This is a genomic window from Cognatiluteimonas lumbrici (genome assembly GCF_006476065.1).
Lineage (GTDB): Bacteria > Pseudomonadota > Gammaproteobacteria > Xanthomonadales > Xanthomonadaceae > Cognatiluteimonas > Cognatiluteimonas lumbrici.
The window spans coordinates 1855787-1910318 of the sequence record NZ_ML636798.1 but is presented as its reverse complement, the minus strand read 5'-3'; the positions used below and the strand labels follow the sequence as shown (position 1 = coordinate 1910318).

56 protein-coding genes, 1 tRNA gene and 1 pseudogene (2 of these 58 cut by a window edge) are annotated in these 54532 nt (G+C 71.6%); 22 read left to right on the top strand and 36 right to left on the bottom strand.

Features of this window, described 5'->3' with window-relative positions:
• On the top strand, nucleotides 1-193 hold the final stretch of the coding sequence (locus E4F25_RS09265) for a DUF5694 domain-containing protein (protein ID WP_407062831.1). Its footprint begins 872 nt before the window's first position; 193 of the gene's 1065 nt are visible here — the last part of the coding sequence; its start codon lies off the left edge, out of view; it ends in the stop codon at nucleotides 191-193.
• On the opposite strand, the gene ubiE is transcribed toward E4F25_RS09265, so the two are convergent.
• Nucleotides 194-955: a bifunctional demethylmenaquinone methyltransferase/2-methoxy-6-polyprenyl-1,4-benzoquinol methylase UbiE gene (ubiE, locus tag E4F25_RS09260; RefSeq protein WP_181168254.1), complete on the bottom strand. Its 762-nt coding sequence runs from the start codon at nucleotides 953-955 to the stop codon at nucleotides 194-196.
• Nucleotides 956-983: 28 nt separating this feature from the next.
• Between ubiE and E4F25_RS09255 the strand changes: the two genes are divergently transcribed.
• Complete coding sequence (locus tag E4F25_RS09255) at nucleotides 984-1436, top strand: nucleoside deaminase (RefSeq protein WP_140909857.1); 453 nt, start codon at nucleotides 984-986, stop codon at nucleotides 1434-1436.
• A 63-nt stretch (nucleotides 1437-1499) separates the two neighbouring features.
• On the opposite strand, the gene hslU is transcribed toward E4F25_RS09255, so the two are convergent.
• The 9 genes from hslU to E4F25_RS09210 all read right to left on the bottom strand — a co-directional run bounded on the left by hslU (nucleotide 1500) and on the right by E4F25_RS09210 (nucleotide 10918).
• A complete protein-coding gene (gene hslU, locus E4F25_RS09250; RefSeq protein ID WP_140909856.1) occupies nucleotides 1500-2891 on the bottom strand; it encodes an ATP-dependent protease ATPase subunit HslU in 1392 nt (463 codons plus the stop codon).
• 3 nt (nucleotides 2892-2894) lie between these two features.
• On the bottom strand, nucleotides 2895-3446 hold the full coding sequence (gene hslV / locus E4F25_RS09245; RefSeq protein ID WP_140909855.1) for an ATP-dependent protease subunit HslV: 552 nt from the start codon (nucleotides 3444-3446) through the stop codon (nucleotides 2895-2897).
• A gap of 120 nt (nucleotides 3447-3566) precedes the next feature.
• Nucleotides 3567-4451, bottom strand: coding sequence for a tyrosine recombinase XerC (gene xerC / locus E4F25_RS09240; RefSeq protein ID WP_140909854.1), 885 nt, complete (start codon nucleotides 4449-4451; stop codon nucleotides 3567-3569).
• A 9-nt stretch (nucleotides 4452-4460) separates the two neighbouring features.
• Nucleotides 4461-5147, bottom strand: a complete 687-nt coding sequence (locus E4F25_RS09235; RefSeq protein ID WP_140909853.1) for a DUF484 family protein — start codon at nucleotides 5145-5147, stop codon at nucleotides 4461-4463.
• Entirely contained in the window at nucleotides 5144-5995 is an 852-nt protein-coding gene (gene dapF / locus E4F25_RS09230; protein ID WP_140909852.1) for a diaminopimelate epimerase, read from the bottom strand. The genes E4F25_RS09235 and dapF overlap by 4 nt, the downstream gene beginning before the upstream one ends.
• Before the next feature lie 3 nt (nucleotides 5996-5998).
• Entirely contained in the window at nucleotides 5999-6259 is a 261-nt protein-coding gene (gene lptM / locus E4F25_RS09225; RefSeq protein ID WP_140909851.1) for an LPS translocon maturation chaperone LptM, read from the bottom strand.
• Between the two features lie 29 nt (nucleotides 6260-6288).
• Entirely contained in the window at nucleotides 6289-6645 is a 357-nt protein-coding gene (locus E4F25_RS09220; protein ID WP_140909850.1) for a YbaN family protein, read from the bottom strand.
• 3 nt (nucleotides 6646-6648) lie between these two features.
• Entirely contained in the window at nucleotides 6649-8742 is a 2094-nt protein-coding gene (locus E4F25_RS09215) for a S9 family peptidase (RefSeq protein WP_140909849.1), read from the bottom strand.
• Between the two features lie 40 nt (nucleotides 8743-8782).
• Entirely contained in the window at nucleotides 8783-10918 is a 2136-nt protein-coding gene (locus tag E4F25_RS09210) for a prolyl oligopeptidase family serine peptidase (protein WP_140909848.1), read from the bottom strand.
• Between the two features lie 186 nt (nucleotides 10919-11104).
• Between E4F25_RS09210 and E4F25_RS09205 the strand changes: the two genes are divergently transcribed.
• Nucleotides 11105-11458, top strand: a complete 354-nt coding sequence (locus E4F25_RS09205; RefSeq protein WP_140909847.1) for a hypothetical protein — start codon at nucleotides 11105-11107, stop codon at nucleotides 11456-11458.
• On the opposite strand, the gene E4F25_RS09200 is transcribed toward E4F25_RS09205, so the two are convergent.
• On the bottom strand, nucleotides 11377-12255 hold the full coding sequence (locus tag E4F25_RS09200; protein ID WP_140909846.1) for a patatin-like phospholipase family protein: 879 nt from the start codon (nucleotides 12253-12255) through the stop codon (nucleotides 11377-11379). The two genes, E4F25_RS09205 and E4F25_RS09200, sit on opposite strands and share 82 nt — an antisense overlap.
• Before the next feature lies 1 nt (nucleotide 12256).
• Nucleotides 12257-13225: a helix-turn-helix transcriptional regulator gene (locus tag E4F25_RS09195; RefSeq protein ID WP_140909845.1), complete on the bottom strand. Its 969-nt coding sequence runs from the start codon at nucleotides 13223-13225 to the stop codon at nucleotides 12257-12259.
• Between the two features lie 43 nt (nucleotides 13226-13268).
• On the opposite strand from E4F25_RS09195, the gene E4F25_RS09190 reads away from it, so the two are divergent.
• Nucleotides 13269-13913 (top strand): DUF481 domain-containing protein, encoded by a 645-nt coding sequence (locus E4F25_RS09190; protein WP_181168253.1) that lies wholly within the window; start codon nucleotides 13269-13271, stop codon nucleotides 13911-13913.
• 27 nt (nucleotides 13914-13940) lie between these two features.
• On the opposite strand, the gene hemC is transcribed toward E4F25_RS09190, so the two are convergent.
• The 6 genes from hemC to E4F25_RS09160 are packed head-to-tail and all read right to left on the bottom strand — an operon-like array spanning nucleotide 13941 to nucleotide 18722.
• A complete protein-coding gene (gene hemC, locus E4F25_RS09185) occupies nucleotides 13941-14855 on the bottom strand; it encodes a hydroxymethylbilane synthase (RefSeq protein ID WP_140909843.1) in 915 nt (304 codons plus the stop codon).
• A gap of 7 nt (nucleotides 14856-14862) precedes the next feature.
• Nucleotides 14863-15585 carry a LytR/AlgR family response regulator transcription factor gene (locus E4F25_RS09180; RefSeq protein ID WP_140909842.1) on the bottom strand — a complete coding sequence of 241 codons (723 nt, stop codon included), beginning with the start codon at nucleotides 15583-15585 and terminating at the stop codon, nucleotides 14863-14865.
• A complete protein-coding gene (locus E4F25_RS09175; protein WP_140909841.1) occupies nucleotides 15582-16658 on the bottom strand; it encodes a sensor histidine kinase in 1077 nt (358 codons plus the stop codon). Before E4F25_RS09175 ends, E4F25_RS09180 begins: the two co-directional genes overlap by 4 nt.
• Nucleotides 16659-16660: 2 nt before the next feature.
• Nucleotides 16661-17347, bottom strand: a complete 687-nt coding sequence (locus E4F25_RS09170; protein WP_140909840.1) for an alpha/beta hydrolase — start codon at nucleotides 17345-17347, stop codon at nucleotides 16661-16663.
• A gap of 28 nt (nucleotides 17348-17375) precedes the next feature.
• On the bottom strand, nucleotides 17376-18020 hold the full coding sequence (locus tag E4F25_RS09165) for a helix-turn-helix transcriptional regulator (RefSeq protein ID WP_140909839.1): 645 nt from the start codon (nucleotides 18018-18020) through the stop codon (nucleotides 17376-17378).
• Between the two features lie 3 nt (nucleotides 18021-18023).
• Nucleotides 18024-18722 carry a hypothetical protein gene (locus E4F25_RS09160; protein WP_140909838.1) on the bottom strand — a complete coding sequence of 233 codons (699 nt, stop codon included), beginning with the start codon at nucleotides 18720-18722 and terminating at the stop codon, nucleotides 18024-18026.
• Between the two features lie 183 nt (nucleotides 18723-18905).
• Here E4F25_RS09160 and ada point away from each other — a divergent pair, with 183 nt between their 5' ends.
• The gene (gene ada, locus E4F25_RS09155) at nucleotides 18906-19775 is read left to right on the top strand and encodes a bifunctional DNA-binding transcriptional regulator/O6-methylguanine-DNA methyltransferase Ada (RefSeq protein WP_246069839.1); all 870 of its coding nucleotides are present in this window, start codon (nucleotides 18906-18908) and stop codon (nucleotides 19773-19775) included.
• Here the strand turns inward: ada and E4F25_RS09150 are convergent.
• The 3 genes from E4F25_RS09150 to E4F25_RS09140 are packed head-to-tail and all read right to left on the bottom strand — an operon-like array spanning nucleotide 19765 to nucleotide 23428.
• Nucleotides 19765-21924 (bottom strand): TonB-dependent receptor family protein, encoded by a 2160-nt coding sequence (locus tag E4F25_RS09150; protein WP_140909836.1) that lies wholly within the window; start codon nucleotides 21922-21924, stop codon nucleotides 19765-19767. The genes ada and E4F25_RS09150 overlap by 11 nt on opposite strands.
• Nucleotides 21925-21980: 56 nt before the next feature.
• Nucleotides 21981-22454 (bottom strand): hypothetical protein, encoded by a 474-nt coding sequence (locus E4F25_RS09145; RefSeq protein ID WP_140909835.1) that lies wholly within the window; start codon nucleotides 22452-22454, stop codon nucleotides 21981-21983.
• A 47-nt stretch (nucleotides 22455-22501) separates the two neighbouring features.
• On the bottom strand, nucleotides 22502-23428 hold the full coding sequence (locus E4F25_RS09140; RefSeq protein WP_140909834.1) for a rhodanese-like domain-containing protein: 927 nt from the start codon (nucleotides 23426-23428) through the stop codon (nucleotides 22502-22504).
• A 132-nt stretch (nucleotides 23429-23560) separates the two neighbouring features.
• Between E4F25_RS09140 and E4F25_RS09135 the strand changes: the two genes are divergently transcribed.
• Together E4F25_RS09135 and E4F25_RS09130 are read left to right on the top strand one after the other, a co-directional pair.
• A complete protein-coding gene (locus E4F25_RS09135; RefSeq protein ID WP_140909833.1) occupies nucleotides 23561-25051 on the top strand; it encodes a catalase in 1491 nt (496 codons plus the stop codon).
• An 11-nt stretch (nucleotides 25052-25062) separates the two neighbouring features.
• Entirely contained in the window at nucleotides 25063-25635 is a 573-nt protein-coding gene (locus E4F25_RS09130; RefSeq protein ID WP_140909832.1) for an NADPH-dependent FMN reductase, read from the top strand.
• 4 nt (nucleotides 25636-25639) lie between these two features.
• Here E4F25_RS09130 and gltS read toward each other — a convergent pair whose 3' ends face one another.
• Nucleotides 25640-26833 carry a sodium/glutamate symporter gene (gene gltS, locus E4F25_RS09125; RefSeq protein WP_140909831.1) on the bottom strand — a complete coding sequence of 398 codons (1194 nt, stop codon included), beginning with the start codon at nucleotides 26831-26833 and terminating at the stop codon, nucleotides 25640-25642.
• 62 nt (nucleotides 26834-26895) lie between these two features.
• On the bottom strand, nucleotides 26896-27441 hold the full coding sequence (locus tag E4F25_RS09120; RefSeq protein WP_140909830.1) for a protein tyrosine phosphatase family protein: 546 nt from the start codon (nucleotides 27439-27441) through the stop codon (nucleotides 26896-26898).
• A 62-nt stretch (nucleotides 27442-27503) separates the two neighbouring features.
• Here E4F25_RS09120 and E4F25_RS09115 point away from each other — a divergent pair, with 62 nt between their 5' ends.
• Nucleotides 27504-28289: an NRDE family protein gene (locus tag E4F25_RS09115; RefSeq protein ID WP_140909829.1), complete on the top strand. Its 786-nt coding sequence runs from the start codon at nucleotides 27504-27506 to the stop codon at nucleotides 28287-28289.
• Nucleotides 28290-28306: 17 nt separating this feature from the next.
• Nucleotides 28307-28771, top strand: coding sequence for a cupin domain-containing protein (locus E4F25_RS09110; RefSeq protein WP_140909828.1), 465 nt, complete (start codon nucleotides 28307-28309; stop codon nucleotides 28769-28771).
• Here E4F25_RS09110 and E4F25_RS09105 read toward each other — a convergent pair.
• The 6 genes from E4F25_RS09105 to dtd all read right to left on the bottom strand — a co-directional run bounded on the left by E4F25_RS09105 (nucleotide 28768) and on the right by dtd (nucleotide 32776).
• Nucleotides 28768-29010: a hypothetical protein gene (locus E4F25_RS09105; protein ID WP_140909827.1), complete on the bottom strand. Its 243-nt coding sequence runs from the start codon at nucleotides 29008-29010 to the stop codon at nucleotides 28768-28770. The two genes, E4F25_RS09110 and E4F25_RS09105, sit on opposite strands and share 4 nt — an antisense overlap.
• A gap of 24 nt (nucleotides 29011-29034) precedes the next feature.
• Nucleotides 29035-29107 (bottom strand) — tRNA-Ile (locus tag E4F25_RS09100).
• Nucleotides 29108-29195: 88 nt separating this feature from the next.
• On the bottom strand, nucleotides 29196-29894 hold the full coding sequence (locus E4F25_RS09095) for a hypothetical protein (protein WP_407062830.1): 699 nt from the start codon (nucleotides 29892-29894) through the stop codon (nucleotides 29196-29198).
• A gap of 60 nt (nucleotides 29895-29954) precedes the next feature.
• Nucleotides 29955-30212, bottom strand: a complete 258-nt coding sequence (locus E4F25_RS09090) for an LPP leucine zipper domain-containing protein (protein ID WP_140909826.1) — start codon at nucleotides 30210-30212, stop codon at nucleotides 29955-29957.
• Nucleotides 30213-30340: 128 nt separating this feature from the next.
• Nucleotides 30341-32224, bottom strand: coding sequence for an RNA polymerase sigma factor RpoD (gene rpoD, locus E4F25_RS09085; RefSeq protein ID WP_140909825.1), 1884 nt, complete (start codon nucleotides 32222-32224; stop codon nucleotides 30341-30343).
• A gap of 111 nt (nucleotides 32225-32335) precedes the next feature.
• Nucleotides 32336-32776, bottom strand: a complete 441-nt coding sequence (gene dtd / locus E4F25_RS09080; RefSeq protein ID WP_140909824.1) for a D-aminoacyl-tRNA deacylase — start codon at nucleotides 32774-32776, stop codon at nucleotides 32336-32338.
• Between the two features lie 92 nt (nucleotides 32777-32868).
• Between dtd and E4F25_RS09075 the strand changes: the two genes are divergently transcribed.
• From E4F25_RS09075 to E4F25_RS09060, 4 genes are read left to right on the top strand one after another with little or no spacing between them, the layout of a single operon-like run.
• Nucleotides 32869-33795: a lauroyl acyltransferase gene (locus E4F25_RS09075; protein WP_140909823.1), complete on the top strand. Its 927-nt coding sequence runs from the start codon at nucleotides 32869-32871 to the stop codon at nucleotides 33793-33795.
• The gene (locus E4F25_RS09070; RefSeq protein WP_140909822.1) at nucleotides 33795-34286 is read left to right on the top strand and encodes a PH domain-containing protein; all 492 of its coding nucleotides are present in this window, start codon (nucleotides 33795-33797) and stop codon (nucleotides 34284-34286) included. Before E4F25_RS09075 ends, E4F25_RS09070 begins: the two co-directional genes overlap by 1 nt.
• On the top strand, nucleotides 34276-35799 hold the full coding sequence (locus E4F25_RS09065; protein ID WP_140909821.1) for a PH domain-containing protein: 1524 nt from the start codon (nucleotides 34276-34278) through the stop codon (nucleotides 35797-35799). The genes E4F25_RS09070 and E4F25_RS09065 overlap by 11 nt, the downstream gene beginning before the upstream one ends.
• A gap of 2 nt (nucleotides 35800-35801) precedes the next feature.
• A complete protein-coding gene (locus E4F25_RS09060) occupies nucleotides 35802-36578 on the top strand; it encodes a glycosyltransferase family 2 protein (RefSeq protein ID WP_246069897.1) in 777 nt (258 codons plus the stop codon).
• Here E4F25_RS09060 and E4F25_RS09055 read toward each other — a convergent pair.
• The 4 genes from E4F25_RS09055 to def are packed head-to-tail and all read right to left on the bottom strand — an operon-like array spanning nucleotide 36546 to nucleotide 40984.
• Entirely contained in the window at nucleotides 36546-38222 is a 1677-nt protein-coding gene (locus tag E4F25_RS09055; RefSeq protein WP_140909819.1) for a glycosyltransferase family 39 protein, read from the bottom strand. The two genes, E4F25_RS09060 and E4F25_RS09055, sit on opposite strands and share 33 nt — an antisense overlap.
• Before the next feature lie 30 nt (nucleotides 38223-38252).
• Nucleotides 38253-39551 (bottom strand): 16S rRNA (cytosine(967)-C(5))-methyltransferase RsmB, encoded by a 1299-nt coding sequence (gene rsmB, locus E4F25_RS09050; protein ID WP_140909818.1) that lies wholly within the window; start codon nucleotides 39549-39551, stop codon nucleotides 38253-38255.
• The gene (gene fmt / locus E4F25_RS09045; protein ID WP_140909817.1) at nucleotides 39548-40468 is read right to left on the bottom strand and encodes a methionyl-tRNA formyltransferase; all 921 of its coding nucleotides are present in this window, start codon (nucleotides 40466-40468) and stop codon (nucleotides 39548-39550) included. The genes rsmB and fmt overlap by 4 nt, the downstream gene beginning before the upstream one ends.
• Before the next feature lie 3 nt (nucleotides 40469-40471).
• Nucleotides 40472-40984 (bottom strand): peptide deformylase, encoded by a 513-nt coding sequence (gene def / locus E4F25_RS09040; protein ID WP_140909816.1) that lies wholly within the window; start codon nucleotides 40982-40984, stop codon nucleotides 40472-40474.
• 147 nt (nucleotides 40985-41131) lie between these two features.
• Here def and E4F25_RS09035 point away from each other — a divergent pair, with 147 nt between their 5' ends.
• From E4F25_RS09035 to E4F25_RS09000, 8 genes and pseudogenes are all read left to right on the top strand, one after another.
• Nucleotides 41132-42298: a LysM peptidoglycan-binding domain-containing protein gene (locus tag E4F25_RS09035; protein ID WP_140909815.1), complete on the top strand. Its 1167-nt coding sequence runs from the start codon at nucleotides 41132-41134 to the stop codon at nucleotides 42296-42298.
• Nucleotides 42299-42404: 106 nt separating this feature from the next.
• Nucleotides 42405-43358: pseudogene (gene dprA, locus E4F25_RS09030) on the top strand (DNA-processing protein DprA); the annotation flags it as partial.
• A 13-nt stretch (nucleotides 43359-43371) separates the two neighbouring features.
• Nucleotides 43372-43872, top strand: a complete 501-nt coding sequence (locus tag E4F25_RS09025) for a DUF494 family protein (RefSeq protein WP_140909813.1) — start codon at nucleotides 43372-43374, stop codon at nucleotides 43870-43872.
• Nucleotides 43873-43965: 93 nt separating this feature from the next.
• Complete coding sequence (locus E4F25_RS09020; protein ID WP_140909812.1) at nucleotides 43966-44904, top strand: RDD family protein; 939 nt, start codon at nucleotides 43966-43968, stop codon at nucleotides 44902-44904.
• A gap of 159 nt (nucleotides 44905-45063) precedes the next feature.
• A complete protein-coding gene (locus E4F25_RS09015) occupies nucleotides 45064-47532 on the top strand; it encodes a DNA topoisomerase I (protein WP_140909811.1) in 2469 nt (822 codons plus the stop codon).
• Between the two features lie 8 nt (nucleotides 47533-47540).
• The gene (locus tag E4F25_RS09010) at nucleotides 47541-48107 is read left to right on the top strand and encodes an L-threonylcarbamoyladenylate synthase type 1 TsaC (RefSeq protein WP_140909810.1); all 567 of its coding nucleotides are present in this window, start codon (nucleotides 47541-47543) and stop codon (nucleotides 48105-48107) included.
• Between the two features lie 64 nt (nucleotides 48108-48171).
• Nucleotides 48172-48846 carry a hypothetical protein gene (locus E4F25_RS09005; protein WP_140909809.1) on the top strand — a complete coding sequence of 225 codons (675 nt, stop codon included), beginning with the start codon at nucleotides 48172-48174 and terminating at the stop codon, nucleotides 48844-48846.
• Nucleotides 48846-49478 carry a DUF4124 domain-containing protein gene (locus tag E4F25_RS09000; RefSeq protein ID WP_140909808.1) on the top strand — a complete coding sequence of 211 codons (633 nt, stop codon included), beginning with the start codon at nucleotides 48846-48848 and terminating at the stop codon, nucleotides 49476-49478. Before E4F25_RS09005 ends, E4F25_RS09000 begins: the two co-directional genes overlap by 1 nt.
• A gap of 4 nt (nucleotides 49479-49482) precedes the next feature.
• On the opposite strand, the gene E4F25_RS08995 is transcribed toward E4F25_RS09000, so the two are convergent.
• From E4F25_RS08995 to E4F25_RS08985, 3 genes are all read right to left on the bottom strand, one after another.
• The gene (locus E4F25_RS08995; protein WP_140909807.1) at nucleotides 49483-50259 is read right to left on the bottom strand and encodes an SDR family oxidoreductase; all 777 of its coding nucleotides are present in this window, start codon (nucleotides 50257-50259) and stop codon (nucleotides 49483-49485) included.
• Nucleotides 50260-50278: 19 nt separating this feature from the next.
• Nucleotides 50279-52165: a signal peptide peptidase SppA gene (gene sppA / locus E4F25_RS08990; protein ID WP_140909806.1), complete on the bottom strand. Its 1887-nt coding sequence runs from the start codon at nucleotides 52163-52165 to the stop codon at nucleotides 50279-50281.
• 64 nt (nucleotides 52166-52229) lie between these two features.
• Nucleotides 52230-53576, bottom strand: a complete 1347-nt coding sequence (locus E4F25_RS08985; protein ID WP_140909805.1) for an MATE family efflux transporter — start codon at nucleotides 53574-53576, stop codon at nucleotides 52230-52232.
• Between the two features lie 65 nt (nucleotides 53577-53641).
• On the opposite strand from E4F25_RS08985, the gene E4F25_RS08980 reads away from it, so the two are divergent.
• Nucleotides 53642-54532, top strand: the 5' portion of a protein-coding gene (locus E4F25_RS08980) for a DUF3667 domain-containing protein (protein WP_181168252.1). The gene runs 42 nt beyond the window's last position; the window shows 891 of its 933 coding nt (coding positions 1-891); the start codon lies at nucleotides 53642-53644; its stop codon lies off the right edge, out of view.

The following is a 54532-nucleotide window of genomic DNA, read 5'->3' as shown; positions in this document are numbered from 1 at the left end:
GGTCGGCGGTTGGGAAGTGCGCAACCTGCGCATGGTCGCCAACATCCGCAAGACCTTCCACGACGATCCGGACGCGCGCGTGCTGTCGATCGTCGGTGCGTCGCACAAGCCGTGGTTCGACGACTGGCTGGGGCAGCTGCAGGGGGTGGAGATCGTCGACGCGCTGGAGGTGCTGGGCCCGCCGACGCCGTGATCAGGTGCGATAGCCGGTGTGGATGGCGACGATGCCGGCGTTGAGGTTGCGGTACGACACCCGGTCGAAACCCGCCTCTTCCATCATCGCCTTCAGTTCTTCCTGTGGCGGATGCTTGCGGATGGACTCGGCCAGGTACTGGTAGCTGCCGGCGTCCTGCGCGAACAGCCGCCCCAGGCGCGGCAGCACCTGGAACGAGTGGAAGTCGTACAGCGGCCTGAACCAGTCCGCCTTCACCTCCGAGAACTCCAGCACCCGCGCCTGGCCGCCGACCTTGAGCACGCGGTGCATCTCGCGCAGCGCGGCGTCCTTGTCGGTGACGTTGCGCAGGCCGAAGGCAATCGTCACCAGGTCGAAACTGCGGTCCGGGAACGGCAGCGCCTCGGCATTGCACTGCACGTACTCGAAGCCGCGCACGTTGCCGCGGTCGACCATGCGGTCGCGGCCGACGCGCAGCATGTCGCCGTTGATGTCGCCGAGCACGATCTCGCCGGACTCGCCGACCCGCTCGCGCAGCAGCGCGGCGATGTCGCCGGTGCCGCCGGCGAGGTCGAGCACACGGTCGCCCTTGGCCACCTGCGCGGTCGCGACGAAGAAGCGCTTCCAGACCCGGTGGATGCCCAGCGACATCAGGTCGTTCATCAGGTCGTACTTGCCGGCCACCGACGAGAACACCTCGCCGACCAGCTTCTGCTTCTGCGCGGTCGGCACCTCGCGGAAGCCGAAATGGGTGGTGCCGTCGTCGCGTGCGGGGTCGCTCATGGGGCGATTATCCCCTATCGTTGCCCGCATGATCGCCACGCCCGACTACCGCGCCCTGCTCGACACCGCCATCGCCGAGGCCCGCCAGGGTCTGGCCGAGGGCGGCATCCCGATCGGCGCCGCGCTCTACCACCAGGACGGCCGCCTGCTCGGCTGCGGCCACAACCGCCGGGTGCAGGAGGGAGACCCCTCCGTGCATGGCGAGACCGACGCCTTCCGCAAGGCCGGTCGCCAGCGCCGCTACCGGGACACCATCATGGTCACCACCCTCGCCCCCTGCTGGTACTGCAGCGGCCTGGTGCGCCAGTTCAACATCGGCACCGTGGTGGTCGGGGAATCGGTCAACTTCGCCGGCGGGCTCGACTGGCTGCGCGAGGCCGGGGTCGAAGTGGTGGACCTGCAGGACGCCGAGTGCATCGAGATGCTCGGCAGCTGGATCGCGGCGAACCCCGAAGTGTGGAACGAGGACATCGGGGAGTAGGGCTCGCCCCTCGTCCGCCCCTTGGGGGCACCTTCTCCCCGCTTGCGGGGAGAAGGGAATAGGTCAGAGGATGTACTTGCTGAGGTCCTGGTCCTGCATCAGCTCGCCGAGGTGGGCGTCGACGTAGGCGCGGTCGATGGTGATGCGCTCGCCGCCGCGGTCGGGGGCCTCGTAGCTGAGGGTGTCGAGCAGGCGCTCGAGCACGGTGTGCAGGCGGCGGGCGCCGATGTTCTCCTGGCGCTCGTTGACCTGGGCGGCGATGTCCGCGAGGCGGTCGATCGCGTCCGGCGCGAACTCCAGTTCCACGCCCTCGGTCCTGAGCAGTTCCCGGTACTGGGTGGTCAGCGCCGCGCGCGGCTCGGTGAGGATGCGCACGAAGTCGTCCTTGCTCAGCGCACCCAGTTCGACGCGGATCGGGAAGCGGCCCTGCATTTCCGGGATCAGGTCGCTCGGCTTGGCCAGGTGGAACGCGCCGGAGGCGATGAACAGGATGTGGTCGGTCTTCACCGGTCCGTACTTGGTGCTGACCGTGGAGCCTTCGACCAGCGGCAGCAGGTCGCGCTGCACGCCCTCGCGGCTGACGTCCGCACCCATGCCCTCGCTGCGCTTGGCGACCTTGTCGATCTCGTCGAGGAACACGATGCCGTGCTGCTCGCAGGCTTCGATCGCGGCCTCGCGCACCTCGTCCTCGTTGACCAGCTTCGACGCCTCCTCCTCCACCAGCAGCGGACGCGCGGCGGCGATGGTCATGCTGCGCTTGCTGGTCCTGCCGCCGCCCAGGTTGGAGAACATCTGCCGCAACTGCTGGCCCATCTCCTCCATGCCGGGCGGGGTCATGATGTCCACGCCGACGTTGGCGGCCAGCTCCAGCTCGATCTCGCGCTCGTCTAGCTCGCCGGCGCGCAGGCGGCGGCGCAGCTTGGCGCGGGTCTCGCTGTCGTTGCCCTGCGCGGACGGCTCGGCGCCGATGTCCACGGTGGCGGAGTTGCCGAAGCCGAAGCCGCTCGCCGGCACTTCCCGGCGCGGCAGCAGTGCGTCGAGGATGCGGTCCTCGGCGCGCTCCTCGGCCTGCGTGCGCACGCGCTGCTTGGCCTGCTCGCGGTACAGCTTGACCGCGGTGTCGGCGAGGTCGCGGATGATCTGCTCGACGTCCTTGCCGACGTAACCGACCTCGGTGAAGCGGGTCGCTTCGACCTTGACGAACGGCGCGTTGGCCAGGGTCGCCAGGCGGCGCGCGATCTCGGTCTTGCCGACGCCGGTGGGGCCGATCATCAGGATGTTCTTCGGCATCACTTCGTTGCGCAGCTCCGGCGCGAGCTGCATGCGCCGCCAGCGGTTGCGCAGCGCGATCGCGACCGCGCGCTTGGCGTCCTGCTGGCCGACGATGTGCTTGTCCAGCTCCTGCACGATCTCGCGCGGGGTCATGGTGGCGGAGGTGTTCTCCAGTTTTTGCATCGGTCAGAGCTCCTCGACCACGATGTTGCCGTTGGTGTAGATGCAGATCTCGCCGGCGATCTTCAGCGCATGCTCCGCGATCGCCTTGGCATCCAGTTCGGTGTGCGCGGCCAGCGCGCGCGCCGCGGCCAGGGCGAAGCTGCCGCCGGAACCGATCGCGACCAGGCCGTCCTCGGGCTCGATCACGTCGCCGGTGCCGGAGACGACCAGCGAGGTCTCGGCGTCGGCGACGACCAGCAGCGCCTCGAGCTTCCCGAAGCGGCGCTCGGTGCGCCAGTCCTTGGCGAGCTCGACCGCGGCGCGGGTGAGCTGGCCGTGCTTCTCGAGCTTGGCCTCGAACAGTTCGAACAGCGTGAACGCGTCGGCGGCGGCGCCGGCGAAACCGGCCAGCACCTGGCCGTCGCGGCCGAGGCGGCGCACCTTGCGCGCGTTGGCCTTCATCACCGTGTTGCCGAGCGTGACCTGGCCGTCGCCGGCGACCACGACCTTGCCGTTGCGGCGCACCGAGACGATGGTCGTGGCGTGGAAGACGTTGGGGTTCTGGCTGGGGTCCATCACGGGCTCCCGGGGGCTGAACCCAAGAGGTGGGGATGGCAGGGCGGACAGACAAGGCCTCCCTGTGGGAGCGCGCCTTGCGCGCGATCGCGGCCAAGGGGCCGCTCCCACAGACTGCTCCTACACCTTCTTGCGCTTGGCGCGCGGATGGGCGGCGTCGTAGACGCGGGCCAGGTGCTGGTAGTCCAGGTGGGTGTAGATCTGGGTGGTGGCGATGTCGGCGTGGCCGAGCAGCTCCTGCACCGCGCGCAGGTCGCCCGAGGATTCCAGCACGTGGCTGGCGAACGAGTGCCGCAGCAGGTGCGGGTGCACGCGCTTGAACAGGCCCTGGCGCTGCGCGAGCTGGCGCAGGCGCAGCTGCACCGCGCGTGGGGTGATCGGGCCGTTGCGGCCGGGGAACACCGGGGCGTCGTCCTTGCCGCCGCTGTCGCTGCGCCATTCGGCCAGCGCCCGGCAGGCGTGCGAGCCCACCGGCACGGTGCGCTGCTTGCGGCCCTTGCCGAGCACCGTGACCAGGCCCTCCGCGAGGTCGAGGTCGTGCCAGCGCAGCGCGCACAGTTCCGAGAGGCGCAGGCCGGAGGAATAGAACAGCTCCAGCAGGGCGCGGTCGCGCAGGCCCAGCGGCGCGTCGGTGGGCACTTCGACCAGCGCCCTCGCCTCGTCCGGGTCCAGCACCTGCGGCAGCTTGCGGGGTGCCTTGGGCGCGCGCACCGCGGCCGCCGGATTGGCCTTCACGCGGCCGTGCCTGAGCAGCCACCGGTAGAAGCTGCGTACCGCGGACAGGCGCCGCTGCAGGCTCTTCGGCGATAGCCCGCGGCGATGCCCGTCGGCGACGAAGGCGCGGATGTCCTCGCTGCCGAGCGCTTCCGGCTCCTGCCCGCGACCATCGGCAAAGGCCGACAGCGCGTCGAGGTCGCGGCGATAGCCGTCCAGGGTGTTGGGCGAGAGCTGGCGCTCGACCGCGAGGTGGTCGAGGTATTGCTGCACTGGCTGGTCGCGGCGCAAGCGCCGCTCCTATCGGGGGTTCCGGTAGCGCTGGAGGGCGGTGGCGAGGGCCTCGCCCATCATGCGCAGGAACAGGGTGCCCATGCCCGGGTAGAACCGGTTGGGATCGCGGCTGCCGACCGCCAGCAGGCCGATCGGGCTGGCGTCGCCGGCGGCCAGCGGCACCAGCGCGCTCGACTGCACCTCCTCGACGCGGTCGCCGTACAGGAAGGCGTTCTTCTCCGGCTGCAGGCGTCCGCACAGCGGGTTGCCGTCGGCGAGGCAGTCGCGGAACGCCTCGAGGCCGGCGTCGTTGCGCGCGGCGATGCGCAGCCAGTCGACGTCGTCGACCCCGTCCACGGCGTCGAACAGCACGATCCGCACCAGGTCGCCCTGGAAATCCTCGGCCAGCGAGGCCGCCATCGCGCGCAGCGCGTCGGCGGCGCTGGACTGCTTCATCAGCGCCAGCGTGAGCTGGTGCGTGCGCACGGCCAGGCGCTCGTTCTCCTGCGCGTTGGCGAACAGTTCCTGCAACCGCCGCGACAGCTCGCGGTTCTTGTCGCGCAGCACCTCGAGCTGGTAGCTGGCCAGCGATGCCGCCGGCCCCTCCTCGCGCGGCACCACCATGCTCAGCGCGAGGTCCGGGAACTGCTGCAGGAACTTCGGGTGCCGGCGCAGGAAGGCGGCGACTTCGTGCGCGCCGAGTTTTTCGCTCATGGACCGAACTCCCCCTCGAAGACGAATGCCGCCGGCCCCGCCATTGTGATCGGGGACGCGTCGTCGCGCCAGCCGATGTGCAGCGTGCCGCCGGGAAGCTGCACCGCGACCTCGCGCGCGACGCGGCCGCGCCGCATCAGCACCGCCGCGGCGGCGCAGGCGCCGCTGCCGCAGGCCAGGGTCTCGCCCGCGCCGCGTTCGTATACGCGCAGCCGGATCGCGTCGCGCGACACCACTTCCGCGAAGCCGACGTTGACCGACTCCGGGAACGCGCCGCTGCGCTGCAGGGCCGGCCCCAGGATTTGCACCGGCGCCGCGGCGACATCCGCCACCTCGACCACCGCGTGCGGGTTGCCGACCGCGACCGCGCCGAAAACCACGCGGGTGCCGTCGAGCTCGAGCTCGTAGGCGTCGCGGACTTCCCCGAAGCCGTGCAGCGGAATGTCCGCCAGCTCGAACCGCGGCCGCCCCATCTCGATCCGGTACTCGCCGTCGCCGAGCACCTCCACCGGATGGGTGCCGGACGGGCTGTCCACCTCGAAGCGTTCGCCGCGCGCGCTGCCATCGCGCACCAGCCACGCGGCGACGCAGCGTGCGCCGTTGCCGCACTGGATCGCGGCACTGCCGTCGGAGTTCCAGATCCGGTACGAGGCCACCGCGCCGGCGCTGCGCGGCGGCTCGATGGTCAGGATCTGGTCGCAGCCGACGCCCTTGTGGCGGTCGCCCAGCGCGCGGCCGAGCGCGGCATCGGGCGGCGGGGTGCCGTCGCGCAGGTCGAGCACCACGAAGTCGTTGCCGGCGCCATGCATCTTGCTGAAGCGCAACGGCGGGCGCGGCCCTGCCGGCATCGCTCAGCCGCCGTCGTCGTCGCCGGTCGCCGGCGGCGGCGGGGTCTCGTCGATGTCGTCCGCGGGCGGCGGCACCGCCACGTCGGTGGCCGGCGGCTGCTCGGGCGGGGTGGTGTCAGGGAGGGTGTCGTCCACCTCCATCGGCACGACCGGCGGCGGTTCGGCGACATGGGTCAGCGGCCCCTTGTTGCCGCAGGCCGCGAGCAGGAGGACGGCGGCCGCGAGGGCCAGCGGGAGAACGATCCGGGGGGCGGGCTTGTCCATGCGCCGAGTGTAGCGCGGCGTCGCCCGGGTCAGCGTGGTTCCGGGCGCAGCCACAGCCAGGTGGCGGTGACCGCCATGATCCCGGTGCCGGTCGCGGCCATCCACCATTCCGGCGCGGTCAGGAACATCACCACGGCCGCCACCGCCATCATCACGGTGGCCAGCCATTTCGCCTTGCGGCTCACCGCGCCCTGCGACTGCCAGTCGCGGATCATCGGCCCGAAGCGCGGATGCGCCAGCAGCCAGGCGTGCAGCCGTTCCGAACCGCGCGCGGCGGCGAACGCCGACAGCAGCACGAACGGCACCGTCGGCAGCCCGGGCACCACGATGCCGACGATGCCCAGCGCCAGCGCGGCGTAGGCCAGCAGCCACCACGCCCAGCGCATCGGCTACTCGCCGGCGACGCCGAGCCGGTCGAGCGCGAACGCGTACATCTCGGCCAGCTCGCGGTAGCGGCGGAAGCGCCCGGACTTGCCGCCGTGGCCGGCGTCCATGTTGGTCCGGAACACGATCGGGCCATCGCCGGTGTCGAGGTCGCGCAGCTTCGCCACGTACTTGGCCGGCTCCCAGTACTGCACCTGCGAGTCCCACAGCCCGGTGCCGATGAACATCGCCGGGTAGGCCTGCTTCGCCAGGTTGTCGTACGGCGAGTACGAGAGCATGTAGTCGTAGTACTCGCGCTGCTCCGGGTTGCCCCACTCGTCGTACTCGTTGGTGGTCAGCGGGATGCTCGGGTCGAGCATGGTCGTGACCACGTCCACGAACGGCACCTGCGACAGGATCACCCGGTAGCGGTCCGGCGCCATGTTGGCGATCGCGCCCATCAGCAGGCCGCCGGCGCTGCCGCCGTGCGCGGCCACCCGCCCGGGTGCGGCCCAGCCCTCGCGCACGAGGAAGTCGGTGACGTCGATGAAGTCGGTGAAGGTGTTCTTCTTGTTGAGCAGCTTGCCGTCGTCGTACCAGGCGCGGCCCATCTCCTGGCCGCCGCGGATGTGGGCGATGGCGTAGGCCACCCCGCGGTCGAGCAGGCTCACCGCGGTGCTGCTGAAGGACGGATCGATCGAGTGGCCGTAGCTCCCGTACGCGTACTGCAGCAGCGCGCCGGTGCCGTCCGGCACGTAGCCCTTGCGGTAGACCAACGACACCGGGACCTTCGTGCCGTCGCGCGCGGTCGCCCACAGGCGCTGCGTCTCGTACAGGGACGCGTCGTAACCGGGCACCGGCTGCTGCTTGAGCAGGCGGCGCTCGCCGGTGCGCACGTTCATCTCGTACGTGGTCTCCGGCGTGGTCATCGAGGTGTAGCCGTAGCGCAGCCACTCGCTGTCGGGCTCGGAGTTGACGTCCAGGCCCATCGAGTAGGCGTCCTCGTCGGCCTTGACGAATTCCTCGGCACCGTCGCGCAGGATGCGGATGCGCTCCAGCCCGCCGCTGCGCTCCCCGATGGCGATGAAGCCGTCGAACAGGTCGTAGTCCTCGATGTAGACGTCCTCGCGGTGCGGCACCAGGTCGGTCCATTGCGCGCGCGAGGTGGCGTCCGTGGGCGCGGTCACCAGCTTGAAGTTGCTGGCGCCGGCGTCGTTGGTGCGGATCACCCAGCGGTCGCCGAGGTGGTCGGCCTGGTACTCGACGTCGCGCTCGCGCGGGGCCAGCACGGTGAACTCGCGCGGATCGGCGGCCGGCGCGCAGCGCAGCTCGCTGGAGACCGTGCTCTCGACCTCGATGCAGATGAAGCGGTCGTCGCGGGTGCGGTCCACGCCCATGTAGAAGCTGTCGTCGTGCTCCTCGTACACGACCGGATCGTCGGCCACCGGCGTGCCGAGCACGTGCTTGCGCACGCGCACGGTGAGCAGCGTCTCCGGGTCGTTCTCGACGTAGAACAGGGTCCGGTTGTCGTCGGCCCAGACCAGGTTGGGCGACACGCCATCGATCACGTCCGGATGGACCTCCCCGGTCTCGAGGTCGCGGAAGCGGATCGTGTACTGGCGGCGGCCGACGGCGTCCTCGGCCCAGGCCAGCACGCGGTTGTCCTGGCTGACCTCGTAGTCGCCGACGCTGAAGTAGTCCTTGCCGGCGGCCATCGCGTTGACGTCGAGCAGCACCTGCTCGCCGGGCGCGCCCGCCTCGACGTCGCGCTGCACCGCGAGCGCGTCCATCCCCTGCGCGTCGCGCCGGCGCGCGTGCACCGGATAGTCCTGACCGGTCTCGTAGCGGGTGTAGTACCACCAGCCGCGCTCGCGGTAGGGGACGCTGGCGTCGTCCTGCTTGATGCGGCCGACGAACTCTTCGTACAGCGCGTCCTGCAGCGGCTTCAGCGGCGCCATCACCGCGTCGGCGTGGGCGTTCTCGGCCTCGAGGTAGGCGATCACCTCCGGCCGTGCGCGCTGGTCGTCGCGCAGCCAGTAGTAGGCGTCGTCGCGGACCGCGCCGAAGGGGGCGCGGACCTGGTGCGGGCGCTGCTCGACGTCCGGCGGCGTGGTGCTCATGGCGCTCCGGTCGGAGCGGCGCTCGTGCCGCGTCCCGACGTCATTGAAGCTCCCTCCACAGGAACCGGTAGGTCAGCGCCCACACGTGCGCCTGCTGCGCGTTGGTGGCGCCGGCGCCGTGGCCGCCCTCGGTGTTCTCGTAGTAGCGCACGTCCTTGTCGGCCTCGAGCATCCTGGCCGCCATCTTGCGCGCGTGGCCCGGGTGCACGCGGTCGTCGCGCGTGGTGGTCCAGATGAAGGTTGCCGGATAGTCCTTCGACGCATCGAACAGGTGGTACGGCGAGAACGTCTTGATGTACTCCCAGTCGGCGGTGTCGGGATCGCCGTACTCGGCCATCCACGAAGCGCCGGCCAGCAGGTGGCTGTAGCGCTTCATGTCGAGCAGCGGCACCTGGATCACGACCGCGCCGAACAGCTCCGGGTACTGCGTCAGCATGTTGCCGGTGAGCAGGCCGCCGTTGCTGCCGCCCATGATGCCCAGGTGCTCCGGCGAGGTGATGCCGTCGGCGACCAGCGCCTTGGCGACCGCGGCGAAGTCCTCGTAGGCCTTGTGCCGGTTCTGCTTGAGCGCGGCCTGGTGCCAGCGCGGGCCGTACTCGCCGCCGCCGCGGATGTTGGCGACCACGTAGACGCCGCCCTTCTCGAGCCAGCCCTTGCCGATGGCGCCCGAGTAGGCCGGGGTCAGCGAGACCTCGAAGCCGCCGTAGCCGTACAGCAGGGTCGGCTGCCTGCCGTCGCGCGGCATGTCCTTGCGGTGCACGATGAAGTACGGCACGCGGGTGCCGTCCTCGCTGGTGGCGAAGCGCTGCTCCATCTCCAGGCCGGAAGCGTCGAAGAACACCGGCATGGACTTGAGCTGCTCGGGCTGCTTGCCGATCTCGGCGATCGACAGCGTGGTCGGGGTGATGTAGTCGGTGGCGGTCAGCCACACCGCGTCGCTCTCGTCGCGGTCCACGGCGCGCACGCCGATGGTGCCGATGTCGGGCGCGCCGACGAATTCCGAGGCGGTCCAGCCGCCTTCGCCCGGGGTCAGCACGCGCAGGCGGTTCTTGACGTCGTCGAGCACGTTCAGCACCAGGTGCGACTTCGTCCAGGTGTAGGCGTCGAGCGAGGTGGTCTCGGTGGGCTGGAACAGGACCTCGAACCCGCGCTTGCCCGACATGTAGTCGTCGAAGTCGGCAACCAGCAGCGAACCCGCCGGGTAGGTGGTGCTGCCGACGGTCATCGGCTCGCGCGGCTGCAGCAGCAGCCAGTCCTTGTGCACCGACTTGCTGGCCGAGTTCGGCGCGTCGATCTTCACCAGCTCGCCGTCGTCGCGCAGCAGGTACAGCTCGTCGTTGTAGAAGGCGATGGTGCGGCTGACGAAGTTGCGCTCATGGCCGGGCGTGTCGTCGTGGTAGCCGGCGATGTACATGTCGTCCGCGGTGCCTTCGTAGACCACCTCCGCGGCTTCCAGCGGGGTGCCGCGCTTCCACTTCTTGACGATCCGCGGGTAGCCGGACGAGGTCATGCTGCCGTCGCCGAAATCCGTGAACACGAACAGCGTGTCGCGATCGATCCAGCTGGTGCCGCCCTTGGCCTCGGGCCGGAAGAAGCCGCCCTCGACCCACTGCTTCGCGGTCATGTCGAACTCGCGGGTGACGTCGGCGTCGGCGCCGCCGCGCGAGAGCGCGACCAGGCAGCGGTCGTAGGCGGGGCGCAGGCAGTCGGCGCCGTGCCACACCCAGTTCTCGCCCTCGGCGGCGCTGAGCGCGTCGAGGTCGATGACGGTCTCCCACTCCGGCTCGGGCTTGCGGTACTCCTCGAGCGTGGTGCGGCGCCACAGGCCGCGCTCGTGCTGCGCGTCCTTCCAGAAGTTGTAGTAGTAGTCGCCGATCTTCTGGACGCCCGGGATCTTGGCGTCGGAATCGAGGATCGCGAGGATGTCGGCCTTGAGCTTCTCGAACTCGGGGCCCTGCGCCAGCTCGGCGTCGGTGCGCGCGTTCTGGGCGCGAGCCCAGCCGAGGGCCTTGTCGCCGGTGACGTCCTCGAGCCAGGCCCAGGGATCAGCGGGGGTGGTCTCGGCCACGGCGGGGTTCTCCTGGTCTGCGGCGAGGGCCGGAACGGCGAAGGCGGCGGTCGAGGCGACCAGGCCCGCGGCGGCAAGCGCGCGGCAGGCGGACGTCAGCTTGGGCATGCAACAGGCTCCAGCAATGGGGGTTTCATCGAACCGCCAACGCTACCACGGCGGCCCTTGTTGGAGCGGCCCTTGTGGGAGCGGCCCTTGGCCGCGATCGCGCGCAAGGCGCGCTCCCACAATGGGAGTCGCGGGCCATGAGATGGGGGCGGCGGACCCTGCGGGCAACCGAACCGGAGACCTGCCATGACCCGCGCACCCCGCACGCTGCCCTCCCCCGATCCGCGCCTGGTGTTGCTGCTGCGCCGCGCCGTGCTGCTGGGTGCCGCCATGGTGGTGGCGGTGCCGGCGGCGCGCGGCGCCAACCCCTGGCTCGGTGCCTGGCCGCTGTGGCTGGTGGCGATGCCGCTGGCCAGCCTGTGGGCGCTGCACGGCTTCCGCCTACCGCGCTGGCCCCGCGACGCCGCCGACCCGGTGCGCCCGCGGCGGCGGCGCGCGCCGCAGGCGCGGCGCTGGCGTCAGTACCCGGCGTCGTCGAGGGCGCTGGCAGCTTCCTCGCGGCCCAGCGCGATCAGCTCTGCCGCGCGCCAGAACTCGTAGAACTCGGCCGCGTCGCGCGCGATCCGCACTTCCACGCCCGGCGGGTCCAGCGCCAGCTGCACCCGCGCGATCCGGCCCTGCATCGCGTCCAGGGATTCGGTCATCAACTGGAGGAAGCCCAGGCGCGCGCCACTGGCGCCATGGCCTTCGTCCGAGCCATGGCGCCGCAACGGCCACCAGCGCCGGGTGGCGCCGCCCTCGGTCTCGACCGGCGCCTGCTGCTCGCGTTCCCGCGGCGGCCCGTTGAGGTCCACCGCAATCACGGTGTCGGCGTCGGCCATGCGCATCGCGGTCAGCGGCAGCGGCGCCAGCAGGCCGCCGTCCACCAGCGCGCGGCCGTTGATTACCTGCGGCGTGAACACGCCCGGGATCGCGAACGAGGCGCGCACCGCGTCCCACATGTCGCCCTGGCGCAGCCAGACCTCGCGGTGGCGCATCAGGTCCACCGCGACCGCGGTGAAGTCGATCGGCAGCTCCTCGATGCGCGGCGAGCCGCAGACCTCGCGCAGCGCAGCCAGCAGCCGCTGTCCGGTGAACAGCGAGGAGCGCCCCCAGCCCGGATCCAGCAGCCGCAGCATCGCGTTGCGGTCCATGCCCAGCAGCCAGTCGCGGTAGGCGCCGAGCTTGCCGGCGGCGTGCAGCCCGCCGACCAGCGCGCCGATGGAGGTACCGGCGATCGAGGCGATGCGCAGCCCGCGCGCCTCGATCTCCTCGATCACCCCGATCTGCGCCAGTCCGCGGGCACCGCCGGACCCCAGTACCAGTCCGATCCGTGGTGCGCCGTCGGCCTCCCGCATGTCAGCGGTCGTAGTTGGACAGGGCCAGCGCGAGCAGCGCGCGCGCCTGCTCGCGCAGCGGCGCCGGCTCGAGGATCTCGGCGTCGGCGCCGTAATGCAGCACGTCCATCAGCAGCTCGCGCGCGTTGCTGTAGGGCACCTTCAGCTCGTAGCGGCCGTCGGGCAGCCAGCGGCCCTGCTGCTGCGAATGCCAGTGTTCGTCGGCGACCCAGCGCGCGGCGCGCTCGTTGAACACGATCGTCGCCCAACCCTTGGGCGCGCCCGAGAAGATCCCGTAGCTGCCCGACAGGTGCTCGTCGAGGGTGGCTTCCTCGATGTCGCGGGCGGCGGCCTCGAGCATGCGCGCGCCGGAGATGCGGTCCACCGAGAAGCTGCGCAGGCCCTCGCGCTCGTGGTCCCAGGCGTCCAGGTACCAGTTGTCGCGGTAGTGGGTGATGCGCTGCGGCGACACCGTCCGCCGGGTCTTCTCGCCGGTGGAGCGCGCGCGGTACTCGAAGCCGAGCTGGCGCCGCTCCAGCACCGCCGAGCACACGATGCGGAACGCCGCCTCGTCCATCCGGCGCCCGCGGTGCGGGATCACGCGCACGCGCTGCATCGGCAGTTCCCGTCCCGGCGAATGCTCGTCGAGCAGCTTCTCGATCCGCGCCTGCAGCGGCGCCAGCGCGGTGGACAGCATGCCGCCCGAGTTGCGCGCCAGCAGCTGCTGCGCGGCCAGCAGCGCGTGCAGCTCCTCGGAGTTGAGCCACAGCCCGGGCAGCTCGAAGCGGTCGCCCTCGGCCGGGTCGTAGCGGAACCCGGCCTCGCCGTTGCCGACCACCGGCGCCATCAACGCATCGCGCAGGAACGCGAGGTCGCGGTACACGGTGGCACGCGAGCAGCCGAGCTCGTCCTGCAGCCGCGGCACCGTCACCGGCACGCGCGCGGCGCGCAGGGTGCGATGCAGGGCGATGATGCGTTCGTAGCGGTCCATGGCCGGATTATGGCGCAGCGCGCGGCGAGGCCATAATGGCCCGATGTTCTCCGCGATGTGGTTCGCGGTGCTGGGCCAGCCCGTGTTCCTGCTGCCGTTCCCCGAGGCCCCCGCGACCCCGGCCGTGGTCGCGATCGCGAGCTCGCGGGTGTCGCTCCGGCGCCCCTGCCACAGCCTCGCGTGCCTGCGCGCCGGCTGGACCCCGCTGCCGGCGGAGCCGTTGCTGGCCGGGCGCAATCCGTTCGTCCCGCGCCGCCCACTGCCGCCCTCGCGCGGTCACGGGCTGCGCGCCCCGGCCTCGCGCATCGAGTGGACCGCGACCCACGGCAGCAATTCCCGCGTCGGCGCGCGCTACGGCATGGAGATCCGCGACCCCGACACCGCGGTGCGGGTCGAGATCGGCAGCGGCTACCGCCTGCAGCCCTACGTGGACGACGGCGTCGGCGAGACCGGCCCGGTCGCGCGCGGCCGGGTCGAATGGCAGCAGCGCCTGGGCGCCTTCGCCTTGCTGCACCAGGAACTGCGCTTCGAGGCCGGCCGCAACGACACCTACGTGCGCAACGCGCTGGCGCTGGACGTGGAACTGCAGCCGAACTGGACCCTGCGCTCGCGCTTCGAGCTGAGGCACCACGAGGCCACCGGCAGCACCGCGACCGAAAGCCTGCTGCAGCTCCGCTACACCTTCTGATCCGCCGTGTTCTGACCCGCCGTGGGCTCAGGCCGGCGGCAGGAAGTCGCCGGCACCGGCCGCGAGCAGGGAGCGGGCCACGCTGGCGCCGAGCGCTTCCGGATCGTCGGCGCTGCCGCTGGCGCCTGCGCGGACCAGGCGGCCGTCTGCGGCGGAGCCGACCAGGCCATCGAGCGCGAGCCCGCCATCCTGCAGGCGGGCGAACGCCGCCACCGGCACGTGGCAGCTGCCGTGCAGGGCGCGGTTCATCGCGCGCTCGGCGCGGGTGCAGGTCCGGGTCGGCGCGTCGTCGAGCGCGGCGCACAGGGCCATGGTCGCGGCGTCGCCTTCGCGGCATTCGATCGCGATCGCGCCCTGCGCCGGCGCGGGCAGCCAGGCGGGCGTGTCGAGCCGCTCGCCGATGCGCGCCTCGAAACCCAGCCGCGCGAGCCCGGCGCAGGCCAGCACGATGGCGTCGTACTGGCCGGCGTCCAGCTTGGCGAGCCGGGTGTTGACGTTGCCGCGCAGGTCCAGCAGTTCCAGGTCGGGGCGGCGCGCACGCAGTTGCGCCTGGCGGCGCAGCGACGAGGTGCCGACGCGGGCGCCGCGGGGCAAGGCATCGAGGCTGCCATGCTTTGGGGAGACCAGCGCGTCGGCGTGGTCGGCGCGCGCCAGCACCGCCGCCAGCGCGAAGCCGGGCTCGAGGTCCATCGGCACGTCCTTGAGCGAATGCACCGCGATGTCGGCCTCGCCGCGCTGCATCGCCAGCTCCAGTTCCTTGAGGAACAGGCCCTTGCCGCCGAGGTCGGCGAGCGAGCGGTCGAGGATCTCGTCGCCGCGCGTGCTCAGCGGCACCAGCGCGACCTCGAGCCCGGGGTGGGCATCGCGCAGGCGCGCGGCCACGTGCTCGGTCTGCCACAACGCGAGCGGGCTCTTGCGGGTGGCGATGCGCAGGCGGGCCATGCGCGCATTATCCCCCGAGCGTGCGCCGCAGGGGGCCCAGGCAACGGCGCGAGACCTCCAGCGGCTGGTCACCGTGGCGCAGGATCGCGAAGGTCCTGCCCTGCGGGTCGCGCCGCAACTCGACCAGCTCGTGGCGCGCGACCAGGCAGTTGCGGTGGATACGCACGAAGCGGTCGCCGAACTCTTCTTCCAGCGACTTCAGCGATTCCTCGATCAGGTCCTGGCCGTGCGCGTGGTGCACGACCACGTACTTCTCTTCGGCTTGCAGGTAATGCACTTCGTCCACCGGCACCAGCCGCAGGCTGCCGCGCAGCCGCGCGCACAGGTGGGTACGCACATTGCCGTGCGCGCCGGCGTCCTGCGCGCGCCCGGCGGTGAAGGTGCGCACCCGCGCGAGCGCGTCGGCCAGGCGCTCGGCGCGCACCGGCTTGACCAGGTAGTCGATGGCCTGGGCGTCGAAGGCCGACAGCGCGTGCTGGTCGTAGGCGGTGCAGAACACCACCGCGGGGCGCGGCTCGAACGCGGCCAGGTGGCGCGCCACCTCCAGCCCGTCGATGCCGGGCATCGAGATGTCCAGCAGCACCAGGTCGGGATCGTGCGCCGCGCAGGCGTGCAGCGCGGCGTGGCCGTCGCCGGCCTCGGCGACGATCTCGACGTCGGCTTCGGCGGCGAGCAGCGCGCGCAGGCGGTCGCGGGCGAGCGGTTCGTCGTCGACGAGGATGACCTTCATTGCGTTCGCGGCGCCAGCGCCACGCCTGTTGGAATCCGGAGTTCGCACCGATAGTAGCCGTCGTCCGCGTGCGCGGCGCTGAGGCCGGCGCGCGGGCCGAAGGCGTGCGCGAGGCGGTCGCCGATGCTGCGCTGGGCGTGTCGCGCGCCCTCGCGCGGCGGCTCGCCGGCCCGCGGCTGCGGCGCCGGGTTGGCGACCGCGATGCGCAGCAGGTCGCCGTCCACGCGCAGCGAAATCTCGACCGTGCCGCCCTGCGCGAGCCGCGAGATGCCATGCAGGACCGCGTTCTCGACCAGCGGCTGCAGCACCAGGCGCGGCAACGGCGCGTCCCAGGGCAGGGGCTCCTCGCGCCGCCATTCCACCCGCAGGCGCGGCCCCAACCGCAGCCCCTCGATCGCGAGGTAGCGCTCGGCCAGGTGCACCTCGCCGCGGAGGTCGGAGCCGGGTTCGCCGGCACCGAGTGCGGCGCGGAACAGGTCGGACAGGTCGAGCAGCGCCTGCTCCGCCACCACCGGGTCGCGTCGCACCAGCCCGACGATGGCGTTGAGGCTGTTGAACAGGAAGTGCGGGCGGATGCGCGCCTGCAGCGCGTCCGCCTGCGCCTGCGCGCTGGCCCGCACCTGCGCCTGCCAGCCTTCGAGCACGTACAGGTAGCGCAGCACCACCGCGGTGATCAGCGCGGCGATCGCCGCACTGCCGAGGGCCCACGGCAACAGGCCGACGACCGCCGGCACCAGCCCCTGACCGAGGCTGCGGTCGAGCTGGTGGACCATCGCCGCGCCGAGCAAGGCGATCGCGAACGCGCCGCCCACCGCGGCGAGCGCGCCGAGCGCCACCGGCAGCCGCGACAGCACCCTGCGTCCGGCGCACAGCAGCACCGCGATGGTCAGCGACAGCCACAAAGCGAACGCGCTGGCCGACACGAAGCGCTCCAGCGTCCAGCCGCCATCACTGCCCGGCGCCAGCAGCAACACCAGCACCACCAGCTCGGCCACGCCGAACAGGGTCGCCAGCCGCGGCAGCCGGCACAGGTCCGGCAACCAGGGTTCCCCGTGGCGCGGCGCCCCCTGCATGCTCAGCCGCTGGCGAACCGCCGTTCCAGCCAGTCGCCCAGGTCGCGGATCTCGTCGGGGCAGACGGCGTGGGCCATCGGGTAGGCATGCCACTCGACCGCGAAGCCGAGCGACTCGAGCACCTTGCGGCTGTGCTCGCCGGCGGTGGGCGGCACCACCGGGTCCTGGCTGCCGTGGGCCATGAACACCGGCTGCCGCAGGGCCTCCGGCGCGAGGTGGGCCTGGGCCTGCGGCGCCATCGGCAGGTAGGTGGACAGGGCGACCAGTCCGGCCAGCGGCTGCTTGCGGCGCAGGCCCGCGGCGAGCGTGATCGCGCCGCCCTGGGAGAACCCGGCCAGCAGCAGCCGAGACGGCGGGATCCCGCGCTCGGCCTCGCGCGCGACCAGCGCCTCCACCTGCGCGACCGACTCGAGCACGCCGGCGCTGTCGGCGCGGTCGCCGCCGCCCAGCTCGTCGGCGCTGAAGTTGCGGATGTCGTACCAGGCACGCATGCGCATGCCGTTGTTGATCGTGACCGGGCGCACCGGCGCGTGCGGGAACACGAAGCGCAGCGCCGGCCAGCCCGGCCGCACCAGCTCCGGCACGATCGGCGCGAAGTCGTGTCCATCGGCCCCGAGGCCGTGCAGCCAGAGGACGCACCACCCGGGCGACGGGCCGGTCTCGTGTTCGACGGTCTGCAGCAGGTCCATGGGGGCATTGTGCCCGACCCGCCTGCAGTCAGGTGCGCGGCGCCTCTTTCCCCAGGCGGAACCTGCACACGTGCCCGCCGCGCACGATGCACTCCATGTGGTGCACGCGCCGGCGGCTGACGCCTTCCATGTAGGCGATGTCGAAGCGGCACACTTCCGGGTGGCGCCTGGCCAGGCCATGGAACACGCAGTTGAAGGCCTCCACCTGCCAGTCGTCGCCGTGGCGCGCCGGGATCGCCTCGTATCCCAGCGCGTCCAGGCGGTCGGCCAGGGCCCGCGCCAGCGCCTCGTTGCTTCCGTCCGGAAGCGCCGGCTGGGTCGCCGCCACCGTGCTGCCGAGCTCCTGCAGCAGGGTCCCGACCTCGTCGTTGCCGAGCTTCAGCTGCAGCTGCGCGACCAGCGCGGCGGCGATCGCGCCGTAATTGCGCGGGAACAGCTCGCGGCCTTCGCCGGTGAGCGCGTAGCGCGCCTGCGGACGCCCCCCGGTCCGCAGCGGGGCGATCCGTTGCACCAGGCCGCGCACGGTGAGGGTGGTGAGGTGCTGGCGCACCGCGTTGTGGGTGATGCGCAGGCGCTCGCACAACTCCTCGACACCCAGGCCGTCGCGGGCCTGCAGCAACTGCCGGAGGAGGCGTTGCTGGGTGTCGCCGAAGCGTGCGAGCCCTTGCGCCATGGATCAGGCCGCCTTGTCCGGGAATTGCTTCGCGATCGCATCCGCCAGCGCGTCGGCGATCATGTCCATGTGCGCCTGCATCGCCGTCCAGCTCTCTGCCTCGCCGGCGGTGTCGCCCTTCATGATCAGGCCGACCTGCTGCGCGTGGTGCGCGCCGTGCGCCAGCAGCATGCCGCGCACGGCATCTTCGGGCAGATTGGGATTGGCGCCCGCGAGGAAGGCCGCGATGGCGCCGGCGTTCGCGGTCAGGTCGTTCATCGCCTGGGTCGCGGCGGCTTCGTCGCCGCCGGCACGCGCGTCGGTCATGGCCTTGACCGCGCCCCAGTGCCCGGCGAGCAGCGTCATCATCTGTTCTCCGCCGGCGTCGCCGTAGAAGCCGGCGACCGCGTCCGCGATCTGGCGGGCATTCGCGACCACCGCGTCCGCCGCGGCATCGGCCGCGGCCTCGTCGCCGGCGTGCACCGCCAGCGCGTAGTCGCGGGAATGCACGATGTGCCCGTGCCACAGGTCGCGCATCGCGGCCTGCAGTTGCGGCGCGGCCACCTCGGAGGCAGCGCTGTCGGGGGCCGGCGCGGCGTCGGCGGCAACGGCGCTGGTGTCGGTGCCTGCCGTCGCGGCGGCGTCCGGGGAGGCCGCGCTGTCGCAGCCGGCGGCCAGGACCAGCGCGACGGTCAGTGCGAGGGGTTTCAGGGGAAGGGACATGGCAAGGGACTCCGGTCAGGTCGCCGATCGCGACGGACCCAGCATGCGCGCCCCCGACGCTACGCTCCATGTGCTTATGTGTAAAGGTTACCGGGACGAGCTCGCAATGAACCGCAAGGAGCGGAGTGCCACTGTGCCCCGGGGGTGCACAATGGCTCCGTCGCCATGCCGAAGCCCGATCCGATGCCCGCCAGCACCGCCCCCCGCCGCTCCCGCCCCGAGAGCGGCGTCCGCCACGCGGCGCTGGTCGCCGAGGCCTGCCGGCGCATCGAGCGCGCCGAGGCCGCGCCCAGCCTGGCCGAACTGGCGGCGCCGACCGGCATGAGTCCGTGGCATTTCCACCGCGTGTTCAAGGCGCAGACCGGCCTGACCCCCAAGGCCTACGCCGACGCGCACCGCGCCGGCCGCCTGCGCGAGCGGCTCGTGCGCAGCCGCACCATCACCGATGCCATCCACGACGCCGGCTTCGGCTCCAGCAGCCGTTTCTACGAGCGCTCCAGCGAGCGCCTGGGCATGCAGCCGAGCGCATGGCGCGCAGGCGGTGCGGAGGCGCGCATCCGATTCGCGATCGGACAGTGCTCGCTCGGCGCGATCCTGGTCGCCAGCAGCGACAAGGGCGTGTGCGCGATCCTGCTCGGCGACGATCCGGATGCGCTCGCGCGCGACCTGCAGGACCGCTTCCCCAAGGCCGAACTGGTGGGCGGCGACCCGGACTACGAGCGCGTGGTCGCCACCGTGGTCGGCTTCGTCGAAGCGCCGCGCATCGGCCTCGACCTGCCGCTCGACGTGCGCGGCACCGCGTTCCAGGAACGCGTGTGGCGCGCACTGCGCAAGATCCCGCCCGGCAGCAAGGCGACCTACGCGGAGATCGCGCGGCGCATCGGCGAGCCGCGCGCGGTACGCGCGGTCGCCGGCGCCTGCGCCGCCAACCACCTCGCGGTGGCGATCCCGTGCCACCGCGTGGTGCGCAGCGACGGCGGCCTGTCCGGCTACCGATGGGGCGTGGAGCGCAAGCGTCGCCTGCTCGAGCGCGAAGGCGCGATCAGAACCTGAGCCGCATGCCGACGTAGAGCGAGCGCGTTTCCCCCGCCTGCAGCAGCGCGTCGCCCGCGCCCGCGCGGTCGCGCACCGCGAGCTGCCCGACATACGCCTCGTCGCGTAGGTTGCGCACCTCGCCGAACAGCGACCAGCGCTCGCGCTCGACGCCGACGCGCAGGCCCAGCAACTGGTGCGCGCCCACCTCGTAGGTGTTGCTGAAATCCGCATGGCGCCTGCCGACCAGGTCGAACGTCGGCCCCGCGTAGAAGCCGCTGTCGTGGCGGTACATCACCTCGCCGCGGACCACGTAGCGCGGCGCGCCGGGCAAGGTGTTGTCGCCGTAGTCGGGGTCGCCGTCGAAGGAGAAGGCGTTCCAGCTCGCGCTGACCAGCGGCTCGATGCTGTGCGCACCCGCGCCCAGCGGCAGGATCGCGCCCGCGAGCACCTCGACCCCGGCATGGATGGTGCGGTCGACGTTCGAGGACAGGCTGGTGCCCGGCGCGTCGGGATCGTCGACGGAGAGGATCTCGTCGTGGACGCGCGCGTAGTACGCGGACACGTCCCACTTCCAGTGCGGCCGCGACGCGTCGCCGGCGATCGTGCCGCGCAGGCCCGCCTCCACCACGTTGCCGTGCATCGCGTCGAGCGTGGAGCCGTCGCCGCGGACGTCGTCCTCCAGTTCGAACGTGGTCGGCGCCTCGTACAGCCTGCCGAGGCTGGCATACGCCTCCGCGCCGTTGCCCAGCGCGCGGATCACGCCCAGTCGCGGGTTGAACGACGCGTAGTCCGCCTTCGGGTTGCGCAGTTCGCCGCTGGCGACCGCGGTATTGCGGACGTCGCGGCTGGTGGCGACGCCCTGCCCGCCGTAGACCAGCGTCCAGCCCGGCGCGAACTTCCAGCGATCGACGACGAACAGCTCGACGCTGCCGGAACGGTTGTCCACGCGGGTGGACAGGCCGTTGCGGCGACCGCCGTCGTTGCGGTACTGCCCACCCCACTCGCGGGTCCAGGCCAGGTTGATGCCGGCCAGCACGTCGTGGTCGCCGAAGCGCGCGTTGTAGCGCGCCATGGCCGCCGTCGTGCGCTGGTCGGTGTCCTTGAGCAGGCTGAACACCTCGGTCGGCGGCTGCGGCCCCGGGCCGTCGAAGTCCACCATCACCTTGTCCACGATCGGGTGGTAGAGGTGCTGGTCGTCGCGGGACACGCCGAACTCGAAACGGCGCCCGTCACCGGCGTGCCACGTGCCCTTCGCCGCCAGCCTCGTGGTACGCACGTTCAACTGGTAGTTGCCGGAGACCGCGGACGGCTGCGCCTGGTACGGGTCGGCGTCGAACTGCGCGCGCGTGAGCGGGCCGGCGAGTTCCTCGTCGCTGTCGATCCAGGTGGCGAACACGCGCAGGTCGAAGCCGTCGCCCTGCTGCCAGCCCGCGTTGGCGTACAGCGCGCCGCGGTCCTGCCGGCTGTGCACGCGGTAGCCGTCGCGCTCCTTCGCGTCGAGCGTCACCATGCCGTCGAAGTCGCCCGATACGCCGCCCAGCGTCACCCGCGCATTGCGCAGGCCATGGCTGCCCGCGGCCAGGAACGCCTGGCTGCCGGGGCTGTTGCGCGCGGTCGGCGAGGTGAAGTCGACCGCGCCGCCAAGGGTGCTGGCGCCGTAGGTCAGCGCGTTGGCGCCGCGCGCGACGACCACGTGCCGCGCCGCGGCCGGATCCAGCGCGCGGTTGTGGTTGTTGCCGTCGGCGGTGGTCACCGGCAGGCCGTCCTGGAACAGCTTCATGCCGTTGCCGTCGTAGCCGGTCGCGTCGAGGTTTGAACCGCGGCTCGAGAAGTACACCGCGTCGCCGCCGGTGCCGCTCTCCGTCCACAGCCCCGGCACGTAGCGCAGGGCGTCCGACATGTTGTTGACGGGCCGCTGGTAGAAGGCTTCGCCGTCGAGCAGGCTGACGCCGCCCGGGACGAGCGCGCGCTCGGCCTCGTTCGGGTCGCGCGTACCGCTCACCCGCACCGCCTCGAGCGTGGTCATCTGGGGGTCCGCCGCGGGGTCGGCATCGGCCTCCGCCTCGGCGGGGGCGTCCGCAACGGCGGGCAGGGGAAAACACAGCACGGCCACGACGGCCGCGGACAGGCACGACGCACGCAGCGCCGCGCGGAAAAGGCTGGACATCTGGATCTCCTGAACACGAAAGGTCGCGCTTGGCGCGCGTTCGAACGCCTTCGGTGTCAGGAGAGGGGCGGCCCGCGGGAGCCGAGCCCGCAGGGGTGCAGGTAGCCCAGCCGCGCGGTGCGCAACGGCGGATACCAGCGGTCGTGCTCCCGCCCGGTGGCCGGCGGCAAGGGAAGGACGGCGACCGGCAGCACCGACGCGAGCAGCGGGCAGTAGGCACAGTCGGCATGCCCCTCGTGCGGGGCGGGTCGTGGCGAATCCGGCGCCTCGCCCGGCCCGCCCGCGTCCGGCGACCCGGCGGCGTGGCCGTGCGCAGCTTCGTGGCCAGCGTCATGCCCATGGCCGTGGTCGTGCGCGTGCCCGGCCATCTCCCCGGCCGCCGAAACCGAAGGGGCCGGACCGCCGGGGACCTGCCCGGCCAGGCGCCCGCTGGTCGGCAACAGCACCAGCGCCAGCACCGCGAACAGCGCCAGCGCGGCCATCGCCCGTGCGAAGCCGGTCCACCTGCCCGTGGCGCGAATGAGAACCATTACTGTCTATTATGCGCCACGCGGGGCCGTCGGCGCGACTGCTGGGATCAGCGGGGCGCACCCCCGGCGACCGGCCGGCCATCCGCGTGCCAGGCCTCGAAGCCGCCCGCCAGCGGACGCACCCGCCGGAATCCGTGCGCCTTCAGTTGCCGCGCGACCAGCGCGGCGGAAGCTTCGTTGGGGCAGTCGCAGTAGACGACGACTTCCTGTTGCTCCCCCGGGGCGAGCTCCGCGATCCGGTCCGCCAGGATCGCCCCGGGGATCCAGCCCGACGCTTCCCGCATCGCCGCCGGACGCACGTCCACCACCAGCGGTCGTTGCCCGGACTGGAACAGCCCATGGAGTTCCGCCGGCGTGATCCTGGCCATGCCGACCAGGCGCATGAAGCGCCTGCGCTTCCACCATTTCCAGCCGATGAAGGCAGCCAGCGCGACCAGCACCAGCCATCCACCTGCGCGGCCCATGGCCTCGATCGTCAGCAGCACCTCGCCCACCGCCTCGTGGAACAGCACGCCGAGCGCGACCGCGAACCCTGCCCAGAGCGCCGCGCCGATGCCGTCGAACAGGGCGAATCGCGCGATCGGAGTGCGCGTATGTCCGGCCAGGGTGGTCGCGACCGCCGCGAAACCAGGAACGAATTTGGCGACGATCAGCGCCGGCGGCCCCCAGCGCGCATAGATCCCGCGCGTGGTGCTGACGCACGAGTCCGGGGACAGGGAAAGCCTGCACATCATCCCGATCAGTCGCATACCGAAGCGGCGCCCGCCGGCGTACCACAGCAAATCGGCAAGCACGGCCGCCACCATCGCCACCACGACGATCGGCCAGGCGGGCTGCCCCTGCTCCACCGCCACCGCGCTGGCGAGCACGATCGGCGGCCACGCCGGCACCGGAATCCCGCCCTGGTCGAGCAGCACCGCCAGGAACACGAACCAGAGGCCGTAGTCCGCGATCAGGGGCAGCAGGACGTCCATGGCCGCGGATTCTAGCGACAGCGCGTTCCGGGACACGGTTCCATGCATGGATCAGAGCGTCTCCCTGGCGTGAGTCCTGCACGAGCGCGAGAAGCGCAGACTGGGCGGGACGACCGAAAAGAGAGAAAAGCAATGAAAATCGACCCCAAGGCCGCCTCCACCACGGGCGCGGGCGCCCCGGCGCCGAGCGACCGCAACTCCCTGACCATGGGCCCCGACGGCCCGATCCTCCTGCACGACGTGCACCTCGTCGAGCAGCTCGCGCACTTCAACCGCGAGAAGGTGATCGAGCGCCAGCCGCACGCCAAGGGCTCCGGCGCGTTCGGCGTGTTCGAGACCACCGGCGACGTGTCGAAGTACACCAAGGCCTCGCTGTTCCAGCCGGGTGCCAGGACCGACCTGCTGCTGCGCTTCTCCACCGTCGCCGGCGAGCAGGGCAGCCCCGACACCTGGCGCGACGTGCGTGGCTTCTCGATCAAGTTCTACACCGCCGAAGGCAACTACGACCTGGTCGGCAACAACACCCCGGTCTTCTTCGTGCGCGACCCGATGAAGTTCCCGCACTTCATTCGCAGCCAGAAGCGCCTGCCCGACTCCGGCCTGCGCGACAACCACATGCAGTGGGACTTCTGGACCAGCAATCCGGAGACCGCGCACCAGGTCGCCTACCTGATGGGCCCGCGCGGGCTGCCGCGCACCTGGCGGCACATGAACGGCTACGGCTCGCACACCTACCTGTGGATCAACGCCGCTGGCGAGAAGTCCTGGGTCAAGTACCACTTCCACACCGAGCAGGGCATGGAATTCCTGGACAACGCCGGCGCGGTGGAGATGGCCGGGCTGGATGCCGACTTCCACCGCCGCGACCTGTTCGGGGCGATCGCGCGCGGCGAATTCCCGAAGTGGAAGCTGTCGGTGCAGGTGATGCCGTACGCGGACGCGAAGACCTACCGCTTCAACCCCTTCGACCTGACCAAGGTGTGGCCGCACGCCGACTACCCGCTGATCCCGGTCGGCACGCTGACGCTCAACCGCAACCCGGAGAACTTCTTCGCCCAGGTCGAGCAGGCGGCGTTCTCGCCGGGCAACACGGTGCCGGGCATCGGGCTGTCGCCGGACAAGATGCTGCTGGCGCGCTCGTTCGCCTATGCCGACGCCCAGCGCAACCGGATCGGCGCGAACTTCCACCAGCTACCAGTCAACCAGCCGAAGGTGCCGGTGAACACCTACATGTTCGACGGCCCGATGGCCTACCACCACAGCGGCGCCGCCCCGGTCCACGCCACCAACAGCGGCGGTCGTCCCTGGGCGGACGCCACCGGCCCGGTCGAGGACGGCTGGGAGGCCGACGGCCCGATGGTTCGCGCCGCCTACACCCTGCGTGCGGATGATGACGACTTCGGCCAGGCCGGAACCCTGGTGCGCCGTGTCTTCACGGACGCGGAGCGCGAGGCGCTGGTCGAACAGGTTGCCGGCAGCCTGCTCGGTGGCGTGCGCAGCCCCGTGCTGGAGCGCGCCTTCGAGTACTGGAAGAACATCGATCCCGATGTCGGCCAGCGGATCGAGGAGCGCGTGCGCCGAGGAGGCGCCGAGGAACCCGCCGCGGGCATGGGCGAAGCATGAGGAGCACGACGATGAAGACCTACAACGTCGGTTATCTGGTCGGCAGCATGGCCAAGGAGTCGATCAACCGGAAACTTGCCGGGGCGCTGGTCAAGCTCGCGCCGGAGCAGCTCAAGTTCCGCGAGATCCGGTTCGACGACCTGCCGATCTACAGCTACGACTACGACGCCGACTATCCCGAGGCCGGGCGCCGCTTCAAGAAGGACATCGAGAGCTCCGACGCGATCCTGATCGTGACCCCGGAGTACAACCGCTCGATCCCCGGCGGCCTCAAGAACGCCATCGACTGGGCCAGCCGTCCCTGGGGCAAGAACTCGTTCGCGCACATCCCCTCGGGCGTGATCGGTACCTCGCCCGGCGCGATCGGCACCGCGGTCGGCCAGCAGCACCTGCGCAGCATCCTCGGCTTCCTCAACTCGCCGCAGATGAACGCGCCGGAGGCCTACATCCAGTTCAAGGACGGCATGATCAACGATGCCGGGGAAATCGCGGACGAATCGACGGCGAAGTTCCTGCGCAACTACCTCGACGAGTTCCACGAGTTCGTCGCGCGGGTGCTGACGGTGCTGCCGCGCGACGCCTGAGGCCTCAGGCGAACGCGTTGATGAAGAAGGTGATGATCAGCGCGTTCGTGAAGTCGATGAAGAAGGCGCCCACCAGCGGTGCCACCAGGAATGCGCGCGGCGCGGCGCCGTAGCGCTCGACCAGGGTGCGCATCACCGCCATCGCGTTGGCGGTGGTGCCGAGCATGAAGCCGATGAATCCGCCGCCCATCACCGCGGCGTCGTAGTCGCGCCCCATCACCCGGAACACCACCAGGCAGAACGCGGCGACGATCGCCACCTGCAGGCCCAGGTTCACCAGCAGCGGCATCGCCAGTCCGGCCAGTTCCCACAGCCGCAGGTTCATCAGCGCCACCGACAGGAACAGCGCCAGGCAGACGTTGCCGACCAGTTCGATCGTCGGCACCGACAGCTTGATCCAGCCGGTGGCGTCGTCGAGGTTGCGGATGACCGCGCCGACCAGCATCGCGCCGACGTAGGCCGGCAGCGTCACGCCCGTGGCCGAGATCCAGCCGCTGACGCCGGCGCCGATCCACATCGCCACCAGGATCACGACGATGCTCTTCAGCGCGCTGTACTCGCGCTGCGCCTCGGTCTGCAGGTGGCCGCTGGCGCCTTCCGTCGGCGCGTCGTGGTCCCGCGGGTCGCTCGCGACCAGCCGGAAGCGCCGCACCAGCACCGTGATGATCGGTCCACCGACCAGGCCGCCGAGGACGATGCCGGCCATCGCCGAGGCCACCGCGATCGACTCGGCCCCGCGGATGCCGGCTTCTTCGAACAGCGGCGCGAACGCAAGGCCGGTGGCCGGGCCGCCGGTCAGCGTGGTCGAGCCGGCGAGCACGCCGAACAGCGGCGGCAGGTCGAAGCCGACCGCCACCGCCATGCCCACCAGGTTCTGCACCACCGCGAACACCGAGGCCAGCGCGAGGAACACGATCACCTGGCCGCCGCTGATCTTCAGCAGCTTCAGGCTGGCGTTGAAGCCGATCGTGGTGAAGAACGCGATCATCAGCGGCGTCTGCAGCGCCGTGTCCATCGTCCACAGCGTCGTTTCGCGCGAGTGCGCGAACCACGCCACCAGCGCGAACACCAGGCCGCCGATCACCGGCGGCGGCAGGTTGTAGCGCCCGAGGAGGGGGATGGCGCGGCACAGGCCGTAGCCGAGAAACAGGGCGAGGCCGGCGACCGCCAGCGTCTGGACGGCATCGAGCTGCAGCAAGGCGGAGTCCCCTCGGGCGTGCGGCCGGCCACGATGCCGGCCCCGCGCGATCCGCGCAACCGCTATTGGTCGGGCATCGCCGCCAGCCGCTCGCGCACCGCGCCCTCGAGCGAGCGCAAGCCCCACGCGCGGCCTTCGGAAATCGCCTCCTCGACCGGCTTGCCCTCGATCCAGGCGGCGCGCAGCGCTGCCATCGCGCCGACGCGGTTGCTGCTGGCGCAGTGCACCAGCAGGGGACCATCGGCCTCGGCGAGCAGGCGGTCGAAGGCGGCCACGCGCTCGCGGCCCAGGTCATCCGCGCCGGCGATGGGCAGGTTGTCGTAGCGGATGCCGGCGGCGCGCATGGCTCCGGCTTCGTCGAAACCGGGCGTCTCGCCGTCGGGGCGCAGGTCGATCACATGGCGGATGCCGGCCGCAGCGATCGCCGGCACGTCGTCCGGGCCGACATCGCCGGCCGTGTGGATGCCTGGCCGCGGGTGCCCGAGGTTCGGCAGTTGCAGGGCCGCTGCCGGGGCTTCGGCCGTGGCCCCCTGCGACGTGGGTGCCGGTACCTGGGAACAGGCCGCGAGCGCGACCAACAGCGCCGTGGCGACGACGGGACGGACCATGCCTGCCTCCTGCAACCGGGCGATGCACCATCCTACCCAACGGCCACGTCTATGATGGCGGCATGTGCCTGATCGCCCTCGCCAGCGGGCGGCACCCGGCCTACCCGCTGGTGCTGATCGCCAACCGCGACGAGCTGCACGCGCGCCCGGCCGCGCCGGCCGGGCCGGATCCGGAGCACCCGCAGGTGTACGGCGGGCGCGACCTGTTGCAGGGCGGAAGCTGGCTGCTGGCCTCGCGCCGCGGACGGCTCGCGGCGGTCACCAACGTGCGCGTGCGTCCGCTCGACGCGACATTCCCGCGCTCGCGCGGCGAACTCGTGCGCGGCTTCGCGGTGAACGAAAGCGATGCCGATGCGTGGCTCGATGCGCTCGCGCCGGTGGCCGGCGAGCATGGTCCGTTCAACCTGCTGCTGTGGGACGGAAATGCGTTGGCGTTCGCCAGCAACCATCCACGGTTCGAACGGCAACCGGTAGCGCCTGGACTGCACGCGGTGTCCAACGGCGCCTTCGATGCGCCATGGCCGAAGAGCAACCTGTCCAGCCGCGCGCTGTCCGCGTGGCTCGAGCGCGGCCCGCCCGCGGACGCGCGCGAAGCCGACGTGTCGCCGCTGCTCGACTCGCTGGCCGACCGCACGCCGGCGCCGGACGCCGCGCTGCCGGACACCGGCATCGGACTGGAACTGGAACGCCGGCTGTCGCCGCCGTTCGTGCGCGATCCGACCTACGGCACGCGCTGCAGCACGGTGGTGCTGGTGCAGCACGGCGGCATCCGCTTCGTCGAGCGCCGCTTCGGCCCCGATGCGGAGGTGCTCGGCGAAAGCGACGCGTGGCTGCCGCGCGACCCCTGACGACGAGGAGTTTTCCCTTGAAGAAGATCGACGTCGCCTCGCTCCCGGTGCACCGCGGCAGCGGTTATCCAGCGCCCTTCGACGCCGCGTGCCGCGAGCGCCTGCGGCAGCGTCTCGGCGATGCCGCCGGGCTCGCCCAGTTCGGCGTCAACCTGCTGCGGCTGCCGCCGGGGGCCTGGTCGAGCCAGCGCCACTGGCACTCGGCCGAGGACGAGTTCGTCTACGTGCTCGAGGGCGAGGTGGTGCTGGTGACCGACGACGGCGAGGAGACGCTGCGTGCCGGCGACTGCGCGGGCTTCCCCGCGGGCGAAGCAAACGGCCACCACCTGCAGAACCGCAGTGAGGCCGGGGTGGTGCTGCTGGAAGTCGGCAGCCGGCGCCCGGACAACGACGCCGTGGACTATCCCGGCATCGACCTCAGGCTGGACGCGGGCGACCGCGGCTACCGCCACCGCGACGGCACGCCGTACGACGCCGGCTAGCGCGCGCCGTAGGCCAGTTCGTCCATCATCTCGGCGAAGCGCGTCCAGTCGATGCGCTTCCTGGTCTGCCGGCTGGCGCCGCGCCAGTAGATCGAGCCGCGGCCGACCTCCAGTTCGCCAAGCTTCTGGCGACTGGCGAACACTTCCAGCTTCAGCGCGGACTTCGCCTTCACCAGCTCGACGTTGGTGAGCTCGGCGAGCACCCGGTGCTTGCGCTTCGCAACCCGCTTCGTGGCCATCGCGCGTGCCTCCGTCGTTGTGTCTGGGCCCACCAGGACTCGAACCTGGAACCAAAGGATTATGAGTCCTCTGCTCTAACCATTGAGCTATAGGCCCCCAGCAGCCGGATTATGGAGGAAAGCAAACGCCCCGCGCTGGGCGGGGCGTCCGTGTGGTGCGACTGCGCGGTTGGCTCAGCCTTTGCTCACTGGCTCGCGGAACGGGCGAGTTTTCCGTCGCTGTCCTGCATGGTGGCACGGCTTTGCACGAACTCCGGGAAGGTCTCCTCCAGCGGCTCCTTGTCCGGCAGGATGTAGAACACCCCGCCCTTCTCGAACGCCGGGGCGACGACCTGCTCGTAGAAGTCGGGCGCGACGTTGATGCAGCCGTGCGTGACGCGGTTGTCGTCCGGGGTCGGCGACGCGAGGCGTTGCGGACGCCGCTCCGATGGCACGCCGGTCGCCGTCGGATGCATGGACACCGCGGAGTCGTAGTCCACCCACAGCACGCGCCCGGCGTCCAGCGACGGCCCGAAACCGCCGACGAAACGACCGGCCGGCGTGGTCCGGTCACGGCCCGGGATTTCGCGGAGCGCGAGCCCTGCAATGCCGGGCGCCGAATGGTCGCCGACCGCGGACCCGAACAACCCGGGCGCGGCACCACGGAGCCGTCCTTTTCCGTCGAACACCAGGATCTGCGCGGCGGCCTTGTCGATGATCGCGAACGGATAGCCTTCGGTGTCGTTGGTCGCGACGACCCACCCGGCGAGTTCGATCACCGTCTCGGACACGTCCTGGCCGGACGGAAGCTGGTCGACCGCGGATTTCGACGCGGCGGGAGCGTCGGCGTCCTCGGCGCTCGCCACGCCCACGCTCGCGAACGCCAGCACGAGTGCCAGCGCCAGCGAGCGGGAGGTGGCCCGGAGCGCGAACTGCCGGTGCGTCACGGGATCAGGCGACACCGGTCAGCCGCGCGGCACGCGGCCAGGCGACGATTCCAGGTTCCGGACCCGGCCTTCGATCTGGTCGAGCCGCTGGTTGGCCCGCTGGGCTTCGCGGTTGGCGGCTTCGGCGCTCTGGGCCGCGCCCTGCACCCGCGCATCCAACTGGTCGAGGCGCGAGTTGATCGTTGCGAACTCGTCCGTGTAGGTGGCGCAGCCGGACAGGCCCACGATGGCGAAGATCGCCATGCCGAGCGCCATGTTCTTCCTGGTCAGGGACATTCCATTACTCCTTCGACTTGGGGGCATCGGAGACCTTGCCCCGCGATGCGTGGTTGGCCCGTGAAGGCCCCGGAAAGCGAACGCCCCGCACTGGGCGGGGCGTTCGTCATGACCGGCGGGCGCTTGACTTACTCGATGTCGAGGAAGCTCCGCAGCTGCTCCGAGCGGCTGGGATGGCGCAGCTTGCGCAGGGCCTTGGCCTCGATCTGGCGGATGCGCTCGCGGGTGACGTCGAACTGCTTGCCGACCTCCTCGAGGGTGTGGTCGGTGTTCATGTCGATGCCGAAGCGCATGCGCAGCACCTTGGCCTCCCGCGGGGTCAGCCCGGCGAGCACGTCGCGCACCGTCTCCATCAGGTTGGTGTCGGTGGTCGCGTCGATCGGGGACATCACGTTGGTGTCCTCGATGAAGTCGCCCAGGTGCGAGTCCTCGTCGTCGCCGATCGGGGTCTCCATGGAGATCGGCTCCTTGGCGATCTTCATGACCTTGCGGATCTTGTCCTCCGGCATCTCCATTTCCTTGGCCAGCTCCTCCGGCGTCGCCTCGCGGCCGAACTGCTGGAGCATCTGGCGGGAGATGCGGTTCAACTTGTTGATCGTCTCGATCATGTGCACCGGGATGCGGATGGTGCGCGCCTGGTCGGCGATCGAGCGGGTGATCGCCTGGCGGATCCACCAGGTGGCGTAGGTCGAGAACTTGTAGCCGCGGCGGTACTCGAACTTGTCCACCGCCTTCATCAGGCCGATGTTGCCTTCCTGGATCAGGTCCAGGAACTGCAGGCCGCGGTTGGTGTACTTCTTGGCGATCGAGATCACCAGGCGCAGGTTGGCCTCGACCATCTCCTTCTTGGCCTTGCGCGCCTTGGCCTCGCCGTAGGCCATGGTGCGGCTGATCTCCTTGATGTCGGCCAGCGTCACCATCATCGCCTTCTCGATGGCGATGGTCGCTTCCTGCTCGGCGATGATCTGGTCCTTGACCTCGCGCAGGCCGCTGGACCACTTCTGCTTGCGCTTGAGGACGTCGTCCACCCAGCCCAGGTTGGTCTGGTTGCCTTCCCAGGCGCGGATGAAGTCCTTGCGCGGCATCTTCGCCTTGCGCACGGCCAGGTCGAGGATGCGGCGCTCGTGGTCCTTGATGTCGTTGAGGATGTCGCGGACCTTCTTGACCAGCACGTCCACCAGCGGCAGCGGCAGCTTGAGGGTCATGAACAGCGCGGACATCTCCTCGCGCAGCTTCAGCGCCTGCTTGTGCTCGGGGCCGTGCTTGGCGTAGACCTTCTCGAACTTGGCATGCATCGCGGCCAGCTCGGTGAAGCGGCGCTCGACCTCGGCCGGATCCGGGCCGGTCGGGCCGGTGTCGGCCTCGGCGGTGTCGTCGTCGTCCTCGTCCTCGGCGTCCTCGTCCTCGTCGGCGTCCTTGTCCGTGGCGGCGGGCTCTTCCTCGCGGACCGGCGCGGCGGTGACCTCGGACTCTTCCTCGAGGTGGTCGTTGAACCCGGCGATCAGCTCGGCCAGGCGCTTCTTGCCGGCCTTGTGCAGCTCCCAGTCCTCGAGCAGCAGGCTGATCGTCCACGGGAAGCTGGCCAGCGAGGACAGCATCTGGTTGAGGCCTTCCTCGATCCGCTTGGCGATCGCGATCTCGCCCTCGCGGGTGAGCAGCTCGACCGTGCCCATCTCGCGCATGTACATGCGCACCGGATCGGTGGTGCGGCCGCCCTCCGCGTCGAGCGCGGACAGGGTGGCGGCGGCTTCCTCGGCGGCGGTGTCGTCGACGTCGCGGCCGCTGCCGGACTGGCCGGTGAGCAGCAGGGTCTCGACGTCGGGCGCGACCTCGTGCACCTCGATGCCCATGCCGTTGATCATGCCGATGATGTCTTCGATCTGCTCCGGATCGACCATGTCGTCGGGCAGGTGGTCGTTGACTTCGGCATAAGTCAGGTAGCCCTGCTCCAGGCCCTTGCTGATCAGGGTCTTGATGTCGGATTGCGGAGCAGTCTGCCGTTCGTTGGCCATGGGCGCGTTCACCGGGGAAGTGATGGCGGAAAGAACCCTGCATTATACTCCGCAGGGGCCAAACATGCTGCCGTTCCTCCTGGATCAACGCAGTCGGGCGCCTCGAAAGGCCTAGGCCCGCAGCAGGAACGTCACCGGGCCGTCGTTGGCCAGGCTCACCACCATATGGGCCCCGAAGCGGCCGGTTTCCACCCCCGCGGGGTGCATTTCCCGGCATTTCGCCAGAAGCGCGTCGAAGATCCGTTCAGCCTCGGCCGGCGCCATCGCGGTGCTGAAGCCCGGGCGCATGCCCGACCCGGTGTCCGCGGCGAGGGTGAACTGGCTCACCAGCAGCAGGCCCCCGCCGACATCGGCCAGTGAACGGTTCATGCGGCCCCGGTCGTCGCCGAACACCCGGTAGCCGAGCAGGCGGCGGGCCATCCGCTCGACCTGGGCCTCGCCGTCGCCGGGCTCGACCGCCACCAGGGCCAGCAGGCCGGGCCCGATGGCGCCGACGGTCTCGCCGGCCACGGCGACCGAAGCCGAGGAAACCCGCTGGATCACGCTGATCATCACCCCATTGTAGGAGCGGCGCTCGCGCCGCGACCCGGGCACCCGCCGCCTTTCCGGTCGCGGCGCCAGCGCCGCTCCTACAGAATGGTCGCGTGAAGGATGTGCTCGCCAGCCTGCTCTACCTGCTCGCCGCGGCGGCCGGACGCCTGCCCTGGGCCTGGTCGAACGCGCTCGGCGACGGCGTGGCCGCGCTGTGGCGGCGGCTGGACGCGCGCGAGGCGCGGGTGGCCCGGCGCAACCTGGAGCTCGCCTTCCCGGCCATGGCGGAAGCGGAACGCGAGGCCCTGCAACGGCGGATCCTGCGCACCACCGCGCGCCAGGCGCTGGAGACGCTGCGGCTGTGGACCCGGCCGCATGCGACCAATTTGGCCCTGATCCGGGAAACCCACGGCACGGCGCTGTTCGATGCCGCCATCGCCGCCGGCGAGGGGGTGATCGTCGCCGCGCCGCACTACGGCAACTGGGAGCTGCTGAACCAGTGGCTGGCCTCGCGCACGCCGATCTCGGTGCTGTACCGGCCGCCGGAGTCCGCGGTCGGCGAGGCCTTCCTGCAGCGGGTCCGCGCCGACTCCGCCGGCCGCGTCACCCAGGTGCCGGCCGAAGGCGCCGCGGTGCGCCGCCTGCTGCGGGTGCTGCAGGACGGCGGCGTGGTCGGGATCCTGCCGGACCAGCAGCCGAAGGCCGGGGAAGGCGTGTTTGCCCCGTTCTTCGGCAAGCCGGCGCTGACCATGGCGCTGCTGCCGCGGCTGGCCGCGCGCACCCGCGCCAAGGTGCTGCTGGCGTACTGCGAGCGCCTCGCGACCGACGGTGCGGCCCCCGCGTTCGCGTTGCGGATCGAGGCCGCGCCGGAGGCCGTCGGCACGGACGACACCGTCGCCGGCGCCACCGCGCTCAATGCCGCCATCGAGGCGATCGCCCGCCGCGACCCGGCGCAGTACCAGTGGACCTACAAGCGCTATACGCTGCGCCCGCCGGGCAGCGGTGAAACCAATCCCTATCGCGACCTGGAGCGGCACTGATGGAGAGCAGTCCCGAACAAGCCGAGGCCTGGCGGCCGTTGCCGCGGCGCGCCTGCACGCTCTACGTGCTGGGCGGCCTGTGGTGGGCGCTCCCGGTGGCTGCGCTGGCGCTGCTGGGCACGCTGCTGGCGGACGTCGAACCCGGGCGGGTCGCCGGCTACACCGCGGCCGCGATCCTGCTGGGCGCCGGGCTCGGTGCCTGGCGCGGGCAGCGCCGCTGGCGGCGCACGAGCTGGCTGCTAGACGAGGCCGGGTTCAACCTGCGCCGCGGCCAGTGGTGGCGCAGCGAGACCCGGGTGCCGCAGTCGCGGGTGCAGCACCTCGACGTGCGGCGCGGGCCGCTGCAACGGCGCTTCGGCCTGTCCACGCTGGTGATCCACACTGCCGGCACCCGCTACAGCGCGGTCACCGTGGACGGGCTCGATGCCGAAGACGCCGAACGCCTGCGCGACGCGCTCGCGCGCCAGGACGACGACGACGATGTCGACTGAGACCGCCGCGCCGGTGGCGGCGCCGGAGCAGCGCCTGCATCCGATGTCGTGGCTGTTCGAGCTGGTGGCGAGCCTGCGCCAGTTCATCGTGCCGCTGGTGGCGCTGCTGTTCTTCGGCCGCGGCGGCGGCAATGCCTACGAATGGTGGGCGCTCATCGGCGTGGCCGTGCTCGCGGTCGGCTCGGTGGTGCATTACTTCACCTACCGCTACCGGGTCGAGGAACGCAGCCTGGTGGTGCGCAGCGGGCTGCTGCAGCGGCACCTGCGCGAGATCCCGTTCGCGCGGATCCAGAACGTGGCCCTGCACCAGACCCTGCTGCACCGGCTGTTCGGGGTCGCCGAGGTGCGCCTGGAGTCGGCCGGCGGGCACAAGCCCGAGGCGCAGATGAAGGTGCTGCGGCTCGACGACGCGATGGCGCTGGAGGCGCTGGTGCGGCGGCGCGGGAATGCACGGGCCGGGGAAGCGGCGGCGGCCGGCGACGGCGCAGAGCCGGCGGCCGCGACCGCCGCGCGCACCCTGCTGGAACTGCCGCCCGGCGAAGTGCTGCGCCTGGGCCTGGTCTCCAACCGCGGCCTGCTGGTACTCGGCGGCGCGTTCGCCGCAAGCACGCAGTTCGACAGCCGGTTCGTCGGCAACCTGATGGAGTACTGGGGCCAGACGCTGTTCGGCTGGGCCGAGTCGCACGACTTCGCGCCCGCCGACTACCTGCTCGCGGCCGGCACCCTGGTGGTGGCGTTCCTGGCGCTGATGCGGGTGCTCTCGGTGGTGCTGGCGCTGCTGCAGTTCTTCGGCTTCCGGCTGGTGGAGGAAGGGCGCCGGCTCACCGCGGAGCGCGGCCTGCTCTCGCGGCTGCGCACCAGCGTGCCGCGCCGCCGCATCCAGGCCTGGACGCTGGAGGAAGGCGTGGTCCATCGCCTGCTCCGGCGGCGCAGCCTGCACGTGGACACCGCCACCGGCACCGGCGAAGGCGGCGAACACCGCGGGCTGCGCGAGCTCGCCCCGATCGCGACGCCCGACGCCTGCGACGCGCTGGTCCGGCACCTGATTCCGCGTGCGACCTGGCCATTGGTCGACTGGTCGCCGGTGCACCGGCTGGCGTGGCTGCGGCTCGCCTCCGGTGGCGTCACGGTGGCGCTGCTGGCCGCGCTGCTGCTGTCGCTGCGCTTCGGGGCCTGGGGACTGCTGGCGCTGGCCTGGATCCCGTGGAGCGTGTTCGCCGCGCGCCGCCACGCCGCGCGCGCCGGGTTCGCGCGCGACCACGCGCTGGTGGCGTGGCGCGCGGGCTGGTGGTCGCGCCACTGGCGCTTCGCCGAGATCGACAAGCTGCAGGTACTGCAGCTCTCGCGCTCGCCGCTCGACCGGCTCTACGGCATGTCCACGCTGCACCTGGACACCGCCGGCGCCGGCGCCTTCGGGCCGCCGCTGCGCCTGCGCTACCTGCGCGAGGAGGACGCGCGCGCCCTGCACCGAAGCCTCGGTGCCGAGGTCGCGCGCAGGAAGCTGCGCTGGTGAGCATGCAGGCCGACCGGCTCCCGATCAGCGGCGTCGTGATCGCGAAGGACGAGGGCGATCGCATCGGCCGCTGCGTGGCCAGCCTGGCCGCGTTGTGCGCCGAAGTGGTGGTGCTCGACTCCGGCTCCACCGACGACACCGTCGCGGTGGCGGAGGCCGCCGGCGCGCGCGTGGTGCAGCAGCCCTGGCTCGGTTTCGCGGCGCAGAAGAACGCGGCGATCCTGCAGGCGTCGCAACCGTGGGTGCTGCTGCTCGACGCCGACGAATGGCTCGGCGAGGGCGCGGACACGGCGCTGCGCGCGCTGTTCGCCGATGGCGGCGTGGAGCGCGCGGACGTCTGGCGCCTGCCGCGGCGCACCCGTTACCTGGGCACCGCGCTCGACCATGGCGGCTGGGGACGCGAGCCGGTCGAGCGCCTGTTCCGCCCCGACCTGCGCTACCTGCCCGCGGACGTGCACGAGAAGCTCGACCTGGCCGGCAGGCGCGTCGCCGGCGTCGCCGCGCGCATCGAGCACGACACCGCGCGCAGCGACGCCGAGTACGCCGCCAAGCTCGACCGCTACGCGGCGCTGTGGGCGCGCCAGCGGCGCGCCGCGGGCAAGCGCGCCGGCCCGCTCGCCGCGCCGCTGCACGCGGCCGCGCACTGGCTCAAGAACTTCGTGCTGCGCGGCGGCTTCCTCGATGGCGGCAGCGCCCCGCGCTACCACTTCCTGCACGCCCGCTACGTGTACCGGAAATACGCGCTGCTACGGGCAGCCGGCGGTGGCGGCGGCGGGTAGCAGCCACCAGCCGCGGCGGTTGGCGCTGTCCAGCGCCTGTGCGCGGGCGCGGTCCACGCACGGCAGCATCGCGATGTCCTGCACCAGCAGCCAGCGCAACGCGGGTTCCTGTTGCTGCCATTCGATGCCGAGCCGGATCTGCTCGTGCGGCGGCTTGCTGAAGCCGAAGGTGGCGACGCTGCGGTCGGCCATCAGCAGGTTCTGCTCGCGCCAGGCCACAAGCCCCAGCTGCGCGTCGGGACCGATGCGCGCGCCGGCGTCGCGCATCAGGCCGCGCGCGGAGCTGGAGTCGTTGAGCAGCGGGTAGGCGACCAACCCGTAGGCCACCCACAGGCCGGCCAGCAGCGCGACCACGCCGGCGACCGCGCGCCGGCGCCCGAACCACAGCGCGCAGCCCAGGCCCCAACTGCCCATCCCGGCGAGCATCCACGCCCCCGCCTGCAGCAGCGCGGGCGCGATGCCGCGGTCCTGCACCAGCTTCTGCTCGAAGCGCGGTTCGCCGAGCAGCATGCCCGCGCCCGCCGCGAGCAGCAGCACCGCCAGCACCAGGGTGAAGGCGAGCGCCAGCCGCTGCGCCGCCACCCTGCGCACGATCCCCGGCAGCAGCGGCGCCAGTGCCAGGCAGGCGAGCGGCAGCGCGGGCAGGATGTAGACATCGCGCTTGCCGCTCGGGATCGAGAAGAACAGCACCGCCAGCAGCCACCAGGCGATCGGCAAGAGGTAGCGCGCGTCGCGGCGGCGCAGGCGCCGGCGCCAGGCCGGCAGCGCCCAGGGCAGCGCCAGCATCGCCGGCAGCCACGCGGTCAGCATCACCTGCAGGTGGTACCAGGGCGGCTGCGGATGGTCCCAGGACTGCGCGTAGCGCTGCGCGGTCTGTTTGAACAGGATGTTGTCGAGGTAGGCGTGGTACGCCGGGTCGGGATGGTTGAGCGCCGCGGTGGCCATCGGCACCAGCCACAGCGACACCGCGACCAGGAACGCGAGCGGACCGAGCAGCGTCTTCCAGCTCGCCAGCGGCGCGCGCGCGCCCTGCCATCCGCGCAGCGCCGCCCAGATGCCGGGCACCAGCATCAGCAGCACCAGCGCGCCGACGCCCTTGGTGATCGTGCCCAGGCCGGCGGCGAACCAACCGAGCATCCAGAAGCCCCAGCGTGCGCGGTCGTCGCCGGCGGGTGCGAGGAAGAAGCGCAGGAGAGCGTAGTTCCCGAGCGTGATCCAGAACGTCACCAGCGGGTCGATCTGCGCGCGCTTGGCCTGGTAGGTGAACTGCAGCGCGAACAGCAGCGCATAGCCGGCGTAGAGGCCGACGCGGCGGGTCCACAGCCGGGTGCCCAGGTCCACGACCAGCCACAGCGTGCCGAGCGCGGCCAGCAGCGACGGCAGCAGGAACGCGACGCGCCAGCTTCCGAACAGCGTGTAGCCGGCGGCCTGCAGCCACATGAACAGCGGCGGCTTGTCCGGGTAGAGCTCGCCGCCGCGATGCGGGAACAGCCACTCGCCGCTCTCCACCATCTGCTTCGCGGCCAGCGTGAAGCGCGGCTCGTCGGCCGGCCACGGGTCGCGCAGGCCGAGGCCCGCGGCGAGCACCAGCAGGGCCAGGATCCAGAACAGCCAGGTGTCGCGGGAAGTGCGGTCGTGTGGCATCCGCGAATCCTACCTGCAGGAGCGGCGCTCCTACATTTTCTCGAGGCGCGCGTAGAAGAAGCCGTCCATGCCCTGCCCGCCAGGGAACCGCTGCGAGCCGTTCCCGGTATCGCGACCGAAGCGATCGTCGAGCGGTTGCAGCCTTGCATCGGGGGTGCGCGCAACAAGGGCCGCGACCTGTGCATCGTTCTCTTCGCGCAGCAGCGAGCAGGTCGCGTACAGCAGCGTGCCGCCGCGCGCGAGCGTCGGCCACAGCGCGTCGAGCAGCCGCGCCTGCAGCTGCACCAGCGCGGCGACGTCGCTGGCACGCCGGTGCAGCAGGATGTCGGGCTGGCGGCGCACCACGCCGGTGGCGCTGCAGGGTGCGTCGAGCAGGATGGCGTCGAACGGGACCCCGTCCCACCAGCGCGCGACATCGGTGGCATCGGCCTCGCGCAGGCTCGCGCCGGCGGCGACGCCGACGCGTTCGAGTGTGTCGCCGACGCGCCGCAGCCGGCGTGCGTCCACGTCCAGCGCCAGCAACCGCAACGCCGGGTCGCGCTCGAGCAGGTGCGCGGCCTTGCCGCCGGGCGCGGCGCAGGCGTCGAGCACGCGCGCGCCGGGCGGCGGCGCCAGCGCATCGGCGACCAGTTGCGCGCTGCCGTCCTGCACCGAGGCGTCGCCGTCCTCGAAGCCGGGCAGGGCCGAGACCGGCACCGGAGTTTCCAGGCGAAGACCGTCCACGCAGGCGGGATCGTGCGTCGCCGCGATGCCCGCTTCAGCGAGGCGCGCGCGGTAGTCGTCCGGCGTGCCGCGGCGGCGGTTCACGCGCAGCCACATCGGCGCCGGCCGCGTGCTGGCCGCGACGATGCCGCCCACGTCCCCCGGCCAATCGCGCCGCAGCGCCTCCAGCAGCCACGCGGGCCATCCGGTCGCGGGGTCGCCCTCGGCGATGCCCTCGCGCGAGGCACGGCGCAGCAACGCGTTGACCAGCCCGGCCTGGTGGGCGCGCCCGAGCACGCGCGCGGCCTCCACCGTCGCCGCGACCGCGGCGTGCGCGGGCAGTTGCAATGCGTCGAGTTGGGCGAATCCCGCGTAGAGCAACGCACGCAATGGCGCGTCCCGGCGCCCCGGCGGTTTCGACATCCATGCCGCGAGCGCGGCGTCGTAGGCGCCGCGCCGGCGCAGGGCCGCGAACACGATCGCCTCGAGCAGCGCGCGGTCGCGAGGATCGTCGAGCGCCGGCAGCGCGCCGCCCAGTTCCGCCTTCAGCGAGCGGCCGCGGTGCAGCACGCCATCGAGCACGCGCGCCGCGGCGGCACGCACTTCCGCGCCCGGGGCCGGGCTCACGCGCCCGCGGCCAGCGGCCGCGCGTTGAGGTAGTCCCCTGCGGCGAGCGCACGCCCGCCTTCGCGCTGCAGCCGGGTGATGCGCAGCGCACCCTCGCCGCAGGCGACGTCGATGCCCGCGCGCGAGGCCTGCAGCACGCTGCCGGGCGCGGCATCGTGCGCGACGTCCACCGCCTCGGCGGCATGGATACGCACGCGCTCGCCGGCGAGCGCCCCCTCCGCGACCGGCCACGGATGGAACGCCCGCACCTTGCGTGCCAGCACAGGTGCCGGCTGCGACCAGTCCAGCCGCGCCTCGGACTTCTCGAGCTTGCGGGCATAGGTCGCGCCAGCGTCCGGCTGCGGCCGGGCCACCGGCTTCATCCCGGCACGCAGCAGGCCGAGCCCGTCGGACAGCACCTGCGCGCCCAGTTCGGCGAGGCGGTCGTGCAACTGGCCCGCGGTCTCGTCGGCGCCGATCGGCGTGCGCTGCGACAGCAACACCGGACCGGTGTCCAGGCCCTTCTCCATCTGCATCAGGCACACGCCGGTCTCGCTGTCGCCGGCCTCGATCGCGCGCTGGATCGGCGCGGCGCCACGCCAGCGCGGCAGCAGCGAGGCATGCACGTTCCAGCAACCATGCTCCGGAATGTCGAGCACCGCCTGCGGCAACAGCAGGCCGTAGGCGACGACCACCATCAGGTCCGGCTGCAGCGCGCGCAGCGCGTCACGCGAGAGCTCGGACTTCAGCGAGTCGGGCTGCAGCACGGGAAAGCCCAGTTCCAGCGCGGCCAGCTTCACCGGCGAGGCCTGCAGGTCGCGCCCGCGCCCGGCCGGCCGGTCGGGCTGCGTGTAGACGGCGACGATCTCGGCCTTGCGGGCCGCGGCGCGCAGCGACGGAACGGCGAACTCCGGCGTCCCGGCGAAGACGATGCGCATGCGTCAGGCGGCCGAGCGCCGCGCCTTCGCCAGCTTCTTGCGCACCATCTCCCGCTTCAGCGGCGAGAGGTAGTCGACGAACAGCTTGCCGTCGAGGTGGTCCATCTCGTGCTGGATGCACACCGCGAGCAGGCCGACGGCCTGCATTTCGAAGGCCGCGCCCTTGCGGTCCAGCGCCTTCACGGTGATCGCGCCGGCGCGGGTCACGTCGGCGTAGATGCCGGGCACCGACAGGCAACCCTCCTGGCACACCTGCTCGCCGCTGCGCGCGGTGATCTCCGGGTTGATGAAGACCAGCGGCTGCGAGCGGTCCTCGCTGACGTCGATGACCATGAAGCGGCGGTGCACGTCGACCTGGGTCGCGGCCAGGCCGATGCCCGGCGCCTCGTACATGGTCTCGAACATGTCGTCGAACAGGCGCTGCGCCTCCTCGCCCGGCACCCAGGCAGGGTCGACCGGCGCAGCCTTGGTGCGCAGGCGGGGATCGGGGAATTCGAGGATCGGGAGCAGGGCCATGGCTGACAAAGGGTGGATTCGGTCACATCCGCGCGCATCCGTGCCACGGAATGCCTCAATTGTACCGCCAATTGCTTGATTCCGGCCGCGCCGCATGGGCTATATTGGCTCGCCTGGGACGAGGGAAATTCCAAGGGGAGCAGGTAGATGGCCGCCAAGCTTGAGCGCGTTTCTCAAGGGCTGCGGACGGGTTTCGCCGTCGCGCTGCTCACCGTTGCATCCTGGGGCGTTGCCCAGGAGCTGAACCCTTCCCATCCGGACACCTACGTGGTCCAGCGCGGCGACACCCTCTGGGACATCGCCGGCCGCTTCCTGCAGCGCCCGTGGCTGTGGCCGGAAATCTGGCAGGCCAACCCGCAGATCGCCAACCCGCACCTGATCTACCCCGGCGACGTGATCTCGCTGTCCTACCTGGACCGCGTGGTGGTGGACCCGGGCCCGCGCGAGGAAGCCCCGATCGACGGCATCCCGCTGGAGCAGGTGGCCCCGTTCCTGAAGGACCTGCGCATCGTCGACGGCTACGAGCAGCTGCCGCACGTGGTCGGGCTCGAGGGCGACCGCCTGCGCAGCGCCGACGGCCAGCTCGCCTACGTCGCCAACCTGGCCGGCGCGCAGCCCGGCCAGCGCTACGCCGTGGTGCGCCCGACCCAGCGCTTCACCCGGCTGGACCGGACCGAGTGCTGCGACCTGTTCCACAAGGACGACCTCGACTTCCGCGGCCGCACCATCCTCGACACCGAGGACTTCTGGACCGACGTGGTCACCCCGAGCCAGGGCAAGGAGCTGCTCGGCTACGAGCTGATGCACGTGGCCACCGGCACCATCACCCGCGGCGCCGTGGCCGGCATCGAGGCGGCGACCCTGCTGCTCGACGAGCACGGCAAGGAAGTGCGCGTCGGCGACCGCATCGTGGCGGTCGAGCCGCAGCCCTACGACCTGCGCTTCTTCCCGCATCCGCCCTCGCAGCAGCTCGAGTACGGCCGCGCGCGCGTGCTCGCGGTCGCCGACATGCTGACCACCGGCGGCACCCACGACGTGGTCGCGATCTCGGTCGGCTCCCGCGACGGCGTGGACAACGGCACCGTGTTCTCGGCCTGGCGCGTCGGCAGCAACGCGGTGGACAAGGTCGCCTACGGCTTCGACCGCACCGAGGACAGCGTGCCGTCCGCCGGCCGCGTGCGCCTGCCCGACGAGTTCGCCAGCCACCTCATGGTGTTCCGCACCTTCGAGCGCATGAGCTACGCGCTGGTGATGGACAGCACCAAGCCGACCCGCGTCGGCTACGAGCTCAAGCACCCGGACGCGCCCTACTGAGCCAGGCTTTACCGGGCCGGGGCAGATTCCCGACACCAGCATGCGACGGCGCCCGAGGGCGCCGTCGCCGTTTCCGGCCCACGCTGGCGCGATGCGCCTCGCCCTGCACGATCCCGACTACCCCGCGCTGCTGCGGCGCACGCCCGACCCGCCACGCATCCTGCACGTCGCCGGCGACCCGGGCGTGCTGTGGCACCCGGGCGTCGCCATCGTCGGCAGCCGCGCCCCCACCGCGGGCGGCCGCGACATCGCCTTCGAATTCGCCCGCGCCTTCGCCGCCTCCGGCCTCGCGGTGATCAGCGGCCTCGCCGCCGGCATCGACACTGCCGCCCACGACGGAGCCCTGGCCGCCGACGGCCGCACCATCGCCGTGCTCGGCACCGGCGTCGACGTCCCCTACCCCCGCCGCAACACGGCCCTCTACCAACGCATCGCCGCCACCGGCGCCATCGCCAGCGAATACCCGCCTGGTACCGGCGTCCACAAGGGCCAGTTCCCCCGCCGCAACCGCATCATCGCCGGCCTGGCCCTCGGCACCCTCGTCGTCGAGGCCGCCCACCGCTCCGGCGCCCTCATCACCGCGCGCCTGGCCGCCGACGCCGGTCGCGAGGTCTTCGCCATCCCCGGCTCCATCCACAACCCGAAAGCGCGCGGCTGCCACCGTCTGATCCGCGATGGCGCCGCGCTGGTCGAAACCCCCCAGGAAGTGATCGAAGCCCTCGCCCAGGTCGCCGAAGCTCTCGCCCAATCGTTGCGCGATCGAATGCCAACCCGAGCCGAGCCGGGAGGGCGTGCCCCCTTCGCGACGACTCAAAACGCCCTGGAGGAGCGAAGGGGGCACGCCCTCCCGGCGCCCGTCTGCCCGCATTCATCTTCAACCAGCGCAGAAGATCCCGACTACAAGAAATTGTGGCGTGCACTAGGTCACGACCCAACAGGTATGGATGCCCTCGTCGAGCGAACCGGATTGACGGCAGCCACCCTCTCCTCCATGCTCCTGCTCATGGAGCTGGATGGACGCGTGGTGGTGGAACACGGCCGCTATTCCCGCAAGCGCTGACCGGCAGAGGGAAATGAAAGAAAGCATCCTGGATGTCCTGCTGTACCTCTTCGAGCATTACCTGACCGACGATGCCGCCCCGCCCCCCGGCGGCCGGCTGCTGGACCGGGAGGAGCTGAACAACGGCCCCCTGCTCCAGGACCTCGCCCAGGCGGGCTTCAGCCCCCCCGAGATCAACCGCGCGTTCGACTGGCTCGGCGCCCTCGCCGAACAGCGCCCGGCGGCCGCGCGGCGCCCGGACGGCCCCACGCGCGTGTTCTTCGGGCCGGAACTCGACAAGCTGGACGTGGATTGCCGCGGCTTCCTGCTGTTCCTCGAGCAGCACGGCGTGCTCGACGCGGACCAGCGCGAGCTGGTGGTGGACCGCGCCATGGCCCTGGACCAGGACGAAGTGGACCTCGAGGACCTGAAGTGGGTGGTGCTGATGGCCCTGTTCAACCAGCCGGGCGCCGAGGCCGCCTACGCCTGGATGGAAACCCAGATGTTCCTGGACGAGCCCGAGCCGCTGCACTAGACAAGAAGATGACGGCGGCCGTGCCGCCTGGGGAGTCGGTCGCCTTGCGACCTGGGGAGTGGGCGCTGCGCGCCCGTTGAAGGGGGAAACAACTTGAGCGAACCACACACCGACGTCGTGCACGCCGGATTCATCCGTCGTTTCGGCGCTTTCATCATCGACAGCCTGATCCTCGGGGTCGGCTTCTACGCCCTCCTGTTCGTGCTCGGGATCATCGCCGTGGCAGCCGCGCCCGGCAGCAGCATGGACGACGAGGCCCTCGGGGCCGTGCTGGCGATCGTGTACCTGCTGGGGATCCTGCTGTATTACGTCGCCGCGGCGCTCTACTACGGATTGCAGGAAAGCTCCCGCTTCCAGGCGACCCTCGGCAAGCGCGCGCTCGGCATCAAGGTGACCGACGAACACGGCCAGCGGCTGGGCCGCGGCCGCGCGTTCGGCCGCTGGTTCGCGGCGGCGTTGTCGTACATCACCCTTTACATCGGCTTCCTGGTGGCGGCGTTCACCCGGCGCAAGCAGGCGCTGCACGACTTCGTCGCCGACACGCTGGTGGTCGACCAGTGGGCGTATACCGACACCCCGGAGCGCCAGCAGCGCCACGTCGGGATGGCCGCGGTCATCGTCGGCGTGTTCGCGCTGTTCATCCTCATCGCCGTCCTCGGGATCCTGGCCGCGATCGCGATCCCGGCGTACCACGACTACACGCAGCGGGCGCAAGTGATGCAGGCGATCGGGCAAGCCGACCCGCTGAAGGCGTCGGTGGCCGCGTTCCATGCCGAGACCGGCCAGTGTCCTGCGAACGGCGAAGCCGGCATCGGCCCGTCCGACGCCTATGCGAGCGACCGCGTCGCGGGGATCGCCACCGGCCTGCTGGAGGAGTCGGGACGATGCGCCATCGAGGTCACCCTCCGCGACGCTGGGGCCGGGGCCCTCGACGGCCAGCGGGTCTGGCTCGAGTACGACGCTCCCGGCGGTGCCTGGCTGTGCTCCTCGGAGCTGGAACGGCGCTACCTGCCGGCGTCCTGCCGCGACTGAAGCCGCTCCGGGGCGCCCGGGGCGGGCTCCAGGGCCCGCCCCCTTGACCGGCTCCCCTTTCTCCCTTTACCTATTAATAAGGAATCGCCCGGGGCCGACCCCCCGGGCGTTGCCTTCTCTCGCCTCCGGCGCATGCCCGGCAAAATGGACCCCACCGCCATGGCCAAGAACCTCCTCATCGTCGAGTCGCCGGCCAAGGCCAGGACGATCAACAAGTACCTGGGCAAGGATTTCGTGGTCCTGGCGTCCTACGGGCACGTCCGCGACCTGGTGCCCAAGGAGGGGGCGGTGGACCCGGAACAGGGGTTCCGGATGCGCTACGACCTGATCGAGAAGAACCAGAAGCACGTGGACGCCATCGCCAAGGCGGCGAAGGCGGCCGACGCGCTGTACCTGGCGACCGACCCGGATCGCGAGGGCGAGGCGATCAGCTGGCACATCACCGAGATCCTGCGCGAGCGCGGCATCCTCGACGGCAAGCCGCTACACCGGGTGGTGTTCACCGAGATCACCCCGCGCGCGATCCGCGAGGCGATGGAGCAGCCGCGCTCGATCGCCGGCGACCTGGTGGACGCGCAGCAGGCGCGCCGCGCGCTGGACTACCTGGTCGGCTTCAACCTGTCGCCGGTGTTGTGGCGCAAGGTGCAACGCGGCCTGTCCGCCGGCCGCGTGCAGTCGCCGGCGCTGCGCATGATCGTCGAGCGCGAGGAGGAGATCGAAGCCTTCGTCGCGCGCGAGTACTGGAGCATCGAGGCCGAGTGCGCGCACGCGGTGCAGCCGTTCACCGCCAAGCTGGTGAAGCTGGACGGCAAGAAGTTCGAGCAGTTCACGGTCACCGACGGCGACAGCGCCGAGGCCGCGCGCGAGCGCATCAGGAAGGCTGCCGGCGGCGCGCTGCACGTCACCGACGTCGCCAGCAAGGAGCGCAAGCGCCGGCCGTCGCCGCCGTTCACCACCTCCACCCTGCAGCAGGAGGCCGCGCGCAAGCTCGGCTTCACCACCAAGCGCACCATGCAGGTCGCGCAGAAGCTGTACGAGGGCGTGGCCATCGGCGACGAGGGCACCGTCGGCCTGATCAGCTACATGCGTACCGACTCGGTCAACCTGTCGGGCGAGGCGCTGTCCGAGATCCGCGACGTGATCGCGCGCGACTTCGGCACGAAGGCGCTGCCGGACAAGCCGAACTTCTACACCACCAAGTCGAAGAACGCGCAGGAAGCGCACGAAGCGGTGCGCCCGACCTCGGCGCTGCGCACGCCGTCGCAGGTCGCGCGCTTCCTCACCGACGACGAGCGCCGGCTGTACGAACTGATCTGGAAGCGCGCGGTCGCCTCGCAGATGGTGCCGGCCACGCTCAACACCGTGTCCGTGGACCTGGCCGCCGGCAGCGAGCACGCCTTCCGCGCCACCGGCACCACCGTGGTCGATCCGGGCTTCCTCGCGGTCTACGAGGAAGGCAAGGACACCAAGGGCAAGGAGGACGAGGACGAGGGCCGCAAGCTGCCGCCGATGAAGCCGGGCGAGCGCGTGCCGCTGGACCGCATCCACGCCGACCAGCACTTCACCCAGCCGCCGCCGCGCTTCACCGAAGCGGCGCTGGTCAAGGCGCTGGAGGAGTACGGCATCGGCCGCCCGTCCACCTACGCCTCGATCATCCAGACCCTGCTGTACCGCAAGTACGTGGAGATGGAGAGCCGCAGCTTCCGGCCCACGGACGTCGGCCGCGCGGTGTCGAAGTTCCTCAGCGCGCACTTCAGCCGCTACGTGGACTACGACTTCACCGCGCGCCTCGAGGACGAACTCGACGCGGTCTCGCGCGGCGAGGAGGACTGGGTCCCGCTGATGGAGAAGTTCTGGGCGCCGTTCAAGGCGCTGGTGGCGGAGAAGACCGAGAGCGTGGACCGCAGCGAGGCCACCGGTGCGCGCGAGCTCGGCACCGATCCCAAGAGCGGCAAGCCGGTCAGCGTGCGCCTCGGGCGCTACGGGCCGTACGCGCAGATCGGCACCGCCGACGACGAGGAGAAGCCGACCTTCGCCTCGCTGCGGCCGGGCCAGAGCATGCACACGATCTCGCTCGAGGACGCGCTCGAGCTGTTCAAGCTCCCGCGCAAGCTGGGGCAGTCCAACGGCGAGGAGGTCAGCGTCGGCATCGGCCGCTTCGGGCCGTTCGCCAAGCGCGGCAGTGTGTACGCCTCGCTCAAGAAGGAGGACGACCCGTACACCATCGACCTCGAGCGCGCGGTGTTCCTGATCGAGGAGAAGGAAGAGATCGCGCGCAACCGGATCATCAAGGAATTCGACGGCAGCGACATCCAGGTGCTCAACGGCCGCTTCGGGCCGTACATCAGCGACGGCAAGCTCAACGGCCGCATCCCCAAGGACCGCGACCCGAAGTCGCTGACCCTGGAGGAGGTTACGAAGCTGCTCGAGGAGACCGGCAAGCCGATGCGCGGGCGCTTCGGCAAGAAGGCGGCGAAGAAGACGGTCGAGAAGAAGACCGCGAAGAAGGCGGCGAAGAAGACCACCGCGAAGAAGAAGACTGCTGCGAAGAAGACCACGAAAAAGGCCGCGAAGAAGACGGCGAAGAAAGCCGTGAAGAAGGCAGCGGCCAGGAAGGCCGCCGACTGAGGCACGCCGTGGCCGGTCCGCTGACGATCGACGCCGCCGCCGCGCTGCTGCGCCGCGGCGGCGTGCTCGCTTACCCCACCGAGGGCGTCTGGGGCATTGGTTGCGATCCCTTCGACGAGCGCGCCGTGACCCGGCTGCTGCGGATCAAACAGCGCGACGTCGCCAAGGGCCTGATCCTGGTCGCGGCCAACCGCGCGCAGCTCGATGGCCTCGCCGACTGGGATGCGATCCCCGCGGTCCATCGCTCCGCCATGGACGCCGGCTGGCCCGGCCCGAACACCTGGATCGTGCCCGCCACCGCGCGGGTGCCGCGCTGGATCACTGGCGCGCACGACGGCGTCGCGGTGCGGGTCAGCGCGCACCCGGTGGTTGCCGCGTTGTGCACCGCGTTCGGCGCGCCACTCGTGTCCACCAGCGCCAACCTCGCCGGGACGGTGGCGCCGACCCGCCGCGCCGCGCTCGATCCGGCACTGCTCGCGGCGCTGGACGGTGTCGTCGAAGGCGAGACCGGCGGCCGCGAGCGCCCGAGCGACATCCGTGACGCACGTACCGGTGCGCTCGTGCGCGGGTCCTGAATCGCGGCGAACGCGCGACGCCCCGGGACTTGGTCCGATGCGCCACGGGCAGCAGAATGCAGGCATGCGCCTGCTTGCCGCCCTGCTGCTCGCCTGTTTGCCCGTCGCCGCGGCGTCGGCGCAGGACAGCTTCAAGGTCTATCGCTGCGTCGCCGACGACGGTCGCGTCGCGCTGCGCGACACGCCGTGCCCGGACGGGCAGGCGCAGGAAGTGCGCACGATGCAGGCCCCGCAGGATCCGCCGCCGCGGCCCGAACCGGCGCCCGCGCCGGCTCCGCAACCCGAGCCTGCACCCACGCCCGTGGTCGAGCGCGTCGTCGTGCTGCGCACGCCGCAACCGGTGTACCAGTGCACCACCCCGGACGGCGACACCTATACCAGCGACAGCGACGCCGGCAATCCGCGCTGGGTACCGCTGTGGACGCTGGGGTATCCGCTGCCGGTGCGGCGCGGGGAGCGCGCGCCGCTGGCGATCACCGGCGGCAGCGTCCGCATCGACGACACCGGCACCACGCTGCGGCGGCCTGGCGTCGGCCCGCGCTGGGTGGCCGGCGCCGGCACCTGGATCCGCGACACCTGCCACCCGCTGCCGCAGGCCGAGGCCTGCGCGCGCCTGCGCGAGGAGCGCTCGGAGATCCGGCGCGCGATCTTCAACGGCATGCCCAGCGAGCGCGATGCGTTGCGGCCACGGGAGCGCAGCATCAACGCCCGGCTCGACGCCGACTGCGGGGGACGCTGATGGCGCGCGCCGCGATACCGACCACGCTCCTTGCAACCGTGCTGCTCGCGGCTGCCCTGCCGTCGTCGTTCGCCGGCGACCAGGTCGTGGTCTACCGCTGCACCGACCGCGACGGCCACGTCACCATCCAGAACGACCTCGCCTGTCCGGCCGGCCAGCGCCAGGAGAAACAGGTGATCGACGCGCCGCCGCCCTTGCCCGCCTACGTGCCGCGCGAGGTGCGCATGCCGGAGGTGGTGGCGGCCGAGCACGCGCAACTCGACCGGCTCGTCGCCGAGGCGGTGCCGGACCCGGTCCCGGAAGCGGAGCGCACGCCGCCGCCCGCGCTGTACCAGTGCCGCACCTGGGACGGCCAGGACTACCTGACCGAGGACGAGACCCCGGCGCAGCGCTGCGCCCCGCTGCAGGTGGTCGGGATCGACGGCACCAGCCTGCCGGCCGCGCGTGCCTGCGAGCGGGTGGTCGACCAGTGCACCGCCGTGCCGGAGGAGGCCCTCTGCCGGAGTTGGCGGCAGCGGGTCGGCGAAGCCGAGTTCCGCTGGCGCTTCGCCGGCAGCCTCGATGGCGAGAAGCGCCTGGAATACGAGACGCTGGCGGCGACCCTCGCCAACAGCACCTGCGCGGCGCCCTGACCGGCTAGAACCCGTAGCGCAGGAAGCCGCCGTCCACCGCGATGCACTCCCCGGTGATGTAGGACGCCGCCGGCAGACACAGGAACGCCACCGCGGCCGCCACTTCCTCCGGCTCGCCGACCCGCCCCATCGGCGTGCGCAGCAGGACCTCGTCGAGGTAATCGGGGTCGGACAGCTTGCCCGAGGTGCGCCGCGTGCGGATGTACCAGGGCGCGACCGCGTTCACGCGCACGCCGTCCTCGGCCCATTCCACCGCCAGGTTGCGGGTGAGCTGGTGCAGCGCCGCCTTGGTCATGCCGTAGGGCGCGCCGCTGCGCACGTGGGTCTCGCCGGACACGCTGCCGACGTTGACGATGCTCGAGGCCGCGTGCTTCAGCAGCAGCGGATAGGCGTAGCGGCACAATTCGAAGGCGCTGAACAGGTTGGTCTCGAAGATCGAGCGCCACTCGTCCTCGGTGTATTCGGTGGTCGGGCGCGTGAGGTTGCCGCCGGCGTTGTTGACCAGGATGTTCAGGCCTTCGCCCTGGTCCTCGACCCAGTCCAGGATCTCGCGCCGCTGTTCCTCGTCGGCGACGTCGGCCGCGAGCGCGGACACGCTGTCGTCGCCGAACTCCTCGGCCAGTTCGTCGCGTGCGTTGGCCAGCGCGACCGGGTCGCGCGCCACCACCAGCACGCGCGCGCCGAAGCCGAGCAGCTCGCGCGCGATCGCCAGGCCGATGCCGGCGCTGCCGCCGGTCACCAGCGCCAGTTGCCCATCCAGTCGCCAGCGGTTCGGGTCCATGGCCGCCAGTATTGCAGGATCACCAGGCGCAGAAGCAGAACGCCAGCGCCTGCACCGGCCGTCCCGGCCGCGGCCTGGCCGCCGCCTCGAGCACCCGCAGCTGGTCCGCGGCCCGCGGCAGCACCCGCGCCAGCAGGGCCTCGCCCAGCCCGGTGCCGCGCAGCAGCGCCGCCCCGGCCCTGGTTTCGGCGAAGCGGCCGAAGAAGCGCTCGAACGGGCTCGCGCCGCGGTCCATGTAGCGCACGCGGTAGCGGCCGGGCTCGCCCAGCTCCGCGCGCGCGGCGGCGTCGGCCACCGCCTCGCGCAGCCCGCCGAAGTCGTCCACCAGCCCGCGCTCCTTCGCCTGCGCCCCGGTCCACACGCGGCCGCGCGCGACCGCGTCCACCTCCGCCTCGTCCATGCCGCGCGCCCGCGCGACGCGGCCGATGAAGTCCTGGTAGCCGTCCTCGATCACCGACTGCACCACCGCCCCGACCGCCGGGTCCAGCGCGCGGGTGATGTCGAAGGCGCCGGCGAAGCGCGTGGTGCCGACGCCGTCGGTGTGCACGCCGATGCGGTCCAGCGAGCGCTGCACCGTGGGCACCAGGCCGAAGATGCCGATCGAGCCGGTCACCGTGGACGGATTGGCGTAGATGCGGTCCGCGTCCATCGCGATCCAGTAGCCGCCGGAGGCGGCGTAGTCGCCCATCGAGGCCACCACCGGCTTGCCGGCGGCCTTGAGCGCCGCCACCTCGCGCCGGATCTGCTCGGAGGCGAACACCTCGCCGCCGGGCGAATCCACGCGCAGCACCACGGCCTTGACCTTGTCGTCGTCGCGCGCGGCGCGCAGCAGCGCGGAGGTGGAATCGCCGCCGATCGTGCCCGGCGGCTGCTCGCCGCCGACGATGCTGCCCTCGGCCACCACCACCGCGACCTGCGGGCGCTCGTCCACCGGCGCGATGCCGCGGTCGACATGGCCGAGGTAGGCATCCAGCGTCACCGCGCGGAAGCCGTGCTCGGAATCGGCATCGGCCACGCCGCGCTCCACCAGCAGCGCGTCCACCTGCTCCTCGGTCTTCAGCCCGTCCACCAGGCGCTGTTCCATGGCGTACTCGGCGAGGTCGCCGCCGGCGGCGGCGATCCCCTGCGGCAGCGCGTCGATCCCGGCCGCGAGCTGCACCGCGCTGAGCCCGCGCGCGTGCGCGACGTCGCCGAGGAAGCGCTGCCAGACGTCGTTCATCCAGTACAGGTCGGCTTCCTTCGACTCCGGCGAGGCGGCGTCGAGCACGAACGGCTCGGCCGCGGACTTGTATTCGCCGACCTTGAACAGGTGCACGTCCACGCCGAGCTTGTCCTGCAGGCCTTCGCGGAAGTACGCGCGGTAGCCGGACAGGCCCTCGAGCAGCACCCCGCCCATCGGGTCGAGGTAGACCTCGTCGGCCTGCGCCGCCAGCAGGTACTGCTGCTGGTCGAACGACTCGCCGAACGCGACCACCTGCTTGCCCGACTGGCGCAGGTCGCGCACTGCCGCGGCGAGCTCGCGCAGCGCCGCGTGCCCGGAGAAGCGCAGGCCGTCCACGCGCAGCAGCACGCGCTCGATGCGCGCGTCGTCCCTGGCCGCGGTGATCGCGCGCAGCAGGTCCCGCAGCTGCACCTCGCCGGCGCCCGGGTCGCCGTACATGCGCGCCAGCGCGCGGCTGGCAGCGTCGGAACTGTACTGCTCCACCAGCTGGCCCTGCGGCGCCAGCACCAGGGTGGTGCGCTCCTGCAGCGGCAGGGCCTTGTCGCCGGAGGCCAGCATCGCCAGCAGGAACAGCAGCACGCCGAAGAACAGCAGGTTGAAGAACAACCGGCGGGTGAAGTTCATCGCGTCCCACAGTCCGACGATGACGCGGACGATGGGACCGCGGCGGCGTGGCTCGTTCATGCAAGTGCTCCAGGGGTCCGGGTACAGCCTACCGGCATCGGCCGGGGCCGGCATCCGCCGGAGGTCACCGGGCCGAACTGCTGCGCAGGAACCGGCGCGCGAGCAGGAACGCGGCCACCGAGAGCCCGGCGATCAGCCCGATCCACATCCCGCGCGGCCCCCAGCCCAGCACCAGCCCGAGGTACGCGCCCAGCGGCATGCCGATGCCCCAGTAGGCCAGCGCGGCCAGGAACATCGGCACCCGGGTGTCCTTGAGCCCGCGCAACGCGCCCGCGGAAAGCACCTGGATGCCATCCGGATACTGGAACGCCGCCGCGTACAGCAGCAGTGACGATGCCAGCGCGACCACCGCTGCGTCGCTGGTGTACAGCGCCACCACCAGGTCGTGGCCGGTGAGCAGCACCAGCGCCGAGAAAGACTGCGTCACCAGCGCCAGCGCATAGCCGGCGAAGGCGGCGCGGCGCACGCCCTCGAAGCTGCCCCGCCCGCGCGCGTGGCCGACGCGCACGGTGGTGGCCTCGGCCAGCCCCATCGGCACCATGAAGCACAGCGCAGCGACGTTGATCGCGATCTGGTGGGCGGCGACCTCGACCGCGCCCAGCCGCCCGATCAGCAGCGCGGTGACGATGAACAGGCCGCCCTCCATCGCCACGGTCACGCCGATCGGCAGGCCGGTGCGCAGCAACTCGCGGATGGGCGCCCAGCGCGGCGGCTCGAAGCGCTCGAACAGGCGCAGCGCGGCGAACCGGCGCGCACGCGCCAGGTAGCCGGCGAACGCCAGCGCCTGCGCCCACATCATCACCGCCGAGGCCACGCCCAGCCCGCCAGCGCCCATTTCCGGAAAGCCGAGCAGCCCGAACGTCAGCACGTAGCCCAGCGGCACCAGCACCAGCAGCCCGCCGAAGCCGAGCAGCATGGTCGGCAGCGTCCAGTGCACGCCGTCGCTGAGGTAGCGCATCGCCAGGTAGAGGGTCAGCGCCGGCACGCCCCAGCGGATGCCGTGCAGGAAGGCGAGCGCGCCGGGCCGCACCTCCGGCGCGATGCCCATCGGCTCGAGTGCGAGGCCGGCGAAGCTCAGGAAGGCGAACAGCAACACGCCCAGCCCCGCGGCCAGCCACAGCGACTGGCGGAACAGCGGCCCGATCCCGTCGCGGCGCCCGGAGCCGTCGAGCTGCGAGACCGAGGGCGGCAGCGACAGCAGCGTGCCCATCGGCACCATCATCGGCAACCAGAACAGCGCGGTGCCGACCGCCACCGCGGCCAGGGTTTCGGTGCCGTGGTGGCCCGCGATGGCGCTGTCCACGAAGCCGATCAGGCCGGTGGACAGGTGCCCCGCCACCAGCGGGGCGGCGAGGATCGCGGTGGTGCGCACTTCGCGGCCGAAGCCGGGCGCGGGCGTGGTGGATGCCATCAGGGTGTGCCGGAACGCGGCGAGCGCGTATCTTACCGGCAGGGGAAGTCGCGGGGACCGGCCGCGTGACCGAGAGCACGAGCACCACCAGCTGCCAGAACTGCGGCACCGAGCTGCTCGGTCCGCACTGCTACAAGTGCGGCCAGCCGGTGAACGGACTGGTGCGCCACTTCGGCAGCATCGTCGGCGACTTCTTCGACAGCGTGTTCGACCTCGATTCGCGCACCCCGCGCACCCTGTGGCCGCTGTTCGCCAAGCCCGGCTTCCTCACCCGCGAGTACTTCGCCGGCCACCGCGTGCGCTACGTCAGCCCGGTGCGGCTGTTCTTCTTCCTGAGCATCGTCACCTTCTTCGTCGCGCAGCTCACCTTCCACGTCGACAACGACGGCGAGCCCGGCGGCGGCAGGGCGACGGTGACGGTCACCGACCCCGATCCCGACAAGGGCCTGACCGTGTCCTTCAACGGCAGGCAGTGGGATCCGGTGACCAACCCCGTGGACATTGCATGGCTGCCCGCATTCGCCGACCGCTGGATCAACCAGCAGATCGGCGACGGCATCGAGAACGCCGCCGAGCTGCAGGCCGACCCGGAGCGCTTCAAGGACGCGGTGCTCGGCGCGCTGCCGTCCACGCTGTTCGTGCTGCTGCCGATCTTCGCGCTGATGCTGAAGATCATCTACCTGTTCAGGCGCCGGCTGTACATGGAACACCTGATCGTGGCCCTGCACAGCCACGCCTTCCTGTGCCTGGCGGTGCTGCTGCTGATCGGCCTGTCCGAGCTCGAGGACGCGCTGCCGGTGCTGGAGACGGCGTGCAGCTGGATGCAGGGGTTGCTGTTCGTGTGGATGCCGCTGTACCTGCTGCTGATGCAGAAGGGCGTCTACGGCCAGGGCTGGCCGCTGACCCTGCTCAAGTACCTGGTGCTGGGCGTCTGCTACTTCTTCCTGCTCGGCTTC

Coding starts and splice junctions, on each gene's coding strand:
- E4F25_RS09255 (WP_140909857.1), top strand. CDS start 984: ATGATCGCCACGCCCGACTACCGCGCCCTGCTCGACACCGCCATCGCC.
- E4F25_RS09195 (WP_140909845.1), bottom strand. CDS start 13,225: ATGGACCGCTACGAACGCATCATCGCCCTGCATCGCACCCTGCGCGCC.
- E4F25_RS09180 (WP_140909842.1), bottom strand. CDS start 15,585: ATGAAGGTCATCCTCGTCGACGACGAACCGCTCGCCCGCGACCGCCTG.
- E4F25_RS09220 (WP_140909850.1), bottom strand. CDS start 6,645: ATGCGCTGGGCGTGGTGGCTGCTGGCCTACGCCGCGCTGGCGCTGGGC.
- E4F25_RS09135 (WP_140909833.1), top strand. CDS start 23,561: ATGAAAATCGACCCCAAGGCCGCCTCCACCACGGGCGCGGGCGCCCCG.
- E4F25_RS09130 (WP_140909832.1), top strand. CDS start 25,063: ATGAAGACCTACAACGTCGGTTATCTGGTCGGCAGCATGGCCAAGGAG.
- lptM (WP_140909851.1), bottom strand. CDS start 6,259: ATGGACAAGCCCGCCCCCCGGATCGTTCTCCCGCTGGCCCTCGCGGCC.
- E4F25_RS09090 (WP_140909826.1), bottom strand. CDS start 30,212: ATGTCCCTGACCAGGAAGAACATGGCGCTCGGCATGGCGATCTTCGCC.
- E4F25_RS09170 (WP_140909840.1), bottom strand. CDS start 17,347: ATGGACCTGCTGCAGACCGTCGAACACGAGACCGGCCCGTCGCCCGGG.
- E4F25_RS09150 (WP_140909836.1), bottom strand. CDS start 21,924: ATGTCCAGCCTTTTCCGCGCGGCGCTGCGTGCGTCGTGCCTGTCCGCG.
- E4F25_RS09200 (WP_140909846.1), bottom strand. CDS start 12,255: ATGCGGGAGGCCGACGGCGCACCACGGATCGGACTGGTACTGGGGTCC.
- dtd (WP_140909824.1), bottom strand. CDS start 32,776: ATGATCAGCGTGATCCAGCGGGTTTCCTCGGCTTCGGTCGCCGTGGCC.
- E4F25_RS08995 (WP_140909807.1), bottom strand. CDS start 50,259: ATGGACCCGAACCGCTGGCGACTGGATGGGCAACTGGCGCTGGTGACC.
- E4F25_RS09115 (WP_140909829.1), top strand. CDS start 27,504: ATGTGCCTGATCGCCCTCGCCAGCGGGCGGCACCCGGCCTACCCGCTG.
- E4F25_RS09105 (WP_140909827.1), bottom strand. CDS start 29,010: ATGGCCACGAAGCGGGTTGCGAAGCGCAAGCACCGGGTGCTCGCCGAG.
- E4F25_RS09210 (WP_140909848.1), bottom strand. CDS start 10,918: ATGCCCAAGCTGACGTCCGCCTGCCGCGCGCTTGCCGCCGCGGGCCTG.
- hemC (WP_140909843.1), bottom strand. CDS start 14,855: ATGGCCCGCCTGCGCATCGCCACCCGCAAGAGCCCGCTCGCGTTGTGG.
- E4F25_RS09035 (WP_140909815.1), top strand. CDS start 41,132: ATGGCCGCCAAGCTTGAGCGCGTTTCTCAAGGGCTGCGGACGGGTTTC.
- hslU (WP_140909856.1), bottom strand. CDS start 2,891: ATGCAAAAACTGGAGAACACCTCCGCCACCATGACCCCGCGCGAGATC.
- E4F25_RS09060 (WP_246069897.1), top strand. CDS start 35,802: ATGCAGGCCGACCGGCTCCCGATCAGCGGCGTCGTGATCGCGAAGGAC.
- E4F25_RS09145 (WP_140909835.1), bottom strand. CDS start 22,454: ATGGTTCTCATTCGCGCCACGGGCAGGTGGACCGGCTTCGCACGGGCG.
- E4F25_RS09175 (WP_140909841.1), bottom strand. CDS start 16,658: ATGCAGGGGGCGCCGCGCCACGGGGAACCCTGGTTGCCGGACCTGTGC.
- def (WP_140909816.1), bottom strand. CDS start 40,984: ATGGCCCTGCTCCCGATCCTCGAATTCCCCGATCCCCGCCTGCGCACC.
- E4F25_RS09005 (WP_140909809.1), top strand. CDS start 48,172: ATGCGCCTGCTTGCCGCCCTGCTGCTCGCCTGTTTGCCCGTCGCCGCG.
- E4F25_RS09215 (WP_140909849.1), bottom strand. CDS start 8,742: ATGAGCACCACGCCGCCGGACGTCGAGCAGCGCCCGCACCAGGTCCGC.
- E4F25_RS09015 (WP_140909811.1), top strand. CDS start 45,064: ATGGCCAAGAACCTCCTCATCGTCGAGTCGCCGGCCAAGGCCAGGACG.
- E4F25_RS09205 (WP_140909847.1), top strand. CDS start 11,105: ATGACCCGCGCACCCCGCACGCTGCCCTCCCCCGATCCGCGCCTGGTG.
- ubiE (WP_181168254.1), bottom strand. CDS start 955: ATGAGCGACCCCGCACGCGACGACGGCACCACCCATTTCGGCTTCCGC.
- E4F25_RS09025 (WP_140909813.1), top strand. CDS start 43,372: ATGAAAGAAAGCATCCTGGATGTCCTGCTGTACCTCTTCGAGCATTAC.
- fmt (WP_140909817.1), bottom strand. CDS start 40,468: ATGCGCATCGTCTTCGCCGGGACGCCGGAGTTCGCCGTTCCGTCGCTG.
- E4F25_RS09065 (WP_140909821.1), top strand. CDS start 34,276: ATGTCGACTGAGACCGCCGCGCCGGTGGCGGCGCCGGAGCAGCGCCTG.
- E4F25_RS09190 (WP_181168253.1), top strand. CDS start 13,269: ATGTTCTCCGCGATGTGGTTCGCGGTGCTGGGCCAGCCCGTGTTCCTG.
- rpoD (WP_140909825.1), bottom strand. CDS start 32,224: ATGGCCAACGAACGGCAGACTGCTCCGCAATCCGACATCAAGACCCTG.
- sppA (WP_140909806.1), bottom strand. CDS start 52,165: ATGAACGAGCCACGCCGCCGCGGTCCCATCGTCCGCGTCATCGTCGGA.
- E4F25_RS09140 (WP_140909834.1), bottom strand. CDS start 23,428: ATGGACGTCCTGCTGCCCCTGATCGCGGACTACGGCCTCTGGTTCGTG.
- E4F25_RS09055 (WP_140909819.1), bottom strand. CDS start 38,222: ATGCCACACGACCGCACTTCCCGCGACACCTGGCTGTTCTGGATCCTG.
- E4F25_RS08985 (WP_140909805.1), bottom strand. CDS start 53,576: ATGGCATCCACCACGCCCGCGCCCGGCTTCGGCCGCGAAGTGCGCACC.
- E4F25_RS09000 (WP_140909808.1), top strand. CDS start 48,846: ATGGCGCGCGCCGCGATACCGACCACGCTCCTTGCAACCGTGCTGCTC.
- E4F25_RS09070 (WP_140909822.1), top strand. CDS start 33,795: ATGGAGAGCAGTCCCGAACAAGCCGAGGCCTGGCGGCCGTTGCCGCGG.
- hslV (WP_140909855.1), bottom strand. CDS start 3,446: ATGGACCCCAGCCAGAACCCCAACGTCTTCCACGCCACGACCATCGTC.
- ada (WP_246069839.1), top strand. CDS start 18,906: ATGCCCGCCAGCACCGCCCCCCGCCGCTCCCGCCCCGAGAGCGGCGTC.
- E4F25_RS09120 (WP_140909830.1), bottom strand. CDS start 27,441: ATGGTCCGTCCCGTCGTCGCCACGGCGCTGTTGGTCGCGCTCGCGGCC.
- E4F25_RS09160 (WP_140909838.1), bottom strand. CDS start 18,722: ATGTCCCTTCCCCTGAAACCCCTCGCACTGACCGTCGCGCTGGTCCTG.
- dapF (WP_140909852.1), bottom strand. CDS start 5,995: ATGCCGGCAGGGCCGCGCCCGCCGTTGCGCTTCAGCAAGATGCATGGC.
- E4F25_RS09235 (WP_140909853.1), bottom strand. CDS start 5,147: ATGAGCGAAAAACTCGGCGCGCACGAAGTCGCCGCCTTCCTGCGCCGG.
- E4F25_RS09165 (WP_140909839.1), bottom strand. CDS start 18,020: ATGGCGCAAGGGCTCGCACGCTTCGGCGACACCCAGCAACGCCTCCTC.